General features: G+C 61.1%; 48 protein-coding genes (1 of these 48 running past the window's edge). 28 read left to right on the forward strand and 20 right to left on the reverse strand.

Features of this window, described 5'->3' with window-relative positions; translation table 11 throughout:
• From ICL81_RS00005 to ICL81_RS00020, 4 genes are all read left to right on the forward strand, one after another.
• The coding region (locus tag ICL81_RS00005) for a Calx-beta domain-containing protein (RefSeq protein ID WP_215394715.1) at positions 1-538 on the forward strand (538 nt) is incomplete at its 5' end.
• A gap of 170 nt (positions 539-708) precedes the next feature.
• A complete protein-coding gene (locus tag ICL81_RS00010) occupies positions 709-1,362 on the forward strand; it encodes a hypothetical protein (protein ID WP_188032984.1) in 654 nt (217 codons plus the stop codon).
• 297 nt (positions 1,363-1,659) lie between these two features.
• Positions 1,660-2,646, forward strand: a complete 987-nt coding sequence (locus ICL81_RS00015) for a Calx-beta domain-containing protein (RefSeq protein WP_188032985.1) — start codon at positions 1,660-1,662, stop codon at positions 2,644-2,646.
• A gap of 171 nt (positions 2,647-2,817) precedes the next feature.
• Positions 2,818-4,755: a choice-of-anchor Q domain-containing protein gene (locus tag ICL81_RS00020; protein ID WP_188032986.1), complete on the forward strand. Its 1,938-nt coding sequence runs from the start codon at positions 2,818-2,820 to the stop codon at positions 4,753-4,755.
• Positions 4,756-4,879: 124 nt separating this feature from the next.
• On the opposite strand, the gene ICL81_RS00025 is transcribed toward ICL81_RS00020, so the two are convergent.
• Positions 4,880-6,694, reverse strand: coding sequence for a glycerophosphodiester phosphodiesterase (locus ICL81_RS00025; protein ID WP_188032987.1), 1,815 nt, complete (start codon positions 6,692-6,694; stop codon positions 4,880-4,882).
• A gap of 105 nt (positions 6,695-6,799) precedes the next feature.
• Complete coding sequence (acs, locus tag ICL81_RS00030; protein ID WP_188032988.1) at positions 6,800-8,776, reverse strand: acetate--CoA ligase; 1,977 nt, start codon at positions 8,774-8,776, stop codon at positions 6,800-6,802.
• Positions 8,777-9,052: 276 nt separating this feature from the next.
• Here acs and ICL81_RS00035 point away from each other — a divergent pair, with 276 nt between their 5' ends.
• The 6 genes from ICL81_RS00035 (at position 9,053) to ICL81_RS00060 (ending at position 15,094) form a co-directional block, all read left to right on the forward strand.
• The gene (locus ICL81_RS00035) at positions 9,053-10,114 is read left to right on the forward strand and encodes a CpaF family protein (RefSeq protein WP_188032989.1); all 1,062 of its coding nucleotides are present in this window, start codon (positions 9,053-9,055) and stop codon (positions 10,112-10,114) included.
• Positions 10,111-11,058, forward strand: a complete 948-nt coding sequence (locus ICL81_RS00040) for a type II secretion system F family protein (protein WP_188032990.1) — start codon at positions 10,111-10,113, stop codon at positions 11,056-11,058. Before ICL81_RS00035 ends, ICL81_RS00040 begins: the two co-directional genes overlap by 4 nt.
• Before the next feature lie 161 nt (positions 11,059-11,219).
• Complete coding sequence (locus ICL81_RS00045; RefSeq protein ID WP_353055366.1) at positions 11,220-12,215, forward strand: ABC transporter substrate-binding protein; 996 nt, start codon at positions 11,220-11,222, stop codon at positions 12,213-12,215.
• Between the two features lie 47 nt (positions 12,216-12,262).
• Positions 12,263-13,315 (forward strand): iron chelate uptake ABC transporter family permease subunit, encoded by a 1,053-nt coding sequence (locus tag ICL81_RS00050; protein ID WP_370566807.1) that lies wholly within the window; start codon positions 12,263-12,265, stop codon positions 13,313-13,315.
• Positions 13,308-14,336, forward strand: coding sequence for an iron chelate uptake ABC transporter family permease subunit (locus tag ICL81_RS00055; RefSeq protein ID WP_188032992.1), 1,029 nt, complete (start codon positions 13,308-13,310; stop codon positions 14,334-14,336). Before ICL81_RS00050 ends, ICL81_RS00055 begins: the two co-directional genes overlap by 8 nt.
• Positions 14,333-15,094: an ABC transporter ATP-binding protein gene (locus tag ICL81_RS00060; protein WP_188032993.1), complete on the forward strand. Its 762-nt coding sequence runs from the start codon at positions 14,333-14,335 to the stop codon at positions 15,092-15,094. Before ICL81_RS00055 ends, ICL81_RS00060 begins: the two co-directional genes overlap by 4 nt.
• On the opposite strand, the gene ICL81_RS00065 is transcribed toward ICL81_RS00060, so the two are convergent.
• Entirely contained in the window at positions 15,082-16,503 is a 1,422-nt protein-coding gene (locus ICL81_RS00065) for an APC family permease (protein ID WP_188032994.1), read from the reverse strand. The genes ICL81_RS00060 and ICL81_RS00065 overlap by 13 nt on opposite strands.
• A gap of 240 nt (positions 16,504-16,743) precedes the next feature.
• On the opposite strand from ICL81_RS00065, the gene ICL81_RS00070 reads away from it, so the two are divergent.
• From ICL81_RS00070 to ICL81_RS00115, 10 genes are all read left to right on the forward strand, one after another.
• On the forward strand, positions 16,744-17,778 hold the full coding sequence (locus tag ICL81_RS00070) for an ABC transporter substrate-binding protein (protein ID WP_188032995.1): 1,035 nt from the start codon (positions 16,744-16,746) through the stop codon (positions 17,776-17,778).
• Between the two features lie 5 nt (positions 17,779-17,783).
• On the forward strand, positions 17,784-18,821 hold the full coding sequence (locus ICL81_RS00075; protein WP_353055396.1) for an iron ABC transporter permease: 1,038 nt from the start codon (positions 17,784-17,786) through the stop codon (positions 18,819-18,821).
• Complete coding sequence (locus ICL81_RS00080; RefSeq protein ID WP_188032996.1) at positions 18,818-19,840, forward strand: iron chelate uptake ABC transporter family permease subunit; 1,023 nt, start codon at positions 18,818-18,820, stop codon at positions 19,838-19,840. The genes ICL81_RS00075 and ICL81_RS00080 overlap by 4 nt, the downstream gene beginning before the upstream one ends.
• Entirely contained in the window at positions 19,837-20,637 is an 801-nt protein-coding gene (locus ICL81_RS00085; RefSeq protein ID WP_188032997.1) for an ABC transporter ATP-binding protein, read from the forward strand. Before ICL81_RS00080 ends, ICL81_RS00085 begins: the two co-directional genes overlap by 4 nt.
• A complete protein-coding gene (locus ICL81_RS00090) occupies positions 20,627-21,574 on the forward strand; it encodes a siderophore-interacting protein (RefSeq protein WP_188032998.1) in 948 nt (315 codons plus the stop codon). The genes ICL81_RS00085 and ICL81_RS00090 overlap by 11 nt, the downstream gene beginning before the upstream one ends.
• A gap of 184 nt (positions 21,575-21,758) precedes the next feature.
• Positions 21,759-22,667, forward strand: a complete 909-nt coding sequence (gene phnD, locus ICL81_RS00095; RefSeq protein WP_188032999.1) for a phosphate/phosphite/phosphonate ABC transporter substrate-binding protein — start codon at positions 21,759-21,761, stop codon at positions 22,665-22,667.
• Positions 22,664-23,491: a phosphonate ABC transporter ATP-binding protein gene (gene phnC / locus ICL81_RS00100; protein ID WP_353055367.1), complete on the forward strand. Its 828-nt coding sequence runs from the start codon at positions 22,664-22,666 to the stop codon at positions 23,489-23,491. Before phnD ends, phnC begins: the two co-directional genes overlap by 4 nt.
• On the forward strand, positions 23,478-24,320 hold the full coding sequence (gene phnE / locus ICL81_RS00105; RefSeq protein ID WP_215394717.1) for a phosphonate ABC transporter, permease protein PhnE: 843 nt from the start codon (positions 23,478-23,480) through the stop codon (positions 24,318-24,320). Before phnC ends, phnE begins: the two co-directional genes overlap by 14 nt.
• Complete coding sequence (locus ICL81_RS00110; RefSeq protein ID WP_188033001.1) at positions 24,317-25,150, forward strand: tyrosine-protein phosphatase; 834 nt, start codon at positions 24,317-24,319, stop codon at positions 25,148-25,150. The genes phnE and ICL81_RS00110 overlap by 4 nt, the downstream gene beginning before the upstream one ends.
• Positions 25,147-25,773, forward strand: coding sequence for a TetR/AcrR family transcriptional regulator C-terminal ligand-binding domain-containing protein (locus tag ICL81_RS00115; RefSeq protein WP_353055368.1), 627 nt, complete (start codon positions 25,147-25,149; stop codon positions 25,771-25,773). Before ICL81_RS00110 ends, ICL81_RS00115 begins: the two co-directional genes overlap by 4 nt.
• 59 nt (positions 25,774-25,832) lie before the next feature.
• Here the strand turns inward: ICL81_RS00115 and ICL81_RS00120 are convergent, their stop codons facing one another.
• Positions 25,833-27,203, reverse strand: a complete 1,371-nt coding sequence (locus ICL81_RS00120; protein WP_188033002.1) for a glycosyltransferase family 2 protein — start codon at positions 27,201-27,203, stop codon at positions 25,833-25,835.
• Positions 27,200-28,507: a non-hydrolyzing UDP-N-acetylglucosamine 2-epimerase gene (gene wecB / locus ICL81_RS00125; protein WP_188033003.1), complete on the reverse strand. Its 1,308-nt coding sequence runs from the start codon at positions 28,505-28,507 to the stop codon at positions 27,200-27,202. The genes ICL81_RS00120 and wecB overlap by 4 nt, the downstream gene beginning before the upstream one ends.
• A gap of 251 nt (positions 28,508-28,758) precedes the next feature.
• On the opposite strand from wecB, the gene ICL81_RS00130 reads away from it, so the two are divergent.
• Positions 28,759-29,862 (forward strand): N-formylglutamate amidohydrolase, encoded by a 1,104-nt coding sequence (locus ICL81_RS00130; protein WP_188033004.1) that lies wholly within the window; start codon positions 28,759-28,761, stop codon positions 29,860-29,862.
• A gap of 68 nt (positions 29,863-29,930) precedes the next feature.
• Here ICL81_RS00130 and ICL81_RS00135 read toward each other — a convergent pair whose 3' ends face one another.
• From ICL81_RS00135 to ICL81_RS00150, 4 genes are all read right to left on the reverse strand, one after another.
• Positions 29,931-31,271: an anaerobic C4-dicarboxylate transporter family protein gene (locus ICL81_RS00135; RefSeq protein ID WP_188033005.1), complete on the reverse strand. Its 1,341-nt coding sequence runs from the start codon at positions 31,269-31,271 to the stop codon at positions 29,931-29,933.
• A 204-nt stretch (positions 31,272-31,475) separates the two neighbouring features.
• Positions 31,476-32,870: a cytosine permease gene (locus ICL81_RS00140; RefSeq protein ID WP_188033006.1), complete on the reverse strand. Its 1,395-nt coding sequence runs from the start codon at positions 32,868-32,870 to the stop codon at positions 31,476-31,478.
• Positions 32,871-33,117: 247 nt separating this feature from the next.
• Positions 33,118-35,121 carry a hydantoinase B/oxoprolinase family protein gene (locus ICL81_RS00145; protein WP_215394718.1) on the reverse strand — a complete coding sequence of 668 codons (2,004 nt, stop codon included), beginning with the start codon at positions 35,119-35,121 and terminating at the stop codon, positions 33,118-33,120.
• Positions 35,118-37,160 carry a hydantoinase/oxoprolinase family protein gene (locus ICL81_RS00150; RefSeq protein ID WP_188033007.1) on the reverse strand — a complete coding sequence of 681 codons (2,043 nt, stop codon included), beginning with the start codon at positions 37,158-37,160 and terminating at the stop codon, positions 35,118-35,120. Before ICL81_RS00150 ends, ICL81_RS00145 begins: the two co-directional genes overlap by 4 nt.
• 216 nt (positions 37,161-37,376) lie before the next feature.
• Between ICL81_RS00150 and ICL81_RS00155 the strand changes: the two genes are divergently transcribed.
• Complete coding sequence (locus tag ICL81_RS00155) at positions 37,377-38,588, forward strand: CdaR family transcriptional regulator (RefSeq protein WP_223160499.1); 1,212 nt, start codon at positions 37,377-37,379, stop codon at positions 38,586-38,588.
• A gap of 69 nt (positions 38,589-38,657) precedes the next feature.
• Here the strand turns inward: ICL81_RS00155 and ICL81_RS00160 are convergent, their stop codons facing one another.
• Both ICL81_RS00160 and ICL81_RS00165 read right to left on the reverse strand, forming a co-directional pair.
• Positions 38,658-42,359 (reverse strand): phosphodiester glycosidase family protein, encoded by a 3,702-nt coding sequence (locus ICL81_RS00160; RefSeq protein WP_188033008.1) that lies wholly within the window; start codon positions 42,357-42,359, stop codon positions 38,658-38,660.
• Positions 42,360-42,587: 228 nt separating this feature from the next.
• Entirely contained in the window at positions 42,588-43,439 is an 852-nt protein-coding gene (locus ICL81_RS00165) for a 3-hydroxyacyl-CoA dehydrogenase (protein WP_188033009.1), read from the reverse strand.
• A gap of 405 nt (positions 43,440-43,844) precedes the next feature.
• Between ICL81_RS00165 and ICL81_RS00170 the strand changes: the two genes are divergently transcribed.
• Both ICL81_RS00170 and ICL81_RS00175 read left to right on the forward strand, forming a co-directional pair.
• Positions 43,845-45,272 carry a hemolysin family protein gene (locus ICL81_RS00170; protein ID WP_188033010.1) on the forward strand — a complete coding sequence of 476 codons (1,428 nt, stop codon included), beginning with the start codon at positions 43,845-43,847 and terminating at the stop codon, positions 45,270-45,272.
• The gene (locus tag ICL81_RS00175) at positions 45,269-46,276 is read left to right on the forward strand and encodes a CNNM domain-containing protein (protein ID WP_188033011.1); all 1,008 of its coding nucleotides are present in this window, start codon (positions 45,269-45,271) and stop codon (positions 46,274-46,276) included. The genes ICL81_RS00170 and ICL81_RS00175 overlap by 4 nt, the downstream gene beginning before the upstream one ends.
• 407 nt (positions 46,277-46,683) lie before the next feature.
• On the opposite strand, the gene ICL81_RS00180 is transcribed toward ICL81_RS00175, so the two are convergent.
• Positions 46,684-47,073: a hypothetical protein gene (locus ICL81_RS00180; protein ID WP_188033012.1), complete on the reverse strand. Its 390-nt coding sequence runs from the start codon at positions 47,071-47,073 to the stop codon at positions 46,684-46,686.
• Between the two features lie 64 nt (positions 47,074-47,137).
• Positions 47,138-47,767 (reverse strand): polymorphic toxin type 35 domain-containing protein, encoded by a 630-nt coding sequence (locus ICL81_RS12100; RefSeq protein WP_188033013.1) that lies wholly within the window; start codon positions 47,765-47,767, stop codon positions 47,138-47,140.
• Positions 47,768-48,098: 331 nt separating this feature from the next.
• On the opposite strand from ICL81_RS12100, the gene ICL81_RS00190 reads away from it, so the two are divergent.
• Entirely contained in the window at positions 48,099-49,457 is a 1,359-nt protein-coding gene (locus tag ICL81_RS00190; RefSeq protein ID WP_188033014.1) for an aminopeptidase C, read from the forward strand.
• Positions 49,458-49,586: 129 nt separating this feature from the next.
• Here ICL81_RS00190 and ICL81_RS00195 read toward each other — a convergent pair whose 3' ends face one another.
• From ICL81_RS00195 to ICL81_RS00225, 7 genes are all read right to left on the reverse strand, one after another.
• A complete protein-coding gene (locus ICL81_RS00195) occupies positions 49,587-51,170 on the reverse strand; it encodes an ABC transporter substrate-binding protein (RefSeq protein WP_188033015.1) in 1,584 nt (527 codons plus the stop codon).
• A gap of 145 nt (positions 51,171-51,315) precedes the next feature.
• Positions 51,316-52,146 carry an ABC transporter ATP-binding protein gene (locus tag ICL81_RS00200; protein WP_188033016.1) on the reverse strand — a complete coding sequence of 277 codons (831 nt, stop codon included), beginning with the start codon at positions 52,144-52,146 and terminating at the stop codon, positions 51,316-51,318.
• Positions 52,143-52,934 (reverse strand): ABC transporter ATP-binding protein, encoded by a 792-nt coding sequence (locus ICL81_RS00205; protein WP_188033017.1) that lies wholly within the window; start codon positions 52,932-52,934, stop codon positions 52,143-52,145. Before ICL81_RS00205 ends, ICL81_RS00200 begins: the two co-directional genes overlap by 4 nt.
• Positions 52,931-53,824, reverse strand: coding sequence for an ABC transporter permease (locus ICL81_RS00210; protein WP_188033018.1), 894 nt, complete (start codon positions 53,822-53,824; stop codon positions 52,931-52,933). The genes ICL81_RS00205 and ICL81_RS00210 overlap by 4 nt, the downstream gene beginning before the upstream one ends.
• Entirely contained in the window at positions 53,821-54,900 is a 1,080-nt protein-coding gene (locus tag ICL81_RS00215) for an ABC transporter permease (RefSeq protein ID WP_188033019.1), read from the reverse strand. Before ICL81_RS00215 ends, ICL81_RS00210 begins: the two co-directional genes overlap by 4 nt.
• A gap of 311 nt (positions 54,901-55,211) precedes the next feature.
• Positions 55,212-55,628, reverse strand: a complete 417-nt coding sequence (locus tag ICL81_RS00220; protein WP_188022974.1) for a hypothetical protein — start codon at positions 55,626-55,628, stop codon at positions 55,212-55,214.
• Positions 55,629-55,978: 350 nt separating this feature from the next.
• Positions 55,979-56,353 (reverse strand): hypothetical protein, encoded by a 375-nt coding sequence (locus tag ICL81_RS00225; protein WP_188022973.1) that lies wholly within the window; start codon positions 56,351-56,353, stop codon positions 55,979-55,981.
• A 439-nt stretch (positions 56,354-56,792) separates the two neighbouring features.
• On the opposite strand from ICL81_RS00225, the gene ICL81_RS11870 reads away from it, so the two are divergent.
• From ICL81_RS11870 to ICL81_RS00235, 3 genes are all read left to right on the forward strand, one after another.
• Positions 56,793-56,918 carry a hypothetical protein gene (locus ICL81_RS11870; RefSeq protein ID WP_255498777.1) on the forward strand — a complete coding sequence of 42 codons (126 nt, stop codon included), beginning with the start codon at positions 56,793-56,795 and terminating at the stop codon, positions 56,916-56,918.
• Positions 56,919-57,362: 444 nt separating this feature from the next.
• Positions 57,363-57,530 (forward strand): DUF4244 domain-containing protein, encoded by a 168-nt coding sequence (locus tag ICL81_RS00230; RefSeq protein ID WP_188023037.1) that lies wholly within the window; start codon positions 57,363-57,365, stop codon positions 57,528-57,530.
• Positions 57,531-57,538: 8 nt separating this feature from the next.
• Positions 57,539-57,671: the 5' end (the start) of a TadE/TadG family type IV pilus assembly protein gene (locus ICL81_RS00235; protein WP_188033020.1), read on the forward strand. The gene runs 245 nt beyond the window's last position; only the first 133 of its 378 coding nucleotides appear in the window; the start codon lies at positions 57,539-57,541; the stop codon falls past the right edge of the window.

A 57,671-nucleotide genomic window follows, 5' to 3' on the forward strand; every position in this document is an offset into this window, starting at 1 on the left:
GCAGCGTGCGTTGGTCACGGTTGGTGATGCTGGTGAGGTTGCGGCTGGTTCTGATGCTCGGTTCCCGGTGACGGTGGTGGAGCCTGGTGATACGTCGTTTGATGTTGAGTTGACCACGGTTGATGGCACTGCTGTTGCTGGTTCGGGGTTCACGTCGACGACGCAGACGGTGTCGTTTGCGGCGGGTGAGACGGGTTCGAAGGAGTTCTCGGTTCCGACGTTGCAGGCGTCTGCGGTTGATGGTTCTGAGTTTGGTGTGAGTGCTCGTGTGGTGTTGGGTGCTGCGGAGTTGGATGCTGATTCGGGTACTGCGTTGTTGCGGGTGTCTAAGGATCCGACTGGTCCGATTGTTGATCCGACGGTGCCTGATCCTGAGGAGCCGGTTGGTCCGATTGTTGATCCGACGGTGAAGCCGACGGGTGAGAATCTTGCACGCACTGGTAGTGATGCTCTGGTGTTGCCGTGGGTGTTGGGTGCTGGTTTGGTGTTGATGGGTGGGGCTGTGGTGTTGGCTCGCCGAAAGGCACGTAACGGCTAGTCCAGGTCTGGCTTGCGCGTTCAGCGGGCTTGTACTCGAGAGTTCTTCGAGTACAAGCCCGCTGTATGCCTGTCTGTCGGGTTGTAAGTGTGCGTTGAGTATTGCATCTGTACAAGATCAACAGGTGTTGTTATTCTCATGCGAGGCTGTGATTTTTCAAGGGGAAAGATATGAAGAAGGCTGTTGTTCCAGGGGTTGCTGCTGCGCTTCTGTTGAGTGCTTTTGGTGTGGGGGTGTCTCCTGCGCATGCTGTTGAGTTGCGGGTGACGTCAGCAGAGGATTCTGGCCCTGGCACATTACGCGAAGCGGTTGAGGCCGCAAATGCGTCGCCGGGTGAAGACACCATCGTGATTGCTGAAGGTCTGAACGTGCAACCGGAGTCGCCCTTTCAGGTGAATGACGCGGTGCGGATCGTGGGGGAAGGCAATGGCGCCGGTATTTCTTTGGAAAGACAATCACCGCCTGCAGCAGGGCTGGAAAATACAAAGATGTTTTCCGTGGCTGCGTCACTCTCGATTGAAAACCTGACATTGGACCTTAAGCCGAAGCGGGGGAAGGCCACTGGAATCGAAGGCTGGCTTGGTTCTACTGTGCCAGCTATTTCGGCCAGCAACTGCCGATTCTTTGGTGATCTTGGAACTTCTGGGATAAGCGTAGGTAGCAGCGCGAGTTCGATTCGTGTGGTTGATAGTACGTTCGAAGGTGTGGGCACCCCCTTTGCTATTAGGGGCAATCCAGAGAACGTCGAGATCGCTCGAAACACAATCACCGATCCTTTCGGTCTGGTTTTTGAATTGGGTGCAAGCAGCGCCGCGAATCAGTAGTTCAGGTTTGTCGACAACAATGTTGAGTTTGCTGAGTATGCTGCCGGTGTTGAATTCTTCACGAGTGCTTCCTTCTCCGATCAAGAGAAGACCCCCGCAGTTATCTCTGGGAATCGGTTTGTTGACCGGACAGATGAGGGGATCTTTGTCCGCTTGGATGCAAGTGATGCTCCTCTTCTAGGAAATCCGAAACCGCAGTTGCTGTTCGAGAACAACAGTGTCGAACGCGATGCGTCCTCGACCAGTACAGTTTCATTGGTCCAGATCGGCTATTCCAAGTACGGCAGGCATGGATCAGTGAAGCTGTCTACGAGCACGATTGACGCGAATCCCGGTGCCCCAGCAGTACTTATTTCGGGCAGAAAATCTTCTACCAACGACTACGCAGAGTTTGATCATGTGACGGTTCGTGGACAGATTAGGACGTCCTACGACGGGGACGTGACCATCAACAATTCGGCGATTGATGGACTTGGCTCACCAGCGGTGAATGCGGATAGCGGTGCTGTTGTCACTGGTGAGGGCAATGTGGTGACTGGTGGGCCGTCTGCGCTTGCGGGTGCGAAGACGGTGGATGACCTGTTGCTTGGTGATCTGGCTGATATCGGTTTGGGCGAGAGTTTTGCTCGGGTGCCTTTGGCCGGTTCCCCGGTGCTTGATGCTGGTGTGGCTGCGCGTTCGGTTGAGGATCAGCGTGGTGTGCTGGGAGCTCGTGCCGGTATGTCTGATGCTGGTTCGGTTGAAGCGCAGCGTGCGTTGGTCACGGTTGGTGATGCTGGTGAGGTTGCGGCTGGTTCTGATGCTCGGTTCCCGGTGACGGTGGTGGAGCCTGGTGATACGTCGTTTGATGTTGAGTTGACCACGGTTGATGGCACTGCTGTTGCTGGTTCGGGGTTCACGTCGACGACGCAGACGGTGTCGTTTGCGGCGGGTGAGACGGGTTCGAAGGAGTTCTCGGTTCCGACGTTGCAGGCGTCTGCGGTTGATGGTTCTGAGTTTGGTGTGAGTGCTCGTGTGGTGTTGGGTGCTGCGGAGTTGGATGCTGATTCGGGTACTGCGTTGTTGCGGGTGTCTAAGGATCCGACTGGTCCGATTGTTGATCCGACGGTGCCTGATCCTGAGGAGCCGGTTGGTCCGATTGTTGATCCGACGGTGAAGCCGACGGGTGAGAATCTTGCGCGCACTGGTAGTGATGGTTTGGTGTTGCCGTGGGTGTTGGGTGCTGGTTTGGTGTTGATGGGCGGGGCTGTGGTGCTGGCCCGCCGAAAGACACGAAACGGCTAGTCCAGGTCTGGCTTGCTCGTACAGCGGGCTTGTACTCGAGAGTTCTTCGAGTACAAGCCCGCTGTATGTTGTAGTGCAAAGTTATGGGTCTCTTTTGTATTTTGCATCTATACAGGGACAACATGTGTTGTTATTCTCATGCCAGGTTAATGAGTTTTCCTGGGGGAAGATATGAAGAAGACTGTTGTTTCAGGAGTTGCTGCTGCGCTTCTGTTGAGTGCTTTCGGAGTGGGGGTGTCTCCTGCGCATGCTGTTGAGTTGCGGGTGACGTCAGCAGATGATTCTGGCCCTGGCACGCTGCGTGAGGCGCTGAGTGAGGCAGATGCGTCGCCGGGTGAGGACACGATCGTGATTTCCGAAGGGCTGGAACTGTACCCGGAATCGGAGTTTCAGGTGAATGACGCAGTGCGAATCGTTGGTGAAGGGAGCGGAGCCAGTATCTCTTTGGAAAGGCAAGAGCCGCCTTCGGCATGGGTGGAAAACACAAATATGTTCTCCCCGTCTGCGTCACTCTCGATCGAAAACCTGACATTGCACCTCGCACCGAAGTCGGGGAAGGCCACTGCAATCAATGCCTGGCTCGGGCAAACTGTGCCAGTTATCTCGGTTCGCAACTGCCGATTCATCGGTGATGTTGACGCTTCTGGGGTAAGTGGAGGTAGCAGCATGAGATCGATTCGTGTGGTTGAGAGTACGTTCGAAGGTGTTGGCACCCCCTTTGCTATTATGGGCAACCCAGAAACCATCGAGGTAGCTCAAAACACGATTACCGACCCCCGCTATCTGCTGTTCGAATATGGTACAAGCAGTGCCGCGAATCAGCAGTTCAGGTTTGTCGACAACGTCGTGGAGTTTGATAAGGATGCTGTCGGTATTGATTTCATGACGAGTGCTTCCTCCTCCGAACAAGAAGAGGTTCCTGCAGTTATTTCTGGGAACCGGTTTGTTGACCGGACAGATAGGGGAGTTTTTGTTCGCTTGGATGCAAGTAACGCTCCTAGCCCCGGGAATGCGGAGCCGCAGTTGCTGTTTGAGAACAACAGCGTCGAACGCGATGCGTCCTCGACCAGTACAAGTCCATTGGTTCAGGTTGGTTACGCCAAGTACGGCACGCATGGTCCAGTAAAGGTGTCCTCGAGCACGATTGACGCAAACCCCGGTGCTCCAGCAGTAGTTATTTCGGGCCGAAAAGCCAATAACAATGACTACGCAGAGTTTGATCATGTGACGGTTCGCGGCCAGATTAAGACGTACTACGACGGGGACGTGACCATCAATAATTCGGCGATTGATGGGAATGGCTCACCGGCAGTGAACGCGGATAGCGGTGCTGCTATCACTGGCGTGGGCAACGTGGTGGTGGGTGAGTCGTCTGTGCTTGCGGGTGCGAAGACGGTGGATGACCTGTTGCTGGGTGATCTGGCTGATATCGGTTTGGGCGAGAGTTTTGCTCGGGTGCCTTTGGCCGGTTCCCCGGTGCTTGATGCTGGTTCGGCTCCGCGTACAGTCGCGGATCAGCGAGGCGTGCTCGGCACGCGTGCCGGGTTGTCTGATGCTGGTTCGGTGGAAGCGCAGCGTGCGTTGGTCACAGTTGGTGATGCTGGTGAGGTTACGGCTGGTTCCGATGCTCGGTTCCCGGTGACAGTGGTAGAGCCTGGTGATACGTCGTTTGATGTTGAGTTGACCACGGTTGATGGCACTGCTGTTGCTGGTTCGGGGTTCACGTCGACGACGCAGACGGTGTCGTTTGCGGCGGGTGAGACTGGTTCGAAGGATTTCTCGGTTCCGACGTTGCAGGCGTCTGCGGTTGATGGTTCTGAGTTTGGTATGAGTGCTCGTGTGGTGTTGGGTGCTGCGGAGTTGGATGCTGATTCGGGTACTGCATTGTTGCGGGTGTCTAAGGATCCGACTGGTCCGATTGTTGATCCGACGGTGCCTGATCCTGAGGAGCCGGTTGGTCCGATTGTTGATCCGACGGTGAAGCCGACGGGTCAGAATCTTGCACGCACTGGTAGTGATGCTCTGGTGTTGCCGTGGGTGTTGGGTGCTGGTTTGGTGTTGATGGGTGGGGCTGTGGTGCTGGCCCGCCGAAAGACACGAAACGGCTAACCACACAACAAGTAAGCACGTTGGGCTGCTGATTTCTCATGAATCAGCAGCCCAACGTGCTTACGCGTGTGCCTAGGGAACCAAACCCTTTCTGGAGGCGTACTTAAGGTCGATACCTTGGCGCTTACCAGACGATGACGAAGCGGGTGATTGCGTCGAGGAGTACGCCGGCCAGGCCCTTTTCATCCTGCATTTCTGCTCGAGCTGCGATTGCTACATCGGGATGGTCTGTGATGATGCCGTCGGCCCCGCGTCGAAGGAGCTCGCGAATACCGTCTTCATCATTCACGGTCCAACTATAAAAGCCAAGGCCCTTTGCTTCTGCTTCGCGTTGCATTTTGTCACTCGCAGTGAACTCTTCAACTACAACGAAGTCGGCACTCGTCTCGGGCAAGCTCACACCAGCGAACGCGAGAATGTAGCCGACAGTGAGGTCGGGACGAATGAGCTTTAGCCGCTCAGCGCTCGGGTAGTCGAGCGTATGGAAAAGATTCTGTTCAAGGGCGTCGAGGTTTTCGAGCTCAGCCACGAGTTGATCGACGTGGTCGTCGGACTCTGCACCGCTGAGCTTGATCTCAATAAGTAGGGGCTGCTCAAGTTCGTTCGCACGCGTGACGTAGTCGGCGAGCGACGCAATCTTGCCCTGATGGCCAAACTGATCGGTCACTGTCATTGCTGTGAGCTCGTCAAACGTGAGGTCTTTCACCAATACGTTCTCGCCAGTGAGACGGGCAAGTGAGGTGTCGTGCATGACGATGAATCCGCCATCCTTCGACTGCATGACATCGATCTCGACCAGGTCGACGCCAGCGGCATGCGCGGCCTCCAGGCCTTCGATGGTGTTCTCAGCTGCCTTGTCGCTAAACCCGCGATGACCGAGAACGAGCGTTTCGGGCGCCTGGGAGAGCTGCTGCATCGTCGTGATGCTCGCGGCACCGAGGCCGAGCGCCATCACGACGCAGACAGTCTCGAAGACGATCTTCGAACGGCGTGTGGATTCGACCGTGAATTCGTCTGCGGCGGGGCTCGCGGCGAGGCCAGCACCATCACCATCGGTGCCGCTCAGCTGCACGAGTGTCGTCCCGAGCATCGCCGTCACTGCGAAGATGACGAGCATGCCAAGCACCTCCGCGACACCGAGGCAGAACGCCGCGATAACGGGGGAGGCTGCCGGCCACAGCACATCGCTCAGGAGGGTTGGCAAAATGACGATGGCAATCGCTGCGAGCATGACGACCACGGCGCCGATCATGATGAGCGCGATCGCGAGTATGAGACGAACACCCGCCCACCCCGCGGTGCGTCGCCAGCTCTGACGCAGCGCACGGCCGCCGGTCGCGTCAGTGAGCACGAAGATAGGGATACTCAGTGCAAAGCGTAGGTTCAAGAACGCCAGCACAATGACAAATGTGTACCAAATGATGGAGCCGACGGGGCTTTTGAGGAGTTCGCCAGAGACAAAATGGGGAATCGAGATGCCCTGCGACAGCGTTGAAATAAATCCAAAGCCGCTGAGCGGCACGACAAGTAACACGTAGCCGAACAGCGCAGCCGATGAAGGCCGCAGTAGCTTGCGAGCCGCAGCGCCAAGCTGGCGTAGTACGGGCCTTGTCTGTAACGACGCTCCAGCACGAACCCGCGCGATCATGATGATGAGCAGCATGAGCTGCAGTGACATGAGCCAGAACGCGACGACCATGAGCGCAACGAGCAGGGCGATCGTGACGCCGATGCCGTCGGTGATGGCAAAGGTGCCGATATCGAGCGCGAGCATGCCGTTCGCACGCAGCGCCTCACGGAACAACCAGCCAATGAGTGGTGCGGCGAGCAACAACATCACCACGTGAATTCCGAGCAGCGCCCACGCGAGTGAGTTCCAACGAGTGCTCACCGTCTTCAGACCGGCACGAAGCGTCGGAAGCGGGTTGATGTTTTGCATCTTTCGATAGTACGCGAGGGTCGCGACGGCCAAGGAACGAGAGATGCGGTGAGCCAGCATGCAAGTGCACGCTAGCTCACCGCATCTCAGCGATTATGCGAGGCGTTAGATGCCAGCACCAACCTGCTGCTGGATCTGCGTGATCGCAACGGTATCGGCGAGGGTCGTGGTGTCGCCCACGGTCTTGCCCTCTGCGACCTGCTTGAGCAGGCGGCGCATGATCTTGCCCGAGCGGGTCTTCGGCAGTTCGCTGACGATGAAAACGCGGCGGGGGCGTGCGATTGCACCGATCTGTGCGGCAACGTGCTTGCGGAGCTCGAGCTCCGCCTCTTCGATTGAGAGATCGTGCTGCTGCGACTTGAGAATGACAAACGCCACGACTGCCTGGCCGGTGGTCTCATCGTCTGCGCCGACAACCGCTGCTTCAGCAACCGAATGGTGGCCAACGAGCGCCGACTCGATCTCGGTCGTCGAAAGACGATGACCGGAAACGTTCATGACGTCGTCCACGCGGCCCATGAGCCAAATGTCGCCATCCTCGTCGACGCGTGCGCCGTCACCGGCGAAGTACTGGTCGCCGAACTGATCCCAGTAGGTTTCCTTGAAACGCTCGTCGTCGCCCCAGATGGTGCGCACCATCGACGGCCACGGGCGGCGGATCGTGAGCAGGCCACCCTGACCACGGTCAACGCGTTTGCCCTGCTCGTCAACGATGTTCACGTCGATGCCGGGCTGCGGAACCTGCGCCGAACCGGGCTTGAGTGAGGTCAGGCCTGGGAGCGGCGAGATCATGATCGCACCGGTCTCGGTCTGCCACCAGGTGTCAACGATGGGAGCCTTGCCGCCGCCGATGATCTCGTGGTACCAGCGCCATGCCTCGGGGTTGATCGGCTCACCGACCGAACCGAGCACGCGCAGCGTCGAGAGGTCGTACTGCTCGGGAACCTGACGGCCAACCTTCATGCATGAGCGGATCGCGGTGGGCGCGGTGTAGAGAATCGTGACGCCGTACTTCTGCACGACGCTCCACCAACGGCCCCAATCGGGGGTGTCGGGTGTGCCCTCGTAGATGACCTGGGTAGCGCCGTTTGCGAGGGGACCGTAGACCACGTAGCTGTGGCCGGTGATCCACCCAACGTCAGCGGTGCACCAGTAGACATCGGTCTCTGGCTTGAGGTCGAAGATGTTCTTGTGGGTCGTGGTGACCTGAGTGAGGTAGCCGCCGGAGGTGTGCAGGATGCCCTTGGGGCGTCCCGTCGTACCCGAGGTGTAGAGGATGAAGAGCGGGTTCTCTGCGGGGAAGCCCTGGGGTTCGTGCTCTTCCGAGTAGTTGGCGATCTCGTCGTGCCACCAGAGATCGCGACCCTCGACCATGTCGATGTCGTTCTCAGTGCGCTTGACGACGAGCACGCGCTCGACGGTGTTGACGTCGGTCTCGATCGCGAGGGCTGCGTCGACGGTCGGCTTGAGCGCCGAGACCTTGCCCTTGCGGTAGCCACCGTCGGCGGTGATGATGAGCTCTGCACGAGCGTCATCGATGCGCGAACGCAGGCTGTCTGCGCTGAAGCCACCGAAGACGACCGAGTGCGCCGCGCCAAGACGTGCACATGCGAGCATCGCGATGACGGTTTCGGGAATCATCGGCATGTAGATCGCGACGCGGTCACCCTGCACGACGCCGAGCGCGGTGAGCATGTTTGCTGCGCGCTTGACCTCTGCGGTGAGCTCCGCGTAAGTGATGGTGCGGGTGTCGCCTGGCTCGCCCTCGAAGTGGATCGCGACGCGGTCACCGAGGCCCGCTGCTACGTGACGGTCGAGGCAGTTCTCTGCGACGTTCAGCTCGCCGTCCTGGAACCACTTCGCGAAGGGCGGGTTCGACCAGTCGAGAATCTCGGTGAATGGCTTACGCCAGACGAGGTTGTCTGCCTGCTGCGCCCAGTACGCCTCGGGGTCTTGTGCCGCCGTGACGTAGATGCTGGGATCCTGCTGGTTTGCCTGTGCCGCGAACTCGCTGCTCGGGGGATAGGTCTCGATGGTCTCTGCCAGGGGCAGGCTTTCGATGGTGCCGTAGTCGCTACTCATGAGTCGCCCTTCGTCGTTGAATTTCAGGTAGAACATCGCGTCGTTGCGTTGACTTACCCGTTGAGGCTGACCTCAGGCTACCGCGATGACGAAGAGTGACTACCTCCGAAAGTTGTTGTTCTGTGGAGACTATATGTATCTGTTCTGAACTCTTAAACGGGACAAAATCCCCGGGAGTGTTCGCAAGTGATCGCACAATACGGGGTGTCAGACACTTATTCACATGCTGCGGCCGACCGGATTTCGCGGTGTGTGCTCTGCTGTTTGGATGTCGAAATGACTCTCTCACTTGGAACTGCGGCACGGTCTGCGACTGACGTTGTGCTTGATGCGGTGCCTGGCGCCGTGCCAGCCGCCGTGCCAGCCGCTGCGTCCAAGCGATCTGCCGCGCTCACGGTCGATGTGCGACGTGCGCTCGGTGGTGTGCTCGAGCTCGTCGACGAACCTGGCGTTCGTGACATTCTCTTGCAGGTTACTGCGGGGGAGGGGCGCCTCTGGGTGGATCGCGCCGGCACCCTCGCTCTCATCCCCAATTGGCGCGTTCCACCCGAGGCGGTGCGCCAGCTTGCATGCACGCTCATCGCAGCCGGCGGCCGTCACCTCGACGAACTTCACCCCTGCGCTGACGTCCGTCTCGGCGACGGCATTCGCGTGCACGCTGTGCTTGATCCCGTTGCTGTCGAAGGCGCGGTCGTCTCGATCAGGATCCCCGCCGCACGAGTCCTGTCATTCGAGGAGCTGTTGCACGCAGGCCTCTGCTCCTCGGCGCGCGGGGCGCGGATTCGGCAGCTCATCATCGACCGGAAGAACTTCCTGGTCTCGGGCGGAACGGGCAGCGGAAAAACAACGTTGCTCACAGCGCTACTCGAACTGGTTCCCGGTACCGAACGGATCCTGACGATCGAAGACGTCGCTGAGCTGCGCCCGCGTCACCCACACCGCATCGCGCTCGAAGCGCGCCAAGCCAATAGCGAAGGGGCAGGTGAGGTCACACTCGACCGGCTCCTGCGAGAAGCACTCCGCATGCGACCAGACCGCATCGTGCTCGGTGAATGCCGCGGTGCCGAACTCGCGACGTTGCTCACAGCACTGAACACGGGCCATGACGGCGGCGCAGGCACCCTCCACGCCAACGGCATCGCAGAGGTTGGAGCTCGTCTCGAATCGCTCGGCCTGATGGCGGGCCTCAGCGCTGAGCTCCTCGCCAGTCAAGTGGCGTCGGCAGTGCACTGCGTTATACACGTGGAGCGACGAAACGGGGTGCACCGCATCGCCGGTCTCGGACGGCCGCGCGTCGGGGAGAGCGGGCGGTTGTGCGTCGACGAAATTCCCTGGTGAGGGCGAAAGTCAAGGCCGCAGCTAGCGGCACGGAGGAGTATGAGGAACTCACCTGGCTGCTGCGCCGATCCGCCTCCCTCTTGCGCGGCGGGATTCCGGTCGGCAGAGTACTTGGGTTCGTGCTCGACAGTGAGCCGGAGGCGGTGACCGCGAGCCCGCGATTGGCAGAAATTGGTGCGCGGATCACGGCAGCCCCGGACGTGCCCCGTGCGCTCGCCGCAGCAGGTTCACCAGCCTGGCGGATCGCGGCCGCGGCCTGGCTCATCGGCGAGCGAAGCGGGGCACCGATGGCGACCGTGCTCGATCGCTTGGCGGTCGCGACGCAGGCATTGATCGACGTTGCTCACAGGCGTGCCGTGCTGGTTGCCGGCCCCTCGGCTACCGTGCGCCTCGTGGCCTGGCTGCCGCCCGCCGCGATTGGGATGGGGCTGGCGCTTGGTTTGAATCCGCTGCCGGTGTTTGTCACCCCGCTTGGCATCACGCTCGTGGTGATCGGGGCGCTCCTGGAATGGTGCGGGGTGCGTTGGGCGAGGCGCATGATGACGAGCGTTGCGCGTGCGGATCGGATCGTAGCGGTCGAGTGTGAACTGTTGTGGATTGCGCTTGCCGGCGGCGCTCCGCCCGGCCTCGCGCGGCGGTGGGTCGCGACCGCGGTCGACGAGGTGGGTGCCGAATGGGTGCCGTTTGTTGAGCTGATGGACACGTCAGCTGCTGGTCGTGTGCTTGCGATGGCGCGGCAAACCGGCGTGCCAGCCGGCGCCCTGCTGCTGGAAGCTGCGTCGCTTGCTCGCGCACACGCGACGACGCAGCTTGAACGAGATGCCGAGCGACTCGGGGTGCGCGTACTCATTCCGCTCGCAGCCTGCATTCTGCCCGCGTTTGTGGCGCTCGGGGTAGTGCCGGTGCTGGTGTCTTTGCTGAGCGGAGTGGGGCAAATTGGCTGAAGAAAACACGGCAGAACACATCTCGCACTTGAACATCAGATGAATGTAAGGCTATGGTGAATTGTTGTCGCCAGGGGCCGAGTTTGGGATCGGCCCCAGCGCGCGACAGACCGGTGTGACCCCCGCGCCGGCATCACCAGATTTGAAACTGAGGAGCGTTCGTGAATCGCCGAATGACCCGATCCGCGTCCGTTGTAGCGCTTGCGCTTACGGCCGCACTGACCATGGCAGGCTGCTCGTCGGCTGACACTGACTCGAAGGCCGAAGACGCTGCGGCGTCGACCGTCACCATCACCGATAACCACGGTGAGATTGAAGTTCCCGTCAACCCCGAGCGCGTTGTTGTGCTCGACAACCACGCCTTCGAGACGCTGACTGAGTGGGATGTTCCGCTCGTCGCAGCGCCGAAGGACGTCATGGGTACTGTCTGGCCGAACTACACCGACGATGAGTCGGTTGCAAACGTCGGCAATCACCGCGAGCCTGACCTTGAGGCAATCATCGCTGCGTCTCCCGATCTCATTATCGGTGGCTACCGCTTCGGTGATTACTACGATGACCTCGTCAAGCAGAACCCCGACGCAAAGGTCATCGAGCTCGCTCCCCGCGACGGCGAAGACGTCTTCTCTGAGTTGAAGCGTGAGAGTACGATTCTCGGCCAGATCTTCGATCACGAAGCGGAGGCAACTGCGCTCAACGACGATCTCGACGCAGCAATCGCTGGCGCGAAGGAAGCGTACGACGGCAAGAGCACCGTCATGGCAGTGAACACATCGGCAGGCAAGATCGGCTACCTCGCTCCCGGTGTTGGCCGTTCGCTCGGCCCGATCTTCGGTGCGCTTGATCTCAAGCCCGCACTTGAGGTCGAAGGCGCATCGGACGACCATAAGGGCGACGACATCTCGGTCGAGGCAATTGCAGCATCGAACCCCGATTGGATCGTTGCACTCGACCGCGACGCGGCATTCGCTGCGGATGAGCGTGAGGAAGGATCGCTACCCGCGACCGAGCTCATCACCAACTCTGAGGCACTGAAGAACGTCACTGCCGTGACCAAGGGCAACGTTGTTGTGCTTGATTCGAACTTCTACCTCACCGAAGATATTCAGGCGTACACCGACCTCTTCAACCAGTTGAAGGTAGCGTTCGCAGGCTAATGTCGCAGCAAGACCACGTGCCCCCGCCTGAGGGGTCACGGCCGGGGGTGTCTACTCATTCGAGTGGACACCCCATCCGGCGTTATACAGCCACCAAATCAATCGCCGAAGTACACGCTTCGGCCAACTCTGACGAAGCTGACGCGGGGGTCGCGCCGGCTCGACGCCTGTCCTGGCAGTTCGCACTTGCCTTGCTTGCGACTGCGGGCCTGCTTATCGCCTCACTCCTCGTCGGCGTCTACGACTTGCAGGCCGACTTCGGCAGCGAAATGTTCTGGATCACCCGCGTCCCGCGCACCCTCGCGCTGCTGCTCGCGGGAGCCGCGATGGCGACGAGTGGCCTCGTGATGCAGATGCTCACGCAGAACCGATTCGTTGACGCCACCACATCCGGCACCACGGAGTGGGCGGCGCTCGGCCTGCTCCTCACCGCGCTCCTCACCCCCAACGTCGGCCTCGTCGGCCGCATGGTGGTCGCGAGCATTTTTGCGTTTATCGGCGCAATGGTGTTCATGCTCATTCTCAGGCGGATCGCGATCCGCCAAACGCTCGTCGTTCCCCTCATTGGCATCATGCTCGGTGCGGTCGTCAGCGCGCTCACGACGTTTATTGCGGCGAAGTACAACCTGCTGCAGATGGTGAGTACATGGTTCCTTGGCAGCTTCACGCAGGTCGTGCGCGGCCGCTACGAAGTGTTGTGGATCGTCGCGGCTGTCACCCTCCTCGTCTTCTTGCTCGCAGACCGCATCACTGTCGCTGGTCTCGGGAAGGACGTCGCGACGAGTATCGGTGTTCGCTACGAAGCGATCCTTATCGCCGGCACCGCGCTCGTGGCGATCGCGGCTGGTGTGACGACGGTCGTCGTGGGCTTTCTGCCGTTCCTTGGCCTGGTGGTGCCGAACATCGTCTCGATGATTCGCGGTGACAACGTTCGCAGCAATCTGCCGTGGGTGTGCCTCGGCGGTATCGCGCTCGTGACCGCGTGTGATCTCATCGGCCGCACGATCATCATGCCGTTCGAGGTCCCCGCGTCGCTCGTGCTCGGCGTCGTCGGTGCCGTGGTGTTCATCACGATGCTGCTGAGGAGAAACAATGGCTAGTATCGTTCAGCTCTCAAGTACGGGTGAGGCGCCAGAATTGGCGGATCCGCCCACTCGCTGGATCACCCGCAACTGGCCGATTCTGCTCGTGTTCGGCATCGCCCTCGCGCTGGCGATTGCGATCGTGACGTACGGAAACCCGGCGCCGCCAGGGAGCTCGGGGTTCTGGTCGATCGTGCAGTCGCGTGGCGAAACAATTTGGACCATCGCGCTGGTGGCGGTCGCGCAATCTGTGGCGACCGTGCTTTTCCACACGGCAACGTCGAACCGAATTTTGACGCCGTCGATCCTTGGCTTCGACGCCTTGTATGTGCTCATGCAGACTGCATTGGTGTATCTGTATGGCACCTCGGCGACGAGCATGGAGGGGATACCGAAGATCATCGTGCAGAGCACGCTCATGGTGCTGTTTGCGACTGTGCTCTACGGGTGGCTCTTCTCTCGCCGCCGTGCAAACTTGCATCTGTTGTTGCTGGTCGGCATCGTGCTCGGGGTCGGCTTTGGTTCGATCTCCTCGTTCCTGCAGCGCATGCTCACGCCGAGCGAGTTTGACGTGCTGAGTGCGCGGCTGTTTGGCTCGATCAGCAAGGGCAACATCGAGTATCTGCCGATTGCATCGCTCATCGTGGGCGCGGTGCTCGTCTTCGTGTGGGTGCGCCGCCGTACCTACGACGTGCTCGCGCTCGGCCGCGACGTGTCAACGAGTCTCGGCGTTCGGTACAAGCGTGAGATTGTGACCGTGCTCGTGTTGGTCGCGGTGCTGGTCTCGGTCTCGGCGACAATGGTTGGCCCGATGACGTTCTATGGCTTCCTCGTGGCGACACTCGCGTATCAGTTTGCTCGTGGCCAAACGCACGCTGAGATTCTGCCGCTCGCCATTGGCATCGGCCTGGTCACACTGCTGGGGGCGACCTTCGTGCTCAAGCACGTCTTCTCCGCTGCGGGCCTCGTGACCGTGATTATTGAGTTCTTGGGCGGTCTGCTCTTCCTCATCATTCTGCTTAGAAAGGGACTGCGTTGATCGAACTCAACGAGATCAATAAAGACTACGAAGGAAGGCACGTTCTCGGACCGATCAACCTCACCATCCAGCAGGGTGGCGTTACTGCGCTCATCGGCCCGAACGGTGCTGGCAAATCAACGATGCTGACGATCATTGGCCGTCTGCTCGAGGCCGACAGCGGGCGAGTGACGGTCGGCGGGCTCGATGTGCACACAGCGAAGCCGCGTGAACTGGCAAAGGTGGTGTCAATTCTCAAGCAGGAGAACCACTTCATGGCCCGTTTGACCGTGCGTCAGCTGGTGACGTTTGGACGATTCCCGCACTCCGGCGGTCGTCAGACCGAGACTGACCGACGAGCGATTCACGCGGCCATCGCGTTCCTTGACCTTGCTGGCATGGAAGATCGCTTCATTGATGAGCTGTCGGGCGGTCAGCGTCAGCGCGCATTCGTCGCGATGGTGCTCGCGCAAGACACTGACTATGTGCTGCTCGACGAGCCGCTCACGGGCCTCGACATGCGGCACGCGGTCAGCATGATGGGCCAGGTGCGTGCTGCGGCCGATGCGCTGGGCAAAACCGTGGTGCTCGTGATTCACGACGTGAACTTTGCGGCGGCCTACGCCGACCGCATTGTGGCGCTCGCAAACGGACAGGTTGTTGCCTCAGGCACCCCGGACGAGATTATCTCGCCCGAGGTGCTTGAGCGCGTGTTCGAGACTCCGGTGCAGGTCGTGCGTCACAACGACCACCCGGTGGCGGTGTATTACCGGCCCTGAGCGTCTCTGACCGTGGGGGTCGCGGCCTCGGCGGGCGCTGGTTCACTGACTACCACGGTCGTGGTGAGCGTATCGTCGCTCTCGACAGTCTCGATGTCGAGGCCCGGCGCAGGCCGGGAGAATCCGCGCGTGAGGAATGCGAGGTAGATCACGCCTGCGGTGAGCCAAATGCTGCCGATGATGATGGCGAGCGTGCTCAGGTGGAAGAGGAGGTACAGGTCGACCGCGACGCCGAGCGCCGGGATCAGGAGGTACCCGAAGAAGTGGGTGCGCAGCGGCATGCTCGAACGGTTCTTCCACCACAGCACGAAGACACAAATGTTTGCAATGGTGAACGCGAGGAAGGCGCCGAAGTTAATGAGTGATGTGGCGTCCCCCATGCTCAGGAACTGGCCTGCGAGGCCAATGGTTGCGATGAACAGGAGATTGAAGGTCGGGGTTCTGAACTTCTCGCTCAGGTGGCCAAAGGCCTTCTTCGGGAATACGCCGTCGCGTCCCATGACGAACAGCAGTCGGCTGCCGCTTGCCTGTACAGCAACGCACGATGCCAGCCCGCCGATGAGCACGGTCGAGTTCACCAGGCCGGCAAAGACGGGGCCGCCGATGACGTTGAGAATCTCAAACCCAGCGGTATCTGCGTTTGCGAATTCCAAACTGGGGTAGGCCCACTGCATGACGAATGCGGAAGCGACAAAGATGATGCCGCCACTGATGACCACTGCGACGATGCCGCGTGGGACGGTTGTGCGCGGATTCTTCACCTCTTCGCTCAGGGTGCTGACGGCGTCGAATCCCAAGAACGAGTATGCGGCGACGGCGGCACCGGCTGCCACGAGTGAGAACGTCGTTGACTCAGGCCAAATGGCTACCGCTGGTGAGACGCCGCTCCCGCCCGCGAACGCGATGCCGAAACCGATGAGGCAGAGTATGCCGGCCATGACGAAGATGAGGAGGAAGCGGTTGAAGCGATCCGCCACTTTCATACCCAGGATGTTCATGGCCGTACAGAACGCGATCACGATGAGGCCCCACGCCCAGGGCGGCAGGAACGGGAACTGGGCTGAGAAGAAGAGCCCAATGATGAGCCAGGCCACCATTGGAAGGAAGAGGTAGTCGAGCAAGATGATCCAGCCGGCGAGGAAGCCGAGCTTGCTGCCGATGGTGCGGCGGGCGTAGGTGTAGACCGATCCCGAAGCGGGGAACTTGCGCGCGAGCTTGCCGTAGCTCACCGCGGTGAGGAGCATGGCGAGCGTGGCAAAGACGTAGGCCATGGGAGTCGCGCCCTGCGAAATGGTCGCGATCACGCCAAACGTGGCGATCACGACTGCGGGGGCCATGTAGGAGAGCCCGAAGACGATGAGACCGGCGAGATTGAGCTGAGGAATGAGTTTCTTAACGGGTGCAGACACTGGCGATCGCTCCTTTGAGATCTGGGGTGCAGGACGTGCACGTATCGCGTCATTGCGATTTCCGTACAAAGTACGGATTGTGCGTCAGGACTAGTACATGCGGAATATGGCCATCCGTCAAGCCCTATTTGCGGAGGTGCAGGCTGAGAAACTCACAGAAAGTTTGCCAAAGCAAGCGCAACCTTACTAACATCAGATGATGTTCGGAAACGTTGATTTTGCTTATGAAAGGCACTCCCTATGCGCACCTCTCGTCTTTTCGCGGTCGGCGCCGCGCTCGCGCTGACCCTCGGCATGAGCGCTTGCTCGTCCGGTTCCTCCGGCGATGCGAGCGCACAGACCGACGCTGGTGCGTCTGCGGCGGGCGATGTGTTCCCCGTGACGATTGAGCACGTCTACGGCGAGACCGTGGTGAAGGAAAAGCCCACTCGCGTGGCAACCGTCGCGTGGGCAAACCACGAGGTCCCGCTCGCGCTCGGAATTGTGCCGGTCGGCATGACCAAGGTCACCTGGGGCGATGATGACAATGATGGCGTGCTGCCCTGGGTTGAGGACAAGCTCGAAGAGCTCGGTGCAGAAACCCCGGTGCTCTTCGACGAGACCGACGGCATCGATTTCGAGGCAGTCGCAGATACCCAGCCCGATGTGATTCTCGCTGCATACTCCGGTCTCACGAAGGAGGAGTACACCACGCTCTCAAAGATTGCGCCGGTGGTGGCCTATCCAGAGGTCGCGTGGGGTACCTCAGTAGATGACATGATCCGCCTCGACTCGCAGGCACTCGGTCTCTCTCAGGAGGGGGACGCCCTCATCGATGACCTGCACGCGCAGGCAGACGCCGCCCTCGCCGCCAACAGCGCTCTCGAAGGCAAGAAGGTACTGTTCGCGTACATTGACCCGAACGACTTCAGCCAGATCGGCTACTACACCGCGAGCGATACGCGTCCCGGCTACCTCCACGACATTGGGCTGCCGTACCCGCAGGTTGTTGAAGACAGCGTCGGAAGTGAAGACTTCTACCTCACCGTGAGCGCAGAGGACGCGGAGAAGTTTGATGATGTCGACCTCTTCGTCACTTACGGCGATGCTGCATTTGTGAAGCAGTTGCAGGCTGATCCGCTGCTTTCGAAGATCCCCGCGATTGCTGCAGGTAACATCGCAATCTTGCCGGATGCAACTCCTATCGCAGCCTCGGCAAACCCCTCGCCGCTGTCGATCTCGTGGGGCCTGCAGGACTACCTCAAGCTGCTTGCTGAACCGCTGACCGCACAGTGATTGCGATCACCCCAGCCGCGGTGCCGGCCGTTGCGCAACTGCAGCGGCCGGCACTGCGGCGCTCTCTGTGGCTCCTTGCCGGCTGCCTCATCCTCGCGGTCGTTGCGGTCTTGTCGGTCTCGTTTGGGGTTCGCTCCGTCACCGCGAATGACATCTTTGCCGCGCTCGCCGGGCACGATGCAACACTTGAGCAGGCCGCGATCATCAAGCGAATCCCGCGCACTGTGCTGGCGGTGTTCGTCGGTGCCGCGCTCGCGATGTCAGGCGCGACCATGCAGGCGGTCACCCGTAACCCGATTGCGGATCCCGGCATTCTGGGAGTGACGACCGGTGCGTCGCTTGCTGTGGTCATTGGAATTGCGTTCTTTGGGCTCGCGCACTCGCTGAGCTTCATTCTCGTGGCGGTCGTTGGCGCTGGTATCACCGCGGTCTTTGTGTACACGGTGGGTTCGCTTGGAGCGGGCGGGGCGACCCCGCTCAAGCTCGCGCTCGCAGGCGCCGCGGTGACCGCGGCGCTCACCTCGCTCATCAGCGCCATCATGTTGCCCCGCGTTGAGCTGCTCCGTGCATTTCAGTCATGGCAGATCGGCGGTGTCGGGAGCGCAGAGTGGCCCAAGATCGCAATGCTCGTGCCGACGCTCGCGGTGGGCGCTGCCATCTGCCTGTTCTGTGCCCGCGGAATGAACTCGCTCGCACTGGGCGACGACATGGCTGCCGGACTCGGTGAGAACGTGCAGCGCACTCGGGTGCTCTCAGCGCTCGGCGCAGTGATTCTTGCGGGTGCTGCGACCGCAATTGCCGGCCCGATTGGTTTCGTTGGACTGGTCATCCCGCACGTGTGCCGTATGCTCGTCGGCCCAGACCATAGGTGGTTGCTCCCGTTCTCTGCGCTGCTCGGCGCCATTCTTTTGACCGGTTCTGATGTGCTTGGCCGCGTGATTGCTCCCGCGTCTGAGGAGATTCAAGTCGGCATCATCACCGCCGTCATTGGTGCTCCGTTCTTTATTTGGATTGTTCGTCGACAGAAGGTGCGTGAACTGTGACCGCAGTCTTGATCGCCGGCCGCCGTGCGAGGCTGCGTCGGCACGCGAGCACGAGCCTCGTGCTCGGTGCACTGCTGCTCGTGCTGTTCGCCATTGCGCTGATGATCGGTAACACGATCTACGGGCCAGGCGAGGTCTTCAGCGTACTCACTGGTGAGATGGTGCCAGGGGCATCGTTCGCGGTAGGGGAATTGCGACTGCCCCGCGCGGTCCTTGCACTGCTCGCGGGGTCATCGTTCGGCATCGCCGGTGTGTGCTTCCAGACGCTCCTGCGAAACCCGCTCGCGTCACCCGACATCATCGGCATTTCTGGCGGTGCGAGTGCGGCCGCGGTCACCGGTATCGTTGCGCTCGGTGTGAGCGGCCCGTCAGTGTCCTTCCTCGCGCTCGCTGGCGCGCTCCTGACTGCCGCGGCCATTTTCCTGTTGTCCCGCAGGGGCGGGTTCGCCGGGACGCGGCTGATCCTCATCGGTATTGGTCTTGCGGCGATGCTGCAGAGCGTGACGTCGTACCTGCTCTCACGGGCGGCCCAATGGGACATTCAGACCGCAATGCAGTGGCTCACCGGCAGCTTGAACAATGCCTCGTGGGACCGCGTGCTTCCGCTCGCGTGCGCGGCAGTCATCATCATGCCGCTGCTCTTGAGCCAGGGCACTTCGCTTTCGATGCTGCGGATGGGCGACGACTCAGCGATGGGCCTCGGCGTTCGCGTTTCGCGGGTGCGATTGCTCGTCATCTTCGGTGCGGTTGCGCTCCTCGCGTTTGCGACCGCTGCCACTGGACCGATCGCGTTTGTTGCGTTCATGGCTGGTCCTATCGCTGCTCGCATCACCGGTCCAGGCGCGAACCTCATGCTGCCGTCGGCCCTCGTGGGCGCGGTGTTGGTGCTCGCCGGCGACCTCATTGGCCAGTTCATGCTCGGCGCGCGCTATCCGGTTGGCGTCGTGACGGGTGTGCTCGGCGCTCCCTACCTCATCTACTTACTGATCCGCACGAATCGCACAGGAGCTTCCATATGACGACGGCGCATACTCTCGCCGCAGACGGCCTGACCCTTGCCTATGGTGATCGAACCGTGATTACTGATCTCGATCTGACGCTTGCACCGGGCAAGATCACCGTCATTGTTGGCGCAAATGGCTGTGGCAAGTCCACGCTGCTGCGCTCGCTCGCTCGGTTGCTCCCACCGCACGCAGGGTCGGTCATGCTCGACGGAACGTCGATCCATGCCCGACCGACGCGTGAGGTTGCCCAGGTGCTTGGTCTGTTGCCGCAGTCACCCATTGCGCCAGAGGGCATTCCTGTGGCGGATCTCGTTGGTCGCGGCCGTCACCCACATCAGCGCGCGTTTGCACGCTGGACGGCGCGCGATTACGAGGTGGTGGCTGAGGCGCTGGCGGCGACCGGCACGTCAGATCTCGCGGATCGCAGCGTCGACGAGCTGTCTGGCGGCCAACGGCAGCGCGTGTGGATTGCGATGGCTCTCGCACAAGAGACCGACATTCTGCTGCTTGATGAGCCAACCACCTTCCTTGACGTTGCGCACCAGGTGGAGGTCCTTGACCTGCTCACCGACCTCCGGATCGCTCGCGGCACCACGATTGTCATGGTGCTGCACGACCTCAATCTTGCTGCCTGCTACGCCGATGAACTCGTCGCGGTAAAGGATGGCCGGATCTACGCCGCGGGTGCGCCGCGCGACATACTTACCGCAGACCTCGTGGAAGAGGTTTTCGGGCTTCCCAATCACATCACCATCGACCCGGTTTCTGGGGCACCAATGGTCATCCCGAAAGGACGACACCATGTCTGTTAAGTCTGCTGCTCGCACGAAGCCAGCGTTTGTGCTGCGCACCGCTGCTGTGCGCGCGATCGAGCGCGTCTCGCCGAGTTTTGCGCGTGTGACCTTCGCTGGCCCAGGCCTTGAAGAGTTTGGCAACCTTGGTGATGTGTTTGACACTCGCATCAAGATCGTGTTCCCACCCGAATCTGGGGTGTTGCCGAGCATTGATGAGGATTCTGACGACTGGTGGGCCGCGTACCTTGCGGTGCCTGAAGATGAGCGCGGATCGATGCGCACCTACTCAATCCGTGAGCTGCGGGTCGATGGGGCCGATACTGAGGTCGTCGTTGACTTTGTGTTGCATCTGGAGCCTGGCCTCACCGGTCCTGCCTCGCTGTGGGCGAGCACAGCGAACGTGGGCGATGAGGTGTTCTTGGTCGGGCCGCGTCGCGGCAGCACCGAGCGTGCCGGCATTGAGTACGCGCCGGGGGAGGCAACGACTGTGTTGCTCGCCGGCGACGAAACCGCGGCTCCCGCGATCGCCCGAGTCCTCGAGGATGCGCCGCGGGACCTGCGTGGCATCGCGTTCATTGAGGTGCCCGAGGGGGCAGATGAATTGCCGATTGCGGCGCCGAGCGGGGTGGAGGTGCGTTGGCTGGTGCGAGGAACACAGGCCCACGGCACGCTCCTGCTCCCTGCCGTACTCGGTCACCTTGGCGATGAGCAGCGCGACCAGATCGTGGTGGAAGACCTTGCAGACGAGCAGCTCGTGTGGGAGACCCCCGTGTACTCGGGCCTCGGCGAAGACATCGAACCGGTGACGGCGGTTGTACAGCGCTACCACTGGATCGCGGGGGAGAGCGGTGTCGTGACGACGCTGCGCCGTCACCTGGTGCGTGATCTCGGCATCGATCGCACGCAGGTTGCATTCATGGGCTACTGGCGCCGAGGTGTGGCAATGCGCGGCTAGCCTCGCTGCAGGAATCAGCGGCGGTGATGGTGGCACCCGTTACTCGGTGTTCATCGAACCTTTCATTAGAAGTATCCGGTTCTCGTAATTCCCGGTCATCTTCAGCGGTTTGAATACTGGTGTTCTCGAATTTCTCGAGGCCTCAGAGGGGCTCCTGCCCCGTTCACACTGTGAAAGGTTCTTCATGCGTAAGAACGTTCTGCCAAAGCTGATTCCTGCACTCGCACTCACCTGTGCTGCTGCGGTTTCTCTCACCGGATGCACCGCAGAAACGGAGGCGGCCGCAGACCCGAACGCCCCCATCACCGTCGCGATGCTTCCCGCTGGTGACGACCCCACCGCGGTGAACCCGACCGAGGTGTTTGCCGAGTTGCTCGCGAAGGAGACCGGCCGTGAGGTCAAGGTCACCGACGTGCCTGACTACCTCAGCGTGGTGGAAGCGATCCGCTCAGATCACATCGATATCGGCATCATGAGTGGCTTCCCCTCGGCGCTCGCGGTCGGCACTGGCAAGGTCGATGCGCTTGTCGCGTTCAACGGTGACGACAAGCCCGTCTCGACTTGCGTCGTACTCAATGATTCGCCGATTCAGAAGATTGAAGACTTCAAGGGGAAGAAGATCGCGTTTGCCGATCAGGCTTCGAGCTCGGGGTACTTCATGCCGGTGTACATGCTGCACGAGGCTGGTCTTGAACAGGGTGTTGACTACGACGCGGTCTTCTCGGGCGGCCACGAGGGCAGCTTCGCTGCGCTCGAGCAGGGGCAGGTTGACGCGGCCTGCACCGCAAATGTGCTCACTCAGATGGGTGAACCGATGTTCCCCTTCAAGGAGGGTGAGTGGCGCGGTATCGGGCAGAGCCCGGCAGCTGGCATTGCTGGCACGATCCTCGGCCGCCAGAGCCTCGACGACGCAACGCGCACGCAGATTCAGGATGCGGTGAGCAAGATCTTCGTTGCAGAGAACGCTGAACAGCTCGGTGCGTACGCGATGTTTGCATCGGCCGGTTTGCAGGTCGATCCGAAGAAGAGCGAGTTCGAGCAGTTCTCTGAGATTGCAGCGGTCGCTGGCGTTGAGCTCGGTGATCTCGAGTGACACTGAAGGCCACCACCCCGTCGACTGTGACCTCGGCAGTTCCGAACACCGCAGCATTGCTGCAGCAGCTCCCACTCGTCTCCGTGAGCGGCCTCCAAGTCTCGTATGGTGATCACCGCGTGCTGCACGGCGTCGACCTCTCGCTGCATCCCGGAGAGATGGTCGCGCTGCTCGGGTCCTCGGGATCCGGGAAGTCCACACTCATGAAGACCCTCACGGGATTCGCTCCCATCGAGAGCGGATCGGCCCGCGTGGCTGGCTATGACGTCGCGAATCTGCGGCGTGGGCAGCTTCGGTCCCTGCGATCTGAAGTTGGTCAAGTCTTCCAGCAGTTCAATCTCATCCCGCGGTTGAGCGTGCTGACAAACGTGCTGACCGGTGCGCTCCACAACGCCGGACCCGTGAACCTGCTCGGGAGCTTCTCACGTGAGCAGCGCGCTCGCGCACTCGAACTCCTCGATCGCGTGGGTATCGCGCACAAAGCGAATGACCCTGCGAGATCCCTTTCTGGTGGGCAGCAGCAGCGCGTTGCAATCGCACGGGCGCTCATGCAGCAGCCGCGTGTGATTCTCGCGGATGAACCGGTCGCCTCGCTCGATCCGAAACTCTCGCACTCCGTGCTGGAACTGCTGCGGGAGATCGCGCACGAGGACGGCATCCCAGTACTGGTGAGTTTGCATGTGCTGCCGCTCGCGCTCGCACACGCAGACCGTATCGTCGGTCTGCGGCACGGCGAGATCGTGGTGTCGGGCTCTGCTGCGTCACTCACCTCTGACCTGCTGAGTGTGATTTACGACGATGAGGATGCAGATGAAAACCACTGAGTCGCCGCGTCAACAGGCCGCCAGAAAGCAGGAGCTTGACCCGCGGGAGCGGGCTCGGCTCGAAGCAGCATTTACGGTTCCGCGCGCGAGGTTTATGCTCGGTATCCCCGTCGCACTCATCGTGCTGGTCTGGTCATTCAACGGTGCGCAGTTCAACTTCTTGAAGCTGGGTGAGGGCGCCGTCAACATGGGGGAGTTCCTCTCTCGGCTGTTCCCGCCTGACTTCAGCAAAATCGACACGATCCTCCGACTGCTGCTCGAGACCTTCCAGATGGCGGTCGTTGGCACCGTGCTTGGAGCCGGGCTTGCGCTGCTTGTGGCGTTCTGCGCCGCATCAAACATTGCTCCCAAGTGGCTGTACTTCCCGTCACGCTGGATCATGAACATTATTCGGTCGGTGCCCGATCTCGTGTTCGCGCTCATGTTCGTGTCAGCAGTGGGCCTCGGCCCGTTCGCAGGCATCCTCGCGATGACGCTCGGGTCGATTGGCTCGATCGGCAAGATCTTTGCGGAAGCGATGGAACAGGTCGATCCAGGCCCAGTCACCGCGATGGAGGCCGTCGGAGCTTCGAAACGCCAGGTCATTCAGTACGGCATCCTGCCGCAGGCCGCACCGCTCCTCACCTCGTACACACTCTTGCTGTTCGAAGGCAATGTGCGTGGAGCGACGATCCTCGGCCTCGTTGGTGCCGGCGGCATCGGCCTCGAACTCACTACCGCGCTCCGGATGTATGACTACGGACATCTCAGCGCCATCATCATCTGCATCGTCCTGTTGGTCACCGCGATCGACCAGGGCTCCGCATACATCAGAAAGAAGATCACATGAGTCTCTCTACGCTTGAAGACACGATCCCCGCAGCAGACACTGACACCGCACGCATCGTGCTCACGGCGCCGGTCAACCTGCGTGATCTCGGCGGCATTACGATTGCGAACCCGGCCGGTACCGGTGTGCTGGCCCAGGGCCTTGCGATCCGCGCCGATGATCTGTCGCTCGTGACCGCAGAGGTCGCAGACTCGCTGGTCGCTCAGGGACTCTCGGCAGTGATTGATCTTCGCTCACACGCCGAAGCAGAGATGACCGGCCGCGGTCCGCTCGCGGCTCGCCCCGTGAGCTACCATCACCTCCCGCTCATGGCCGACATCGGAAGCTCAATACAGCGAGATACACCGCTCACGCATCACGCCATGGGTGAAATGTATATCGGCATGTACGAGTCAGCGGCAGCACAGCTCGTCACTGCACTCAACATCATTGCGTACACCCAGGGAACTGCAGCGTTCCACTGCACAGCTGGCCGCGATCGCACCGGTGTGCTCGCCGCTTCGCTCCTGATGAGCCTGGGCGCGAACGATGCCGATATCGTGACGGACTACGCCAAGACAGGCGAAAACATGCCTGCGATCATGGCGCGAACCGCTGGAGTCATGGCGCCGCTTATGAAGCGTCTCGGCTTCGACCACTCGCAAATGCGAGCGGGATCGCTCATTGAGGGCGGCATGGAAGTCTCGATGGAACGACTTCTCAGCTACCTGCGCAGCACCTACGGCGATCCGCTTGCGCCGCTGCGGAGCGCAGGGCTCTCGGACACGACGATCCTGCGGCTACAGGAACGCGCGGCAACCGTGCGCGGATCATCACAGGACCGTGCGTGACCCTCACCACGACAGGTGACGTGGGCGCACTGGCTGAGCAGCGAGCTCGGCCAGGGCGCCCACGCGTGCACGCACTCGAGGAGCGAGCGCTCGCCGCAGCGGTGTCGCTCATCGACTCAGGCGAGGAAGTGACGGTCACGCGGGTGGTTGAGCTTAGCGGCGTGAGCCGCGCGGCTCTCTATCGGCGTTGGCCGTCGATCACATCGCTTATCGCGGCAGCGCTCGATGTTGGGCATCCGAACTACCCCGAGGTTTCGGATGATGCTGACCTTCGAATGGTGATTACGCAGGGCTTCCTGCCGAGTACCCAAGCGCCAGGCGTCGTGATGACGCGGTTCCAGCACCGCATGCGGTTGATCCTTGTCGATCCGTCGCTGCAGCGCACCTACTGGGAGTCGCATGTTGCGCGACGGCGACGCCCCCTCGAAGAAGCGCTCCGGCGCGGGGTCGCAACTGGTCAGCTACGGCCGGGGCTCGACGTCGAGGCAACACTCGATGCGGTGGCTGGCGTCGTGTACTACCAACTCATCGTGCGCGGCGATGACATCTCCAGCCCTGAAACGCGGCAGCGGCTGGAGACCGCTTTCGACATCATTTGGGCGGGCATCGCGATGCGCGACTAAGCGGCCGGCCGCTGGCATGGCCAGTCAGCGCCGCCAGTCAGCGCTGCCAGTCAGCGCGGCTAGGCCGAGAGCGGCTTGCTCTCAGTCTCGCCAACGATGCGACCGTCGGTGGTCTCGCGGCCGGTCTTCTTCCATGAGGTGTTGCCTCGCAGATGTCGGAACAGCGCGACGGTGATCACCGGGAAGATGAGCCACGAGTAGAGGGTGTACGGGATCACCAGAATGATGTTCGGGAGTATCCAGTACCACTTCTTTGACTGAGAGATCTGCACGATGAGGCCAGGACCAAAGCCGAGACCGAGGAAGAACACCAGAATCCACACGGAGTGGGTGGCGAACGATGCACTCGTAAAGATCGCAAGAATGATGCTCAGCACGAAGCCGAGGCCGTTGATGAGCTGCAAGAGTGGCAGCAGCAGGTAGTACGAGGCGTCAAGCTTGCCGAGGAACGACGTGTTCATCTTCCCGACGCCCCTAATGAGCGGGATGCACTGCCAGGCACCCTGCGCCCAGCGCACGCGCTGCTTATAGAGCTTGGGTAGAGAGTTCAGACCCTGCTGCGAGATGACCGCGCGGCTCTCCTGCTCGCCACGCCAGCCCGCCTGCAGGAGGCGGACGCCGAGGTCCTGATCTTCCGTGAGACGGTGGCGCCACGGGCCTTCCTCATCGGCGACAGTCGTGAGCGCCGAGAGCCGATTGAACTGACCATTGCCACCCATGTTGGCGGTGCCCCACCAGGTGCGACCGATCTGGAACACACGACCGAATGAAGCAAACTCCACGTCTTGCGCCCAGGTGAGCGGTGATCGCTGGTTGTAGATGTGTACGAGCGACTGCACGCCACCCGTCTGCCGGTTATGGAAGTGCGGTGCCACGTGCACGGGCGCGTGGTACGCAAGTCGTCCGTCGGCATCGACGATGCAGAGAATGGTGTTGTCTTCAGCCCACTGTTCCATCCCAGGCCGATGCAGCACGTCGTTCACGAGGTACTGGTAGGCGTTGTTGAGGGCGGCTGCCTTGCCCGTGCGGGCGTGCGGCAGCTCGCGCCGCAACACATGCAGGCGCGGATCATCAAAGGTCGACAGAATTTCGCCAGTGCGATCGTCGGAGCCGTCGTCGACGACGAGGATCATCGCATTGGTTGCGGCGGTTCCCTGGAGACGCGTCACAGCATCGCGGATCGTCACCTCTTCGTTCAGCGCAGGCACGACGAACACCCACAGGAAGTCGGCCTCAGACTTGCCCTCGGCCTTTGCTCGCTTGCGCATCCGGCGCTTGTTCGCGCGCGCACCGTAGGAAAGCGCCCACAGACCAAACGCCGAAATAAACGTCGTAATGACGATGGCGAGCACGATCCAGTAGAAGATCTGTACCCACATCGGCAGACCGTAGAAGGCCTCGAAAATGAACTCAAAGAAGAGGTTGTTCATACTGCGGTCGCCTCCACCTTGAGTCGGGGAGCCGGGTCTTCGTCATGGCCGGAGACCTTGAGCACGGAGAGTCGGTGGACACCTGAGCCGAACGGCGCGGGGTCGACGTCATCGTACATAATGTGGTCGGCCATCTGCACAATGCGCTCTGCCGCTTTGCCGTCGCCGTATGGGTTCACGAGGTTCTGGCGGCGCTCAAGCTCTGCCGAATCGGTGAGCAGGTAGTTGGCCTCTGCGATGATGCGCTCGGGGTCCGTACCGACGAGCGTGACGGTACCTGCGAGCACACCTTCTTCACGTTCAGTGGATTCACGCAGCACGAGCACGGGAGTGCCGAGCGCGGGCGCCTCCTCTTGGATGCCACCTGAGTCGCTAATCGCGAACGCCGCGTGCGCGAGAATCGATGCGAACTCTGCGTAGTCGAGAGGTGCCGTGAGAATGACGTTTTCAATGCCGTCGAGATGCCGGGTCAGCGGGCCAGCAACAATGGGATTGGGGTGACGCGCGACGACGAAATCGACATCGGGGTGCTGCTTGGCAAGCGTTGCGATCGACGCAGCAATGCGCTCGATCGGTTCACCCCAGTTTTCGCGGCGGTGCGCGGTGACGACGATGTAGGGTCGCGTTGATTCGCCGCGGCCGAGCACTGCGAGGCGGTCATTGGAGTATTCGACGTCGAGCCCGGTGGCAATCTTGAGCATGTCGATTGAGGTGTTGCCTGTGACAAAAATGCGCTCGCCTGGAACGCCCTCGCGAGCGAGGTTATTGCGGTTCCACATTGTGGGTGCGAGGTGCAGCGCGGCGATGCGGGAAATGAGCTGGCGATTGAGCTCCTCCGGGAACGGCGAGAGCACGTTCGACGTACGCAGACCGGCCTCGACGTGCACGACGGGGATGCGCAGATGGAACGAGGAAAGCGCGGCAGCCGCTGCGCTCGAGGTGTCGCCGTGCACGAAGCATGCGATGGGCAGGTTTTGGTCTTCGGGCGCAACAAACTCAGCACGGACATATGCGTCAAGCTCCGACACAATGTGGCTGAACAGCGCATTGAGGTTTCCCGGCTCGGGATTCGGTGGGAAGGTGATGTCGGGTTCGACGCCGCCGATTGCGAGTACTCGCCGTGTCATTTCAGCATGCTGGCCGGTCGAAATAACACGCACGTCGTAGTGACCAGCCTGCTGAAAAGCGAGGATCACAGGCAACATTTTGATTGCTTCGGGGCGGGTGCCCACGACGAAAAGACCGGTGCGCTTGCGCTTGGTGTGCGCAGCAACTGAAGGGGCAATGGCTGAGGTGTGTGTCATAGAACACTCCCGGGATTTCGTGCCTAGATAGTTACCTTTAGTCTAGATGTCAAGCCTGAACGAAACGGTATGTAACGATATCGGCGACAGTCGTTGCTCTGTGGGGAATGGCTTATATATGCCATTGGTTGACCAGTGAACTATTTATGTGAGATTATGGCCGCTTCTGCGTGTCGCGCGGCATCGTGGCCGAAGGAAGCTCTATCTTCCGTGCTCTAGTTTTTCGAGTCTGCTGTGGGTACATTGCTCATATGACGGCAGAGCAGCTCGACTACATTCCAGCAGGCACCGTGTTTACGCCGGAAGACCTGACCTTCTACGCGCGCCGTGAGGAACGCTCTCTCGATGAGGCAATCCGTGACGCAGATGTGCTGGTCTCATGCCCGCACTCGGGTGCCCGTATTCCGGCTGAGGTTGCCCCGTTCCTTACCGCGAATCTCACGCGGCGACTGCAGTACGACTTTACTGACATGGCGACGAGCGCGATCTGTCGTCGCTGGGCGGAGATTGATGAGCGGATCATCTACGTCGAAAACCCACACCCGCGCTTGATCCGTGATCCCAACCGGGCGAAGCCGGAGGATCCCGGTGCGCAGTTGCGTGAGGCGATTGAGCGAGTGCGCGCCGCCGGAGCGTGGCAGAAAGTAGACCTCACTGGAGTGGACGCGATCCGCCCAGTGACGTTCTCGTTCTATCCCGTGATCGTGGTTCCAGAGACCGATGCCGAACTCGACCGCCTGGTGGCGGCCTTCACCGACGTCGCGGCGAGCGGCCTCGAAGTGTATGAGCGCACGCGTGATGAGCTCACTGAGCGGATACTCACGGAAAAGCTCGGCACGGGCGGCAACCTCACGAGATTGTCTTTCCACGACACCATGAATACGACGACGACCCGCGATGGTGCGGTAAACGTGCCACGCGCTGAGGCGGATCGCCTGCCCAACGTGGTCTCACTGTCGAACCGCGGTGATGCCCACGGAGAGGAGCGCACCTCGGAAGATCCGATTGTGATGGCGCCAGACCGCATTCGTGCGCTCGCTGATGCGCACCGTGAAGCATTCGATGTGGCTGACTTCTCAGATGTCGCGCTGAACAAGCCGTACCTCGGCAGCCAGGAGATCATCGCAGCTGGTGCCCGTTTCCGTGCAGCGGCGGCCGACGCCGACGCTGCCGGTCTGGTGCTCTCGGCGGTGCAGGCAGAGTTCCTGCGTGAGTACTTGCTCGGTGAAGGAGCGGTGAATGAGCTGCACCAACCCGGCGAAGAGTGGATCGCAGAGGATCCGGCGCGCATTGAGCGGATCGCCCAGGCCTGCAAGCAGGCCTGGGACCTGTATCGCGGATCCGCGCCCCGCTAATCTCCCGAGAAACACCGGAGGCCGGTCAGCGCATGTGAGCTGACCGGCCTCCGGTGTGTGATGGGTCGTTAGCCGCCCCAGATGACGCCGAACAGCGCACCCACCGCGATGGTGAAGCCGGCGAGCACAAGGGTCGGTACGAAGAACGAGTGATCGACGAGCTTGGTACCGAGCTTGGTGCTGCCGGAGGTGTCGAAGTTTGCCGCAGCGATCTGCGAGCCGTTGGTCGGCAACAGGTAGATGCCGGCGAAGGCGCCGGCCCACATGCCGCTGAGGAGGCCGAGCGGGATGCCTGCCGTGATGCCGATCGGCACCACGGTTCTCGTCGCGGTCGACTGGCTGGTGGTGAGCACACAGACGAGGAAGATTCCAAGGGCGAAGATCCAGGGGGCGCCACTCACGAGATCGCCGACGCTATCGGTGATGAGGGCGGTGTGTGCGCCGAGGAACGTATCGGTCAGCCACGCGAGGCCGAACAGTGCGATGGCTGAAACCATGCCGGCCTTGAAGACTGACATCGTAGGGATCTCTGCAACCTTGGGTCGGGACACGAGCAGGATGATCGTGCCTGCCACGAACATGACGATCTCGATGATCGGGGTCATGCCGACCGCGACGCCCTCACTATCGAGCGGGCGCAGATCCTTGAAGAGGCCGAACACGACAATCGCGACAACGCCGAGCAAGAAGATGATTGCTGCCCACTTGCCCTCGCGGGTGGCGGTGACCTCTGCCTCAACGGCCTTCGAAACCGCAGCCGGTGCGGGGATCTTGCCAGCCGCAATGCGTGCCTGGATTTCGGGGTCTTCCGCGATCTCCTTCCCGAGGCGTGCGACGACGAAGCTCGCAAGCACGATGCCGACAATCGCGGCGGGCAGGGTGACCTTGATGACGTCGAGCAGTTCAAATCCCTTGACCTCGGTCAGCGTGATCATTGCGGCCATCGCGGCAGACACCGGGCTACATGCGAGCGCGACACCGGTGGCGACTACCGAGAGCGAGAGCGGGCGGGAGGGGCGGATCCCGTTGCGATACGAGAGATCCTGGATCACCGGAAGCAGCGGGTACAAAATGTTCGATGTGCCAGCGCCGACAGAGAAGAGGAACGCCACGAGCGGTGCCACGAGGGTAATTTGCTTCGGGTTGCGCTCGATGAGTTTGGCGGCGATGGTGACCATCCAATCGATGCCGCCTGCCGACTGCATCATTGATGACGCAAGTACGACTGACAGCACGATGAGGAGTGCGTCTACCGGGGGATTGCCCGGTGCGATTCCAAAGACGAACACGAGGATCGCAACGCCGGTGCCACCCCAGAGACCGAGGCCCACACCGCTCGATCTGGTGCCCATGACAATACAGCCGAGCACAACGATGAGCTGTGTGGAAAAGAGCAAGATGTCAGTCATGCGGAGCACTCCTTCGAACGGTCATGATCCCAAGGATAGGCAAGTAATAGAGAGTTGACTATGACTTCGAAGGAATAACCTCAAATCGTGACTAAGGCCGCGGTTGCAGCACCGCAAAACGACTGCGGCTTGCACAGGAATAGCAGCGCGGGGTGTGGGCGACAACCAGTGTCGCCCACACCCCGCGCGGAGCTGGAACAGCAGCTAGCTGCGAATCACCGGAATCAGACCGGTGCGGCTGCTCGGGTTCGCCTTCCACAGGAACGCGTAAATGCCAGCAGAGGAGACCGCCGTGAGAATTGGGCCCCAGGTCGAACCGAGCGCCGCGTAGTCGGGTGCAAAAGTGCCGAGCTGCAGCATGAGCAGGCCGATCGCAGTGCCAATCGCCCACGCGATGAGGCCGTTGCCGTTGAACGCTCGGTACTTCTTGTCATCGATCGACGCGTGCTCGGGGTTGCGGCCACGATCAAGCAGCACGTGGACGAGCGCGATCGCGACCCACGCGGTGACCAGCACGCCCTGCCATGCCAACGCGAGGAGCAGGTACTGCACGATCGGCAAGAGCATCAGCAGGTAAATAATGACCGACGAAGTGATCACCCAGGCAACGTTCGACATCTTGATGCGCAGCACGCGCTCGCCGAAGGCGCGCAGGTTTGCGGCACCCAGGTAGTAGTTCGCGGTGTTGATGCGGGTCTGAGACGCGATGATCACGATGAGACCGAAGACACCCATCAGACTGACGAGGCCGCCAGCGAGGCCGGTCTCAGACACCTCAAGGTCGGGAATGGTGAAGGTGAGGAAGATACCGATGAACGCCGAGAACCCGAAGGCGAGCACGTAGAAGAGCGGTCCGAACGTGAAGCGCTGGTGGAACTTGATGTCCTTACGCTTGCCGAGGGCAGCGAAGTCCATGGTGAACATCATCATGATCCACACGCCCATGTAGCCGGCGAAGGTGGCGAGCCAGCCCGGGCCGCCCATCACGAATGGCAGCTCAACCTCGGGAGCGTGGGTGAGCCACGCGTCACCAAACCCGTAGACAACGCCAGCCCAGACGACCGCAGCGATCAGGCCAAAGAAGTAGATCGGCATGAGCCAGCCGTTGAGCTTGTCAATAAAGCGACGTGCGCCGCCGATGATGAGCGGCGTGGAGTACGCGACCACGATGAGGCTCCACACCCACATCTCGCCGCCGAACGCTGCCATGAGCGCGTACGCCACGATCGAGCCCTCGAAGACCGCGTAGTAGATGGCGACGAGTGCGAAGATGATCGTGGCGATCGAAGAGCCAGCGGTGCCGAGAATCGTGCGTGAGAACTGGGCAACGGTCGTGCGATTGTTCATGGCATAGCGTGAGAGCACTGCGTTGATTGCGCCGTAGACAATAATCGTGAGCACGATGCCGATGATCGCGTTCACGGTGCCGTATGCAGACGCCATAGCGGCGCCGATGTAGACGAAGAAGAACGCGCTCGCGACGCCGTACCAGGCGAGCGAGAGCGATCCGCGCGACATCTGGTCGTCGTCGTTGCCCTCGCGGGCGAGTGCGTCAGTTGCCTCGACGTCTTGGTTACTGCCGGTGAGATTGAGAGTCATGCGTCATACCTCCATTGGTATGGCCAGTGCCGCTCACCGCGCGCATCATTGCGCACGTGAAAAGCGAGCAGCAAAGAAATGGGGTGCAGCTCACGCTGCGGTGCCTGAAACTGTGCGCGACGACGTTGTCACGTTTCAGGTGTCGGCACACGCCTACCGAGCGAGCGCGTACCGGAGCGCCCGGGGCACTGGCTGTGAACCGAAGTTCGTCAGTCGGTGCCCCGGGCGGGATAGGGCTGGGCGAACGCTAGTTCGTCCAGTGATCCGCTGATCGGCGGATCATCTGCTCGCGGTGCTGCTTGGTGGTCTCGGCGAAGAGCTCACCGGTTCCCCAATCGAGGATGACGCCGTAGCGGCGAATCACATCGAGCATTTCGAGCTTGCCTGAGCGGTACTGATCGGCGATGTCGGCGGCATCGGCTTCGAGCCATGCGCGGCGGTTTTCGCGGATCCACGCTCGCTTTGCGAGGGTCGCATCGCGGTCGATTTCGTACTGATCAATATCGGGGTCAACAGGGATGATGACGACGCCGTAGTCCTCTGCTGCGCGACCGACCGATACGTAGTCGTCGATGACGTCTTCGAGTACCTCTTCTGGCGTGCGGGCGAGCGGATCGCCAAACCCGCCACCACCGGCAGACGGGCGGAAGAAGGTGTCACCGGGTTTGACCGGGACCGACGAGAAGATCGAGCCGAGGAAGCTCTCATCCTCGGTGTCCTTGTTCAACCAGACGCCGTGCGGAATCGACGGCAGGCCACCCTCGATGCCCCAGGTGATCGAACGTGCACGGTCACAGCAGTAACTCATGACGGTCGTGTCAGCGTCGGTGAGCGTGCCGCCCTTTTCGACGCCACAGCCGCCACGGAAGCGACCGGGGCCGCCCGAGTCGGTGCCGATCTGGTGCATCGTCGTGAGCACGGGGGTCAGACGCTCCTGGCCCTCGCACGCCTGCACGGCGAGGCCGACGCCAAAGACGGGAGCGGTTGCGCTCGAGCCATCCTTGGTGGCGCGGCCGCCCCAGCCACCGGCCATCCAGTCGTACCACATGAAGTACGGCTTCTCTTCGGTGCGCGCATCGCGGCCGCCAACGAGCAGGTACTCGAGGTTGAATGCACACGCCATCGCGCGCTCTGGCATGATCTGCGACCACAGCTCGAAGATACCGTTCATGATCTTCTCGTACGGGCCGGAAACGGTGCCGGTGACCGCGAGTGGCCAGCCAGCGTTGATGACGGTGCCCTCGGGGCCGATGTCTGCGGTGACCGCAGCGTAGAAGCCAGAGTTCAGCGGTACGTCGGGGAAGAACGTCTTCGTGCCAGCGTAGATTGCCGAGAAGGTCGTGCCGTAGCCCGAGTTCAGGAAGGCCTTGATCGCTGGGCCGCCCTCGAGTGCGTAGTGAATGCCTTCGCCATCGAGCGTCATGGTGATGTCGATGGGAACCAGACGCTCCGACTCACCCGGATCAAGGTCAAGGTAGTCGGTGGTCTTCCAGGTGCCGCGGGGGAGATCTTCGAGGCGGCGGAGCACGGTGCGCTCGACGTAGTCCTGCGTCTCCTGCATCGCTGCTTCGACGGTCTCGGTGCCGTAGCGCTCGACGAGGCGAAGAATCTCGCGCTCACAGACCGCGGTCGCCTCCGACTGCGCGTGCAGGTCGCCCATCGCCTGTTCTGGTGCGCGGGTGTTGCCCACGAGCAGGTTTGCGATGTCGTGCAGGTAGACACCCTTCGACCAGATGCGCACGGGAGTAATGCGCAGACCCTCACCGAAGTGCTCGGTTGCTGCAACGTTGAACGAGCCGGGAACCGGGCCGCCAATGTCTGCCCAGTGGCCCTTGTTCTGCGCGTATGCGATGATCCGGCCGTCAGAGAATACCGGGCGAATGAACGACACATCGTTGATGTGGGTGCCGCCGCGGTAGGGGTCGTTGACCGCGAAGACGTCACCGGGGTGAATGTCGTCGCCGAACTCTTCAATCACGGCCTTGCACTGGAAGTGCAGGGTGCCAACGTGCACCGCGATATCGCCCGAACCCTGCATGACGGTGTTGCCCTGCGCGTCGCAGAGCGCCGACGAGAAGTCACGCGAGTAGATGACGAACGAGTAGCAGGTGCGAAGAATCTGCTCGCTCATGAGGTCAACACTCGTGGCGAATGCGTTCTTCAGTACCTCAAAGGTGACGGGATCGAGTGCTGCTGCAGGAGCCACGGTCTGCGGCGCCGGTGCCGCGAGCGTGTCAAATGGGGTAGTCATCGGGTGACCTCCTCAAGGTGAATGCGAATGTTGAGCCACTCGTCGATCTCTGCACGAGTGAACGGGGGAACGACCGTGGTCGAGTCAAGCTGGTTGATGATCGCGGGGCCAGCGAACTGGGTACCTGCTGCCAACTCGTCGCGGTCGTAGACGGGGGTGTCGACCCAACCGGTGGTGCCGAAGTAGACGGGGCGACGCTCTGCGGGAGCGCCTGGCTCCTGCACAACGGGCTCTGCGGGGCGGAACGACGGCTTCGGAATCTTGCCAACCGCTGCGAGGTGCAGCTGGTAGACCTCGACGGGAGCGTCGTCCTGACGGAACGCGAACTCGCGCTCGTACTGCTCGTGGAACGTGCGAACTGCCTGCTCAAGCGCGCCGGGACCGGTGCCCATCGGAACCTGCAGCGAACGCCACTGGCCGAGGTAGCGCATCGAAATCTTGCGCTGCAGCATCGCATTCTCGTCGGAGACGCCTTCGTGGCGCAGACGGGTGCTTGCTTCGGTCTCAAGCTCGACGAATGCCTGCTCGATGCTCTCTTCATCTGCCGCCGACGCGAGGCCGGTGAACATCTGCGCGAGGTCGTGCTGAATGTCGACGAGAAGGCAACCCATTGCCGAGGTCACGCCGGGGTTCGGCGGTACGACGACCGAGGGAATGCCGAGCTCATGCGCTACGTCTGCACCGTGTAGTGCGCCTGCACCGCCAAATGCGAGCAGTGCGAAATCGCGCGGATCGTACCCACGACGAATCGAGACGAGACGAACGGCGTCAGCCATGTTTGCGTTGGCAACCGAGACGATTGCCTGCGCAGCTTCCTCGAGGCCCATCTCGAGCGGCTCTGCGATGACGCGACGGATCGCTTCTTCCGAGAGGCTCTTGTCGAGCTGCTTCACGCCGCCAGCGAGCGAGGTGCCGAGGCGACCGAGCACAACGTTTGCATCGGTGTTGGTCGGCTGATCGCCGCCGGTGTTGTAACACGCGGGGCCGGGATCCGCGCCTGCCGACTGGGGGCCGTTGCGGAGAGAGCCAGCAATGTCGGTGTAGGCGAGCGAGCCGCCGCCAGCGCCGATAGTGAGTACCTCGATGGAGGGGAAAATGATGGGGTGGCCGTACTCGACCTGCCACTCCTGCGAGACGCGCAGCTCGCCGTCAGCGACGAGCGCGATGTCGGTCGAGGTGCCGCCCATGTCGAGGCTGACCGCGTTGTCGTAGCCGCACTGCTGCGCGATGTGCTTTGCCGAGATCGCGCCGGCAGCGATGCCAGATGCCGCGAGGCGGACGGGGAACTTCTCGACGAGGCGGGGAGTCATCGATCCGCCACCCGAGTGGAGTAGGAGCAGATCGCCCTTGTAGCCGCCGTCACGCAGCTGGTCAGCGAGACGGTTCACATAGCCCGAAACAAGCGGGGCGAGCACGGCGTTTGCGACAGCGGTGTTGAAGCGCGGGTACTCGAAGATCTCGGGGAGTACCTCAGCTGAGGTGGTGATGGTGGCGTCGGGAATGACCTCTTGGAGAATCTCCCGCATGCGGAACTCGTGCGCGGGGTTCGCGTATGAGTTCAAGAAGCAGACAGCGATGGTCTTGACCTCGCGGCGCTTGAGCAGTTCGGCAAGGTTGCGAGCTTCTGCCTCGTTGAGCTCGTGCACGGTGTTGCCGTCAGCATCGATGCGCTCGGTGACCTCGAAGCGGTCACGGCGGCGAATGTAGGGGTCTGACACGTCGTTGTACGCGTCCCACAGGTCGTCCTTGGTGCCGTCGCGAATCTCGAGCACATCGCGGAAACCGCGAGTGGTGACGAGTGCCGCCGAGGGGAAATTGCGGGTGATCAGTGCGTTCGTAGCGACCGTGGTGCCGTGCGTGAAGAGTTCAACCTTTTCGAGGTCGATTTCACCGCGCTTCACACCATTCATCACGGCGATCATGGGATCGCTCGGGGTGGATGGCACCTTGGTGACGCGCATCTGGTGCGTCTCCTGGTCGAAGATGCAGACGTCGGTGAACGTACCGCCTACGTCTACCGCGACTCGAATATTGCTCATGGGTCCTCCTGAAATTCGTCATTGAGTTCGGGATGCATCCCAGAATCGACGGTTTTTGGCCGCTGGTCACTAGAGAAAACTAAGCTTTCGAACAATCTGATTGTAGTATTTACAGAAATCCCATGAATCTATGAGTTACGTGCTTTGGCGCTTTGCATCAATCGCGAACTTGCATTGGATTCTGTTCGACTTTCACCGCTGAAAGGCCAACACGGTATGAACGACACCGACGTCGCCGAAGCCGAGCGACTGCGTACCACGCTCGAGATCACCCACTCACTTCTCTCAGCGGTTTCCTCGACCGATCCGGTGCGTGCGCTCGTCTCGCGCATTGCGACCCTGTGTCGCGGTGCCGCGGCGGTGTACGACGCTGACGGCACAGTGGTTGCCAACACGGGAGAAGCGCCGGCCAATCTCATTTGGCAACAGGTGGTTGACGTGTCACAACCTAACCTGGCTTTTGAAGTCGGTCGTTGGCACGTGCAAACCCGCAGAGTTGCGATGCAAGACGGCGTGCACGTCATTGCCATTTCGAGCCGCGGCCCTGGCATTCTCGAGCACAACGGTGACCTGTTGCTCGACACTGCAGAGCGTCTCCTCGGTGCAGTGCACGGCATCCAGTACGGTGCGACGCAGCGCGATCGACGCGAGAACGAGCAACTGCTCGCTGCCTTGCACGACGGCATGCTGCCGGCTCGGGAGCATCGGTTCTGGAGTCGCCTCACGAGTTTCAGTTTCTCGGCGTATGCGCCGATCCGCGCTATCGAACTGTCGCCGCGCGAGGTGACTGCCGCGACCGGCACTCACCTCGATGAACTCATTTCTGCAGCCCGTGCGGCGTACCTGCCACTGCTCGTCATGCTGAGGCGACCCGACACGAGTCTGCCCGCCCGAGTGTCAGCGGTTGTGCCTGACTCAGAAAGCGCCCAGCGCTGGTTGCGCGACCTGTCGGCGAACTATCTCATTGGCGCTTCGGCGCCAACGTCAGCGCTCTCCGAGCTCCCTGGATGCGTGCGGGCATCGGAGACCGCCCTCGATATCGCGCGCGGTCGTGCCGAAGCCACGGGCTTGAGTTCACCCCTCGAGCCAGTGCTGATCGATCAGATTGACCTCTCTACCTGGGCGCTCGCATACGTGCCCCCGAGAGAGCTGTTCAAACGCATTGAACGGACGCTCGCCCCACTCGAATCGGTGCAGCTGCGATCGACGCTCGTGACGTTCCTTGCGAGCGATCAGAGCATCGCGCGCACGGCAGAAACGCTCTTTCTACATGCGAATACCGTGCGCTATCGTCTGGCGCGGATCGAGGAAGCGCTTGGTGAAAGCATCTCCTCACCCTTTGTGCTGTCGAACCTCATTCTCGCGCTGTATCCGGCGATCATTGGCCGCAGATCCGAGCTCCAAGAAGAAGCCAGAGATCGCGGATAGCCAAGTGACCTCACAGAAACGGGGGTCTGGGGAGCGCGAGTGCTCCCCAGACCCCCGTGATGTGTACTTCTATGGACGCTTGCGTCGCAGCCCCGCAAACATGCCGCCTGCTGCGAGCAGCGCCGCACCAAACGCGGCAGCGAACCAGGCCTGCACGCCGGTGTCGCCGGTCGACGCAAGCGCGTCGGCCCGATCCGCGCCATCAGCGGAGGGCTGCTGATCGGCAGCGCCCGATCCGCCATTTCCGCCGGCATCCGAGCCGTCGCCGGAGCCGTTCCCGGAACCGTCACCCGGGGTGCCGGGCTCCTCAGGCGTACCCGGCTCCTCGGGAGTTTCGGGATCAACGGGGGCAGCAGCTACCGCAATCGTGTGTTCGGTCGTGACACCGTTCACGGTGACGCGCAGGGTGCCGGTGCCTTCCCCGGTCGCGGTGAGCTCACCGGTCGCCGGGTTTAGGCGCAGCACGCCAGCTGCCGCCTTCTCGCTCTGGCTCACGCTCAGTGCGCGGCCGGACTTACCGGTCTCGACGGTACCGTCATCTACGACGACTGCGTCGCCGCCCCACTGGGCGCTCATTGGCCACTGGACGGGAACGACGCGACTGCCATCCTGCACAATCGTGGAGTCCACGGTGACGGTGTCACCAACGGTCATTGCCGCGGGAAGCGCAGCGCTCGCGCCGAGGGTGAGCGACTCAACGCGCGGCTTCACCTCGGCCTGAAGCCAATTGGTGCGGCTGGTGACTGGGAGCGGATCGGCGCCAACAACGCCAGCACCCGGGTTGATGCCAAGCATCGCCCAGCCGGTGAACCCGCCGTCGCCCGGTGCACCAGACGGCGACTTGCCGCTGTTGCCCGTGAGCAGGGTTGAGACACCGTCGTAGCTTGTCGCATGGAAGACACCTGCGTGGCCGTTGATCGACGCGATCGACTTGCCGGTATCAGCACGGAACTCCGACAGGCGCTCCTGGTACTTCGTCGCCTCAAGGCGATCCGAAATCTGGCTGTCCTTGCTGCTCTTCGGATCATCGATGGGGTGGTGCGCGAAGACGAGCACGCCGGTGATCGTCGAGTCCTTTGCTGCCTCTTCGAGCGCCTGCTCGAAGAATCGCATCTGGGTCTTGTCAGACTTGTTGAACGAGCCCTGCGCGGTATTCAACGTAACGATAAGCGTGCTGCCAACCTGCTGCTTCGTCTTGGTCGGGCCGAACTCCGCAATGAAGTTCTCGATGGGGCCACCCATGACCTCGTGGTTGCCAGGAACATAGACCCACGGCAGCTTGTCGCCGATCTCCTCGTCCAAGATCTTGCGCGCGAGTGCGAAATCCTCCGGCGCTGCCTCGTCGACAAAGTCGCCGGTGATCACGAACATTTCGGGATCCGCCGCGAGAATTTCACGCAGCGTCTGCCGCGCACCCTGCACGTTCGGCCCCTCGGGGTTGCGGGCCACAAACTGCGCATCGCTCATGACGGCGATCCGCTGGCTCCGGTCATCGACGGTGCCGTTCGTAACGATGAGCGGATCGTGCACAACGCTCGCCGTGGGCTGATCAACGTCGGGCGCGACCACGGCCGTGATGCCAGCGAACATCGTTTCACCCGTGTACTGGCGTGCTGCCGAGGTCTCCATCATGCGGATTCGCTCGAGCTTCAGCGGGAACGCGGTGCCGACGGGAACGGTGAACGTCACCTGCTTCCAGCCGGTCCAATCGGTGTACGCGCCATCAATGTTGATCGTCGTGCCGGCGCCGGTCTTCATCTGCAGGCGCGGCCAGGTGTTGTTGCCATCACCGTGTACCCACATCGTGATCGCCTTCGGCTGGCCTGCGATCTCAATCGGCTCGGGTGCCACAGCATACGCGCCGCGGGTGCCGGTTGACGATGCGAAGTCGTAGTTGAGCTTCAGCGCTGGTTCGCCGTTCGGGCCGACGGCGGTGCTGATGTCACCGGTCGCGCGGTCAGAGCGGAACGTCCAATCGGCACCGTTCGCGAGGTCAGAGACGGGCTGCTCGTTGAGACCGATCGTGACCGCGACGTCAACGCGACGGTCGCCAGCCGAGAACGAAACGGTTGCCGCGCCAGACGCCTTGAGCGGAGTGATCGTGAAGGTCACGCCGTCCTTCGACTCCACCGCGACATCCGTGCCGGCCGTGACAGTCAGATCGCTCGCCTCGATGGGGGCGGTGAAGCCGTCGCGGTCGAGACCGGTGATGGTGACTTCCGCGCTGTCAGCCTCGTCGACGAGTGAGATAACGCTCTTGCTGGAGCGCAGCCGCTCAAGATCACCGAGCACACGAATCTCGGTGTTGGCTGTCTTGCCCTCCGCCGTGAACGACACGGGTGCGCGGCCAGGCGTCCTGCCCGTGACGCGTGCAGTATCGCCGTCAACGGCCTCGACGCTCGCGTGCTCGCCACCCACTGCGAACTCGCCAGCCGTCGTGAGTGAGGTGCGGTTCGCGTCGAGACCGGTGCCTGCAATGGTGCGTGAGAAACCGGGGAAGACCGCGTCGGTGTCAGCGAGCTTCGACTCCGGGGCGACCATGACATCGGCAAGACCGGTATCCGGCGCCGTCGACGAGAAGACAAGGCTGTTCGGCACGCTCCGCAGATGCCCGTCCGAAGGCGCGTTCGCGACGCTCAACTCATCGGTGCCAGGCTCGCGCAGGAGGAGGGTGCTTGATCCGCCGCCATCAAGGTTCACCGCGTTGTGCGCGCCGAGTTCGACCATGAATTCACCCAGCTCATCGAGCGCCATGCCGCGTGAGTGGCTCTGTCGGCCATCGAGTGACACGACATAGACCGTGCTGCCGTCGGCGCTCACACCAACCGCGGTGCGCGGTTCGCCGGTGCCAGCAGCGGCGACGACCTGGCCGTCGGCTACCAGACGCTGGTTGCCGCTGATCGCGAGATCGACATCTTCGCTCGCTGCAACGGTGACAGGAAGTGCATCGCCGGGCTTGACCTCGGCGAAGAGGTCAACGGCAGCACCGCGCGCCAGTAGCACGCCGGTGCCAGCAGGAATGGCGGTGGGCCCAGTGATCTCAGCGAGATCGGTGGTCATGCGCGAGACAACACCGTCAACAACCTCAACGCGGAGGAACTTCGGGTCGATGTTTGCCGGGCCGCCGATCGCACGCGAGATGGGGTACTCGCCCCACATCGTGGTGAAGTACCCGATGCCGTCCTGTGGAATGCCGATGTTGTTCACGGTGCTGACGCGCTGCTTCGTGCCAGCGATGTCGACGGTCGCGGCAGACGTGAGCGCCTGAATCGCTGCGAGACCCTGGGCGACGGTGAAGCTCTCCACCGGCGAACCGTTCGTGGTCTTTACACCCTCGGTGGACGACACGTTAGTGCCCTGAGCAACGCCAGAATTATTGATGTCAAAGAACGAGCCGTTCACCGCGGCGACCGCGTGTTCGCTGAGCGTGTGCTCGGTCACCGGCGCGGGGCTCGTGAGGCTTCCTGAATCGCGCACGTCCATGCTGAGGCTCGGGGTCGACAGGTCAGCAACAAGTACGTCGCCCGTCACCCAACCCTCGCCCTGGAGGCGATCAAAGCTGGTGGCTTTGAGGCCTGGAGCGATCTGACGGGTATCAGCCCGAAGCAGGCTCGACTCGCGCCCGCCAAGATCGAGGCCGCCGGTATCGGGTGCCGCATAGCTTGCGGTCACGGGAAGCGGGGCAGAGAGCGCGACGCCGCTCGTGACAAGTCCGAGGCAGAGACCTGCTGCGAGCGTCGTTTTCGTTGAAGTGCGTGAGAACCAAGACACGTTGTTGCCGGGAACCTTTCCTAAACCAAAAGGCGCGCGGATCCAGGTGTAGCTGTCAGGCAGCTCATGACCGCACGCGGTTATTCAGCGTAGGGATGTGAGGTTGCGCAATGGCAAACGAAAGGTTACGGACGTGGGGCCGTTGACGGGCGGGAACACCGGAAGGCCCGGACTCGTGATGAGCCCGGGCCTTCATTGCCTTGCGATCAGCGCAACATGCGCGCGTGATTACTTGCTGTAGTCGTAGAAGCCACGACCGGTCGCGATGCCAAGGTAGCCCTTATCGATGTACTCCTTCTTGATGAGCTCAGCAAACTGACGCTTCTCAGGGTCAGCGCTGTCCTTCGACAGGTTGTAGGGAGTGTTCATACCGACAACGTCGTAAATCTGGAACGGGCCCATCGGAGCACCGGTCGAGATGCGCCAGGTCTTGTCGATGTCTTCGACGCTTGCGACGCCGCGCACGAGGAGCTGTGCTGCCGCGTCAAGGAACGGGACAAGCAAGCTGTTGAGCACGTAGCCCGGCTGCTCCTTATGGATGCGCACCGGCTCCATGCCGATCTCAACTGCGAAGCCAACTGCGGCCTCGAAGATATCGGCGTCAGTGCCGGGGTGCTCCATGATTTCGCACGTGTTGAACTTCCAGATCTGGTTCGCGAAGTGCATGGCAAGGAACTTCGCCGGGCGATCGGTGAATGGCGCAATATCGCTCGGCAGCAGCGTCGACGAGTTGGTCGCGAAAATGGTCTTCGCCGGAGCAACCTTGCTCACCTTCTCCCAGGTCTGCTGCTTAATGTCGAGACGCTCGGGCACTGCCTCAATAATGAGGTCGGCATCGCCAACGGCGTCTGCGAGATCAGACGAGGGGCGGATCCGCGCCTCAGCCGCAGCGAGCTTCTCTGGGGTGGCGCCGGGAACGTCACGCAGGTACGCGGCCTTGAGCTGCTCCCACCGAGCGGGAAGCTTTGCCAAGATGTCATCGTTGATGTCGTAGGCGACGACGGTCTTACCCGCGTATGCCGACTGGAAAATGATCTGTGACCCGAGCACTCCGGTGCCGAGGACGGTGAGATTCTGCATACTTCCTCCAAGATGTTGTCGCATCTCGGTGGGTGCGCCGAGACGCTACGCCGGCGTTGGATGGCAACGACCTTGGCGATACCTAGATTCTCGCAGAATTACCTGATCAGTGTATGTAAAGCTTCGGAAATTTGCCAGGTTTTTCATTGTTGTGTCTTTTGTACAAGTAAACCCAGTTTTCACCCCTTGCAAAGCCAAATTTCCTGTAGCTATCATGACCTCGATGTGTGGCAGTAGCAGGCGGACTTTCAGCTTTTTCAAAGCGATCTCGAGTCTTCGTAAATGTATGGTGGTGAGAACTGCAACTTGACCCACGTGAAGGAACACTGTGAGCCATCGAAGTTCATCCTCTGACCAGGAGGGTCGATCTCCCGACCCCCTCGTTTTCCGAGGGGGTGAGATCAATTGATTGTTGCGGCTCTGACGCTCCTGCTGGGAGTGCTCCTGACACTTGCCATCATCGTGGCCTGCGGCTTCTTCGTCGCCCAAGAGTTTGCCTACATGTCGGTAGACCGGTCACGTATGACCGCGCTTGCCGAGAAGGGTGACGCACAAGCACAACGAGTGCTCGCGATCACCAAGCGCACGTCGTTCATGCTGTCTGGCGCCCAGCTCGGCATCACGGTGACCGGCCTGATGATCGGTTACGTTGCCGAACCGCTGATCGGTGAATCGCTTGGCACGCTGCTGGGCGGTGTCGGAATCGACCCCGTCGTATCGGTGCTCATCGGCACCGCTGCCGCGCTCGTACTCGCGACCATCGTCACCATGATTTTTGGTGAGCTGTACCCGAAGAACCTCGCGATCGCGAGCCCAGAGAAACTGGCTCGTGCCCTTGCGGTTCCGACACGTATCTACTTGCTGCTCTTTGGTTGGCTCATCACCATCTTCGACAAGGCAGCAAACCTGTTGCTGAAGATGCTGCGTATCGAGCCGCTCGAAGACGTTGACGAGAGCGCAACCTCTAGCGATCTCGAAGCGATCATTGACGAGTCCCGTCGAAGTGGCCACCTGTCGGCCGACCTCTCGAATGTGTTTGACCGCATTCTCGACTTCCCGCAGCGCGATGTGGAGCACGCGATGGTTCCGCGCTCCCGCGTTGATGCGGTGCCCGCGCACACCACTGTGGGAGAGATCCGCGCATTGATGGCCACCGGTCATACCCGGTACCCAGTCGTGGGCGAAAAGGATGAGCCAGTCGGACTCGTTGAACTTATCGATGTGCTGCGCGGCGATCACGCGGCCGAGGCTTCAGTCACCGAAGTGATGCGTCCTGTGGTGATTGTTCCGAACGCGATGCGCTTGCCGCTGGCATTGCAGCGGATGCGAGACACCGACAATGAGCTCGTTTGTGTGATTGACGAGTACGGCACCTTCGACGGTATTTTGACCGTTGAAGACCTCACCGAGGAAGTGATCGGCGAACTCTCTGACGAACACGACACCGATGCCGAACCCGCACTCGCGGTTGGCGCGAATGCGTGGCAGCTCGCTGGTGAGGTGCACCTTGACGAGGTTGAGCGCCTGATCGGGCACGACCTCGAAATCGATAGTGACGAAACCGTTGCTGGGCTGCTCCTTCGTGAGCACGGTGACCTCGTGCCCGTTGGCACACGGGTGCGGATCACCCTGCCCGCGAAGCCTGCCGAGATTGCGCAAGGCGTGCAGGTCGATCGCTGGCTCGAGATCCAGGTGACCGAGGTGGAACGTCACGTGCCAGCGCTCGTCATCGTTGAACTCCATGAGAACGCGGATGATGAGTCGTCGAGTGCTGCGGAGTCGAGTGCTGCCGCGCCGAATGTTGATGCTGAAGATGAGGAGGTGTCTCGATGAGTTGGTGGCTTGTCACACTTATTACAGTCGCGCTGATTATTGCGAGTGCCTTCTTCGTGATTGTTGAGTTCGCCCTGCTGGCTGCTCGTCGCCATCGGCTGGAGGCTGAGGCTGACCAGAGCCGATCCGCGCGTGCTGCCCTGCGCAGTATGAACGAACTCACCGTGCTCCTCGCGTTTGCCCAGCTGGGCATCACGATCTGTACGTTCTTGCTCGGTGCGATTACCAAGCCAGCGATTGACTACGCGCTCGCGCCAGTGTTCATCCAGTGGGGCATTCCCGCGGTTGCCGCAGACATTACCGCGTTTATGCTGGCGCTGATCTTCGTTACCTTCCTGCACCTCGTGATTGGTGAGATGGCGCCGAAGTCGTGGGCCATCGCGCACCCGGAGACCGCAGCGAAGGCAACCGCGATCACGGCGCGTGCCATGACCTGGCCGCTTCGACCGTTCCTGCTGTGGATCAACCGCATCGCAAACAAGCTGGTGCAGGCATCGGGTGTTGAACCCGTAGAGAAGGCAGCCGTTGGCGGGCAAGACGCAGATACGATCAGGCAGCTCGTGGCGCACTCGCGCGCAGCCGGCGCGCTTGATGTGCAGTTTGCTGAGCCGATTGCGCACACGATCTCGCTGGCAACGCTCACCGTGCGCGACGTGATCGGTGACGACCAGCGCCCGACCGCTGTGCCGCTCACCGCGTCGGTACGCGAGATGCAGGCGGCTGCCGCTGCATCAGGCCACCTGCGCATTCTGCTTGGCACCGGCCCTGATTGCCAGGTCGCCCACGTGCGTGACTCGCTTACGGTAGATCCCGAGGCTCCTGCCGCGAGTATCGCCCGCCAGCCGGTCGTGCTTGCCGCAGAGATCTCTGCCTATGACGCGCTCGTGCAGATGCGGAAGGCCCGAGAGCAGCTGGCAGTTGTCACTGAGGCGGATCGACTCGTCGGCGTCGTCACCCTTGATGACCTGCTGCGCGAGATCTTGCCTGGCAATCTCGAGAACTAAGGAATAGCGGGGCGGGGTGATGTGGTGCATCACCCCGCGAACGCGGCAGCCGTGAGGCGATACCGCAGTGCAGTGAGATCGCGAATCTCTGTGGGTGTATCGCGAGGGGGACGGTGCGCCTCGGGAGAAGCGTTGGAATGGTGGGGCGGATCGTGCCCCTGATGAGCCACGTCGACAGAGCAAACTGAGCGTAGGCAACCGCGGCATCAGCGATTGCGAAGAGCCGTCGGCAGATCCGCATAGCCATCCAACAATTCATTCTCTTCCCGCACCGCATCGTCGGTACTCGAGAACATTATCGAGAGCCAGGTGCAGGTGCTGGGCTGCCTCTATCATTTCCCTCACTGAGGCCGCCCAACACTTACTCTCAAGCTCTTGCTCTCACACGAAACAGGCCATCGTGTTGCCTATTCGATGACAATTTCCCGACTGGCGGCGCTGAGTCGATCTCCGAGCGCTCTGACTTCTGACTCACCAAGTTTCGAGAGATTAGCCGCCTGTTTGGGGCGAAGCGACGACTCTGGAATCTCAGCGGTGAGCTGGAAGTCGGACAACATGCCCTCAAAATGCTTCATCGCTAAGGCAGCGGATTCGAGTAGGCGTTTCGAGGCCTTGTCAGCAGCCTGGGGCAGCCAGTACAGCTCAAGAAGATACATCGGCAGAGTCTTATTCGCAGCCGCGAGACGCTCAATTGGATCAAGAGCTTCAAGCCATGCGGTTACGAATGTGTCGCAGGCTTCGGGATGCTTCGGCGCTACGTCGGACTCAAGTACTGCGACTACAGAGTCGATGGACATTCGCATTGCAATCGTTAGCGCTTGTGGAATCCTGAGGAGTCCAATCTCGCGCCGCAGCTGCCTGCTATCTGTGGACCCACCCATTGCTGACCTTTCTGGAACGCAAATCGTAAGTTACGGATATGTTCTGACCCCTGTATCTCATTGTGGCGACTCCAACGCTTGGATTTCCCTTATACAGGCTATGTCGGCCAGTTGCCATAGTTCTTGCCATCAAGGTTGCAACAATTGCTTTTGAATGGGCGCCGACTACGCTCCAACGATGCTTCGAACTCATGATGTGTCTCCACTTGTTTGAGTTTTGTTGGAGTAGGAACTTCTTAGCACCGCGTTGCACAGACGTTTTCTTTGCGGCCTGAGCAATTACCCTGCTGCCCTGCCTCAGGAGTGTGACCAAGATGCCCCAGAACGCCGGTCTTGCCTTGTGTGCAGCCGAGTTTGAAGGGGTTTGTGGGCGCTTCTGGTTGAGGCTCTGTCTGTCCTGGAGAGTGACGCTGGCTGCGTGTCTTTGCAGGTATCTGTTCTCGGAAGTTGTCCGAGAATCTGACACTGAGGAAGGTGACCCTGCAATCGAATATGCGATGACGGCAGAAGCACGTGCTGGCGCGATTTCGCTGCTCGAGAGTGAAAGGCCAATGACGACTGAAAGCGCAACAGTCTTCCAGATCTTGTTTCCAAAGACCGGTTGTTTCATGCTTCGACCCACTGCCTCGCTCGGCGCGTAAACGAGCTGCGTGTGAGCTCAATCTGGTGGTGGCAGGAATTAGGAAGTTGCCATGACAAGGCGTTTCGAAGTCTTCCTAAGACAATGGATTGGGGCGTCACTATTCGTTCCTAACGATGAATACTCAGGCGCCCCCGGAGGCCTGAGTTGGGTTTGCCCCCCTGTAAAACTAACGACGCATTCCGCCCGAAACAGGAACTGGCTGTATCTGAATCACATCTGCCGCGCGATGGTCGATTCTGTCCACGGAGAACCCCGCCAAGCCCTTACCTTTCCGTACCCAAGCTGGTAGCCTCGCCCCATGCGGAACGGCAATGATGCACCACGTATTCCTGGCCCTGTGACGAGCGCGAAACTCGCAAAGTGGGACGCCGCCTTTGCGGCAGACCCGACGGCGAAGCTCGCAATGAACGCGGTCACGCGTTCCCCGATCGATGAAGTGGCGCTCGACCGTGAGCGCTTGCTCGGCGTACAGCTGAGCATGTCGAATCGGCTCGACGATTGGAAGGCCGCCGACCAGAAGAAGTCGGGTCGCTGCTGGCTCTTCGCCGCGCTGAATCTGTTGCGCGCCGATGCGCGTAAGAAGCTGAAGCTCAAGGACTTTGAGTTCAGCCAGAATCACGCGATGTACTGGGACAAGATTGAGCGCGCGAACTACTTCCTCGAAGACATGATCGGTCTCGCCGATCGCACCCCGAATGACCGCACGGTTTCATTCTTGCTGGCGAGCGTTGCGGACGACGGCGGCCAGTGGGACATGGAAGTCTCGATCTTCCAGAAGCACGGTGTCGTGCCGAAGGAGCTCATGCCAGAGACCGAGTCGTCGTCGTGCACGGGGGCGATGAACACCTCGCTGCGCACGCTGCTCCGCAAGGGCGCGCGCCTGCTGCGCCAGGCCGTCAATAGCGGCGCGAGTGACGCGGAGGTGTCTGCGCTCAAGGACTCGATTCTGCAAGACACCCACCGCATCCTCACGATCCACCTTGGCGTCCCGCCGCGTAGTTTTGAATGGCAGTGGAACGACGACGAGCGTGAATTCCACGCTGGCGGAACCTTCACCCCGCAGTCCTTCCTCGCGACCTTCACTGACATCGACCTGGGTGACTACGTGTGCCTCGTCGATGACCCGCGCGCTGAGCACCCCAAAGGCCGTGCCCTCACTGTCGCGCACCTCGGTAACGTCGTCGGTGGTCGCCCCGTGCGCTACCTGAACACGGACACCGGCACCATGAAGCGTCTCGCTGCTGCGAGTATCGTCGCTGGTGAGCCCGTCTGGTTCGGCTGTGATGTCGACCCACAGATGGAGGCGAAGCAGGGCATCTGGTCGGCCGGCCTCATCAATTACTCGGCTACCTACGGCGTCGATCTCACGACGACCAAAGAAGATCGTGTCCGCTACGGCGACTCGGCGATGACGCACGCGATGCTGTTCACCGGAGTTGATTTGGTTGGCGGATCGACCCGCAGGTGGCGCGTCGAAAACAGCTGGGGCTCGGAGAAGTTCGACAAGGGCTTCTGCACCATGGATGACTCATGGTTTGACGAGTACGTCTTCGAAGTGGTCGTGCACAAGGACTCACTGCCCGTCGACCTTCAGGCTGCGCTGACCGAAGATCCGATCGTGCTTGATCCGTGGGATCCGATGGGCGCCCTGGCCTGATCCGCCCCCTGTGCGCTGAAAAACTATCGCGCGCAGGGTTTCGGCCGCAGGGCAGCGACCCATCAGGTGCATAGCAACGGCCCCTCAGGAACTGAATCCTGAGGGGCCGTTGCTTTGCCTTGTCAGCTGCTACTTCGCGGTTGCGAATTCGAAGCTGTTGTCTGCGTTCGAAACGAAGCTCGTGATCGACTTGTCAACGACAACGGTCTGTACGGGCTGGACGAGCGGGATGAACGGGCCGGTCTTGGCTGCTGCCTCGAAGAGTGCCTCGTATGCGGGGCCGCGAGCGTCGCCGGTCGCCTTCGCTGCTGCGTCCTTCAGTGCCATGACCTCGGGAGCGGTTTCAGCAACCCAACCTGCGCGCATCGAAACTGCATCACCGGGGGTGAAAGTGAGGTAGTTGGTGGGGTCCGGGAAGTCTGCACCCCAGTTGCCAATACCCATGGGCTGCTTGCCCGAGCGGTAGCCATCGAGCTGGGTCGCTGCGGGAGCGGGCTTGAGGTCGATGTTGATGCCGGCTTCCTTCAGGTGTGCCTGGAGCGACTCTGCGAGGAGCGCGATGTTCACGCCGAGCACGGTCGAATCACTGTTGTAGTGGAAGGGGATCGCTTCGCCGTTGTAGCCGGCCTTCTCGAGCGCAGCCTTTACCTTGTCGAGATCGCGTTCCGGAGCCTTGTCCACGGGTACTGCACCGAGGAACTCGTTGGGGACAACACTTGCCATACGCGATGCGCCCTCACCGGCGAGCTCGAGAACCTTGTCGTAGTCAACCGCGTAGCTCAGTGCCTCACGGAAGTCTTCGTTCGAGGTGATGCCGCTGACCTCGGGGTTGTCGTTCGCGAAGATGTAGATGGTCTTCGTCGAGGGAACCGACGACACCTGCACCGAGCCCTCGGGGAGGCTCGCGACCTGGTCGGGGCTGAGATCGAGCACGACGTTTGCCTGGCCCGACTGAATGTCGGTGAGCTGGGTCTCGGCCGAGACGTTGTTCATGACCACGCGCTTGAACTTGGGCTCGGGGCCGTTGTAGTGCTCGTTATAGGTGAGCACGACGCGGCTGTCTGGCTCGTAGGTCTCGATGACGTACGGGCCTGAACCCTGCGAGTTCGTGTTGAGGAACTGCTCGGCGCCGTCAGACTCATCGGTCGTGCCGCCGTTTTCCTGGACCACCTTCGAGTTGAGGATGCCGAGGTTCGAGTTCGGAAGAATGTACGGGATCGCGGGGTTGGCGGTCTCGCTCGTGAGAGTGACGGTCTTCTCGTCGGCCTTCGCGATGGTGACGCCATCGAGGTAGAACGAGGGGTTGCCCTGCACGCCCTGAAGTCGCTGGAACGACCAGACGATGTCGTCAACGGTGACGGGGTCGCCGTTCGAGAACTTCGCGCCGGTGTCTTCGCACGTGAGGGTCGTGACGAGGTTGTCTTCGCTGATGTCGTACGAGCACAGGCCGTCGATCGGCTTGGTGAAGTCACCGTTGTCGAAATTGAGCACCGTCTGGTAGATCGCGTCATCGACCGTCGAACCGGTGAACTCGAACTGGCGAGCCGGGTCAATCGTCATGAGGTCGAAGCTCGTCTGTACGACGAGGGTGTCTCCACCCTTCTTGTCGCCCGATGCGTCGCCACCCTTGTCGCCGCTGCTGCAGGCCGTCATGGATGCTGCGAGGCAGGTAATTGCTGCAGCCGAGACAATAATTTTTGGATACCGCTTCATTGCGTACTCTCTTCTTCGTTGAATCAAGCAGGTTGGTCTCACCATAGAAACTTGGTGAGGGTAAATCAAGGTAAATCAATAGCTGTTTCCGAACTGAAACATAGTTTGGGGCTGAGTGACTCAGCGCCCACGACCCGTCCGGGCGTCAGATCCCGGGAATGACCCCCTTCCCGTCGACGATCGGAATCGCTCCGAGTAGACGCTTCGTGTACGGGTGAGCTGGAGTGTTCCAGATGGTTTCTGTGGGACCGGTCTCGACGATCTTGCCGGCCTCCATCACCGCCACGCGGTCGGCGATCTCTCGCACAACCGACAAGTCATGGCTAATGAAAATCATTGACGCACCCGACTCAATCGCGAGATCGCGCATGAGCTTCGCGATCCGCGACTGCAAAAATGCGTCAAGCGAGGCGATTGGCTCGTCACCAATCAGCACCTTGGGGCCGGCAGCGAGTGCGCGAGCGATCGCGACGCGTTGGCGTTGGCCGCCAGAGAACGCGTGCGGGTAGCGATCGGCCGCGTTCGCCGGCAGATCGACCGCATCGAGGAGCGATTCGACGCTCCAGCGCCCGGACGGATCGAGCGCGAGCGCGTCTTCGATCTGGGCGCGGATCTTTCGCCGCGGGTTCAGTGAAGCGTACGGGTTCTGGAACACCATCTGGATGCCCATCATCGCCGCGTTCCGCTTCTTGAAGCCGAGCGGCTTGACCTCGGTACCTTCGAAGTCGATCTCGCCAGCGGACGTCTTCTCGAGGCCGCAAATGAGCTTCGCGAGTGTGGACTTGCCACAGCCGGATTCGCCGACGAGACCGAGCACCTCTGACTCGCCGAGCTCGAGCGAGACCCCGTTCACGGCGCGGAAGCGACCGCCGCCATTGAGTTTGTACTCGCACTCGACATCGGTGAGGGTGAGGAGCCGCTTGCGCTCGGCCGCAGCTGCCGGTTCTGCGCGATCAATAACAGTGACTGAGGTCATCGTGCGAGCTCCGTTCCGGGAAGTGATTCGATGAGTGAGCGCGTGTACTCGTGTTGCGGAGTGATGATGACCGACTCGCGATCACCGATCTCGACCACACGGCCGTGCTGCATGACGACGATCTTGTCGGCGACAGATGACAGCACGCCGAAGTCGTGCGTTACGAGGAGCACTGCGAGGTTGAACTCCTCGCAGAGATCGCGCAGCAGCTTGAGCACGCCGGCCTGGACGGTCACGTCGAGCGCGGTCGTCGGCTCATCAGCGATGAGCACGCGGGGCGATGCGATGACCGCGGTGGCGAACGCGATGCGCTGCAGCTGGCCGCCAGAGAACTGGTGCGGATACTTCTTCAGCGCCTCTTCCGGGTTTGGCACCCGGGTCTTCGCGAGCATCTCAGCTGCGCGCCGCAGCGCCTCTTTCTTGCTGATCTTCTCGTGGTGTCGGAGGTGGTCAGTCACTTGCTGGCCGATGGACAACATCGGGTGGAATGCCGACGCCGGGTCTTGGAAGACCATCGCGAGCTGGTTACCGCGCAGGGCGTTGTGCTTCTTGGGAGCGAGGCCGACGAGCTCTTGCCCGTCGAAATCGATGCTGCCCGAGAGCTTGGCGCCATCGGGGGAGAGCCCCATGATCGCCATGCCGGTCTGCGTCTTGCCTGAGCCTGACGCGCCAGCGACGCCCGTGATGGTGCCGGCCTCGAGCGTGAATGACACATCGTGGAGAATGTGATTCGCGCCCGGCCCGTCACCCACAACTAGGTTGAGGTCTGTGAGCTTGATGACACTCATGCGTTCGCCCCCTGAACTTGCTTTGCAGTGCGCGGATCAAGGGCATCACGCAGGCTATCGCCAATGAAGTTGAAGCCCATGACCACCGTGAGAATGCAGATACCGGGGAAGAGGGCGATCCACCACGAGTTGAACTGCGAGACACCCTCGCTGATCATCGCGCCCCAGTCGGGAGTCGGCGGAACCACGCCGAGGCCGAGGAACGACAGGCCAGCCATGGTGAGGATCGCCTCGCCAACGCCAAGCGTCGCGAGCACGACAACGGGCGAGACGACATTCGGGGAGATATCGCGGAAGAGCGAGCGCCACGGGCTGAAGCCCAGGAGTCGGCCGGCCACCACGTACTCGCTGTTCCGCGCCGACATGACGAGCGCACGAGTTGTTCGCGCGTAGCCTGGCCACGACACGATGAGGATCGCGATAATCGCGTTCTTCAGGCCGGGGCCGAGCGATGCGGCGATGACCATCGCGAGAATGATGGTGGGGAAGGCGAAGACGAGATCCGCCAATCGCATGATCGTCTCATCGACCCACTTGCCAAAGTAGCCAGCGATCGCGCCGAGAATAGAGCCGATGAGCGCCGAGCAGAACACCACGAGCAACGCTGCCGGGAGACTCGTCTGCGCAGCCATAATGACGCGCGAGAGCATATCGCGGCCGAGGCTGTCGGTGCCGAGGACGGTTCCGTCACCGGGTGCGGTCAAGCGCGGGAAGACCTGAGCGAGCGGATCATGCGGCGCGATGAGCGGGGCGAAGATCGAGACGAGGATCCAGAACACGAGGATGATCGTGCCCGCGATACCGAGCGGGGTGCGCAGCGACTTCGGGAAGCGCCAACGCCAGCGACGGATGCCAAGGTTGATCGCCTCGGTGATGCTTGGTGTGGTCATTTGACCCTCACTCTCGGGTCGACAAGGCCGTAGATGACATCGACCAGGAAGTTCACGGAAATATAAATGATGCCGATGATGAGGCCGACGCCCATGATGACCGGGAGATCAAGCGCCGTCGCGCCCCTGAACGCGAACTGACCGAGGCCGCCCCACGCAAACACCGTCTCGGTGAGGACCGCGCCAGACAACAGCGAGCCGAAGGCGAGGCCGACGACCGTGATGATCGGCACGAGTGCGCCGCGGAAGATGTATTTGAAGGTGACGGTACCGCTGGGGAGGCCCTTTGCCTTCGCCGCGGTCACGTAATCGAGGTTCATGACATCGAGCACGCTCGAGCGGCTGAAGCGAGCGAGCAGGCCGACCGTGAAGAGTGCGAGCACGCACGACGGCAGCAGCAGGTGCTGCATCGCGTTCGTGAAGGTCTCAAAGTCACCAGCGATGAGCGAGTCAATCGTGTACATGCCCGTCACATGCGGCGGGGGAGTGACCCACGGATCGAGGCGGCCAGCGCCACTGATCACGCCGAGCTTGAACGACAGGATGTAGTAGCTCACGGTCGCCACCCAGAAGGTCGGGGCCGAGATGCCAATGAGGCTGAACGCGCGAACGATGTAGTCGGTCGGCTTGTTGTGGCGGAGCGCGGCGAGGAGGCCGAGCAGCAGGCCGAAGAAGATTGCGATCACGATCGCGCCGAGACCGAGCTCAGCCGAGGCAGGGAACACCTTGCCGATCGACTCAGTGACGGGGATGCGGGTCTGGTTCGAGACACCGAGATCTCCGTGCAGCAGGTTCGTGAGGTAAGTCCAGTACTGCACGATGAGCGGCTGGTCGAGGCCGAGATCGAGGCGGGCCTGGGCGACCTTCTCGGGATCCGCCGAGGCGCGATCTCCGAGGATCGCCTGCACCGGATCGGCGGGAACCAAGTTCGTGAGTAAGAATGTGACGACGGTAACGCCCCAGATGAGGAGCAAGCTGATTCCGAGGCGAATCAGGACGTATCGCAGCAGGGGATGCAGCTTCGGCGGCTGGATCCGTGGCTGCGCACCCGTATCGGTGATGGTCGTAGTTGCCATGGTGCTGGCTACATTCGGTGCGCAGGGGTCAGGGGAGAAGTTGGGAGCGAATGGGTGATGTGGAGATCGCGTCGTTGCGTCATAGTCACTTTCGTTTCTGCTCGCACTCGACGTTGAGGCGGGCTGGGTGCTGACCATGCAACCTTATAAGCGCAGCTTGGTCAAGACATTTGTCACGTATGATCGGGACTTTGATGAAAAAGAGACCAGTTTGTGCCGAAAACGTCATTTATCTGCGGTTTGTCCCAAAGGGATACGATTCGTAACATTTCGAAATTCGGGTGGCCGGTGGGGTGACGTGTCAGCTGGGTTTAAAGGAGCGCTTTCAGGAGCGCGGGAAGATCCGAACGTACGACGAGAGCGAGCGGGGTCTCGCTCATCTTCCCTGAATGAGTGATGACTAGGGCATGAGGAGGGGTGTTATTTTCCAGCCCAGCGAATATGCGCCATGCCTGAACCACCGTCATCTCGCGGGAGCGAACGAGAATCTCATCCTCCGCTTCAGAGAATTTGATGACCTCACCAAGCGAAGCGTGTTCGACGGCGGCTCCCGAGAACGCCTTGTACTCGGACGAAAGCCAGCGGGCTACCGCGTTCGTGGTGATTAGTGCCAAAGCGCCATCGCTCATGCGAACAGGAGCCTGTGAGAAGTTGTAGTCCCGCACTAGGTCGAGGAACTCCGCAGAGTCGTTTGCTTCGTCAAGCACGTTCACTCGTTGACTCGACATCACCGAAGCGACTCGAGGTGGATTCTCGAGCTGGTCCGCGATTCGTTCAAACGCCTCGACGACTCGGTCTCTAGGATCCGCGATCGGATCCCCGGTGTGTGAGCCTCATGTGTGAAGGATCAAGTTGCGCAGTTGTGCATATTCGAGAAGTGCCTCGCGAGTAAGCGCCACTAAAAGTTTGCTTTCTCGCACGCGTTTCGAGAAGGAGACGTAGTCGGTGTCAGACTGCTTTTCTTCGAGCTGCCGGTCAACCCTGTTATATGCCTCGATGAAGCGTGCGGCGTTGGACAGTCTTGGTTCACTCATTGCTCGGTAATCTTCTCTACGTCTGAACTGATTTGGTGCTTTATCTAATCGATTTGGTCGTGATGGACTTCGTCTCCAGGAGCGTGCGGGAAATTAGAGATCTCCGACAAGAGCTCAGCAGAGATAACCCAGGGGTTGTTGTCGTTGCCGATCAGCTCGATCAGTACCGCGTCTGCGTCTTGCTCCAGTACGCGGAACGTATCGCCGATGTTGAAGGACACACCTTGGTCGCTCTCGGCCGCAACTGCAACCGTGAAGCTTGAAGTCAGAGGCGTGCCCTCGTACTCAGTCTGTCCCCGTCGTACCGCGAACAGCTTCACAGCGTATTTCTTGAGAGTGGGGGAGGCCTGTTGGATACCGGCGAGGGCCGCTCCGCCCGCAATTAGCAAGGCACCACCTGTTGCTGCAGCTAATCTCATTGCGTTCCTTGGCCCGCCAACTCGCTTGATGAGGGTTGTGATTACCTGATATCCACCCAAATTGCTCATCATGAACCTCTCCCATAAAACGTGAGCCTAATCCTAGCGAGATGGAGACAAGCCGCTTTGGTATCAGAGCCGGGTAGGCTGCGAGAAAGTGGTGGACGAAAGTCAAGCGAGACAGCCACTGAGTGAACGCGACTACCGCATGATTAAGCAAAGGTAATTGGTATGACAAGCCAGGACTCATGGTGCAACAAGCTGTATTTTCCCAACGGGAGATACAGACTAGGCGGGATGTTCTGTCGTCTTGAATGTGATCATGACGGGGACCATTGGTGCGAGTATCAGGACGAGATAGAGTCTTGACCACTTGAAGAGAGCTTTGGCAACGCTTTATTGCTTTCCGATAAAACTATGTCGATTAAGGAGAAGACACATGGAACGCGAAGAACTCCAAGCCGCGGTTGACGAACTGATGCGCCAGTATCATGCTGAAGAAATCGACGCGAATACGTACTCGCAGCAAATGATGGAGCTGACAGCGGCTGCGCAGGAGGAATGACCGATATGTCGATTCCCGGGCGCAATTGCGACCAGCATAAGTTCGGTTAGCGAAATGTGGTGTTCAACCGCAGAGATCATGTGTCTCCGTTGAACATGGCGAAAAGGTTGTTCGTAGACCTGTCGACCACAGCTTGAGGCGCTGAATCCCTCCGGCTTACTTAGTGTTTGGATGGGAGCGTCGCTCACACCCGCGCTCAGTGGGAAGTTTTGCCGATGTACGCGGTCCTGTGTGGACAAGTGTCTGTGGCGGACCCGCGCCCCGCACCATTGCTGTATCGACTTCGGGCAGGCCCGGCCAACACCGGCTGGCGCTCGCCGAAGCAATACGCACCGGAGGGCCACCATGCCAATTACTACAGTCCCACGCTCGGGAGACGACCCGCGACGCCTGCCTGACTGGTGCAGGCGCATCTCGATCCGTCGGCTGCGGTTCCTATATATGATGCGTCGCCTCTTTCGAGAGGAGCGAGGTGCCGTGACTGCGGAGTACGCGCTCATCATCATGGCAGCCGTTGGATTCGCCGGCCTGCTCATTCTGATCATGCAGTCTGGCGAGGTGCAGGCGATCCTGATGAACCTCGTGCAGCGGGCGCTGAACTCTGGCGGGTAGGGAGCGTGATGCGCCGGCTGGTCCGGCTGCGGTGCCGATTGCGGTGTCTGCTGCGCGAAGAGCGGGGGAGCGCGACCGCCGAACTCGCGATCACGCTGCCGCTCGTGCTGCTGGTGTTTGGCGTGGTGGTCGGCGGGGTAG

Origin of the sequence: Leucobacter sp. cx-328, from assembly GCF_014530035.1 — a bacterium.
GTDB lineage: Bacteria > Actinomycetota > Actinomycetes > Actinomycetales > Microbacteriaceae > Leucobacter.

Bases quoted from the DNA above. Each gene is read 5' to 3' on its own strand.
- ICL81_RS00010 (WP_188032984.1), top strand. From the start codon at position 709: ATGAAGAAGGCTGTTGTTCCAGGGGTTGCTGCTGCGCTTCTGTTGAGT.
- ICL81_RS00020 (WP_188032986.1), top strand. From the start codon at position 2,818: ATGAAGAAGACTGTTGTTTCAGGAGTTGCTGCTGCGCTTCTGTTGAGT.
- ICL81_RS00025 (WP_188032987.1), bottom strand. From the start codon at position 6,694: ATGCAAAACATCAACCCGCTTCCGACGCTTCGTGCCGGTCTGAAGACG.
- acs (WP_188032988.1), bottom strand. From the start codon at position 8,776: ATGAGTAGCGACTACGGCACCATCGAAAGCCTGCCCCTGGCAGAGACC.
- ICL81_RS00035 (WP_188032989.1), top strand. From the start codon at position 9,053: ATGACTCTCTCACTTGGAACTGCGGCACGGTCTGCGACTGACGTTGTG.
- ICL81_RS00055 (WP_188032992.1), top strand. From the start codon at position 13,308: ATGGCTAGTATCGTTCAGCTCTCAAGTACGGGTGAGGCGCCAGAATTG.
- ICL81_RS00070 (WP_188032995.1), top strand. From the start codon at position 16,744: ATGCGCACCTCTCGTCTTTTCGCGGTCGGCGCCGCGCTCGCGCTGACC.
- ICL81_RS00085 (WP_188032997.1), top strand. From the start codon at position 19,837: ATGACGACGGCGCATACTCTCGCCGCAGACGGCCTGACCCTTGCCTAT.
- ICL81_RS00090 (WP_188032998.1), top strand. From the start codon at position 20,627: ATGTCTGTTAAGTCTGCTGCTCGCACGAAGCCAGCGTTTGTGCTGCGC.
- phnD (WP_188032999.1), top strand. From the start codon at position 21,759: ATGCGTAAGAACGTTCTGCCAAAGCTGATTCCTGCACTCGCACTCACC.
- phnE (WP_215394717.1), top strand. From the start codon at position 23,478: ATGAAAACCACTGAGTCGCCGCGTCAACAGGCCGCCAGAAAGCAGGAG.
- ICL81_RS00110 (WP_188033001.1), top strand. From the start codon at position 24,317: ATGAGTCTCTCTACGCTTGAAGACACGATCCCCGCAGCAGACACTGAC.
- ICL81_RS00120 (WP_188033002.1), bottom strand. From the start codon at position 27,203: ATGAACAACCTCTTCTTTGAGTTCATTTTCGAGGCCTTCTACGGTCTG.
- wecB (WP_188033003.1), bottom strand. From the start codon at position 28,507: ATGACACACACCTCAGCCATTGCCCCTTCAGTTGCTGCGCACACCAAG.
- ICL81_RS00130 (WP_188033004.1), top strand. From the start codon at position 28,759: ATGACGGCAGAGCAGCTCGACTACATTCCAGCAGGCACCGTGTTTACG.
- ICL81_RS00135 (WP_188033005.1), bottom strand. From the start codon at position 31,271: ATGACTGACATCTTGCTCTTTTCCACACAGCTCATCGTTGTGCTCGGC.
- ICL81_RS00140 (WP_188033006.1), bottom strand. From the start codon at position 32,870: ATGACTCTCAATCTCACCGGCAGTAACCAAGACGTCGAGGCAACTGAC.
- ICL81_RS00145 (WP_215394718.1), bottom strand. From the start codon at position 35,121: ATGACTACCCCATTTGACACGCTCGCGGCACCGGCGCCGCAGACCGTG.
- ICL81_RS00150 (WP_188033007.1), bottom strand. From the start codon at position 37,160: ATGAGCAATATTCGAGTCGCGGTAGACGTAGGCGGTACGTTCACCGAC.
- ICL81_RS00155 (WP_223160499.1), top strand. From the start codon at position 37,377: ATGAACGACACCGACGTCGCCGAAGCCGAGCGACTGCGTACCACGCTC.
- ICL81_RS00165 (WP_188033009.1), bottom strand. From the start codon at position 43,439: ATGCAGAATCTCACCGTCCTCGGCACCGGAGTGCTCGGGTCACAGATC.
- ICL81_RS00175 (WP_188033011.1), top strand. From the start codon at position 45,269: ATGAGTTGGTGGCTTGTCACACTTATTACAGTCGCGCTGATTATTGCG.
- ICL81_RS00180 (WP_188033012.1), bottom strand. From the start codon at position 47,073: ATGTCCATCGACTCTGTAGTCGCAGTACTTGAGTCCGACGTAGCGCCG.
- ICL81_RS12100 (WP_188033013.1), bottom strand. From the start codon at position 47,767: ATGAAACAACCGGTCTTTGGAAACAAGATCTGGAAGACTGTTGCGCTT.
- ICL81_RS00190 (WP_188033014.1), top strand. From the start codon at position 48,099: ATGCGGAACGGCAATGATGCACCACGTATTCCTGGCCCTGTGACGAGC.
- ICL81_RS00195 (WP_188033015.1), bottom strand. From the start codon at position 51,170: ATGAAGCGGTATCCAAAAATTATTGTCTCGGCTGCAGCAATTACCTGC.
- ICL81_RS00200 (WP_188033016.1), bottom strand. From the start codon at position 52,146: ATGACCTCAGTCACTGTTATTGATCGCGCAGAACCGGCAGCTGCGGCC.
- ICL81_RS00205 (WP_188033017.1), bottom strand. From the start codon at position 52,934: ATGAGTGTCATCAAGCTCACAGACCTCAACCTAGTTGTGGGTGACGGG.
- ICL81_RS00210 (WP_188033018.1), bottom strand. From the start codon at position 53,824: ATGACCACACCAAGCATCACCGAGGCGATCAACCTTGGCATCCGTCGC.
- ICL81_RS00215 (WP_188033019.1), bottom strand. From the start codon at position 54,900: ATGGCAACTACGACCATCACCGATACGGGTGCGCAGCCACGGATCCAG.
- ICL81_RS00220 (WP_188022974.1), bottom strand. From the start codon at position 55,628: ATGTCGAGTCAACGAGTGAACGTGCTTGACGAAGCAAACGACTCTGCG.
- ICL81_RS00225 (WP_188022973.1), bottom strand. From the start codon at position 56,353: ATGAGATTAGCTGCAGCAACAGGTGGTGCCTTGCTAATTGCGGGCGGA.
- ICL81_RS11870 (WP_255498777.1), top strand. From the start codon at position 56,793: ATGGAACGCGAAGAACTCCAAGCCGCGGTTGACGAACTGATGCGCCAG.
- ICL81_RS00230 (WP_188023037.1), top strand. From the start codon at position 57,363: ATGCGTCGCCTCTTTCGAGAGGAGCGAGGTGCCGTGACTGCGGAGTAC.